Annotated in this window: 51 protein-coding genes (2 of these 51 running past the window's edge); 18 read left to right on the top strand and 33 right to left on the bottom strand. The window is 69.0% G+C overall.

All coding sequences use genetic code 11. The features are described from left to right. Together RCH22_RS19555 and RCH22_RS19550 are read left to right on the top strand one after the other, a co-directional pair. Positions 1-28, top strand: the end of a protein-coding gene (locus tag RCH22_RS19555; protein WP_134449968.1) for a glucose PTS transporter subunit EIIB. Its footprint begins 206 nt before the window's first position; 28 of the gene's 234 nt are visible here — the last part of the coding sequence; its start codon lies off the left edge, out of view; it ends in the stop codon at positions 26-28. Between the two features lie 23 nt (positions 29-51). Next, positions 52-519 carry a PTS glucose transporter subunit IIA gene (locus RCH22_RS19550; protein ID WP_327015260.1) on the top strand — a complete coding sequence of 156 codons (468 nt, stop codon included), beginning with the start codon at positions 52-54 and terminating at the stop codon, positions 517-519. Positions 520-622: 103 nt separating this feature from the next. Here RCH22_RS19550 and RCH22_RS19545 read toward each other — a convergent pair whose 3' ends face one another. The 4 genes from RCH22_RS19545 to RCH22_RS19530 form a co-directional block, all read right to left on the bottom strand. Next, positions 623-2,428, bottom strand: a complete 1,806-nt coding sequence (locus RCH22_RS19545) for an ABC transporter ATP-binding protein (protein WP_327015259.1) — start codon at positions 2,426-2,428, stop codon at positions 623-625. Next, positions 2,425-4,194, bottom strand: coding sequence for an ABC transporter ATP-binding protein (locus RCH22_RS19540; protein ID WP_327015578.1), 1,770 nt, complete (start codon positions 4,192-4,194; stop codon positions 2,425-2,427). The genes RCH22_RS19545 and RCH22_RS19540 overlap by 4 nt, the downstream gene beginning before the upstream one ends. Positions 4,195-4,824: 630 nt before the next feature. Beyond that, positions 4,825-5,613 (bottom strand): dimethylargininase, encoded by a 789-nt coding sequence (gene ddaH / locus RCH22_RS19535; RefSeq protein ID WP_327015258.1) that lies wholly within the window; start codon positions 5,611-5,613, stop codon positions 4,825-4,827. A 60-nt stretch (positions 5,614-5,673) separates the two neighbouring features. Then, entirely contained in the window at positions 5,674-6,873 is a 1,200-nt protein-coding gene (locus RCH22_RS19530; protein ID WP_327015257.1) for a mechanosensitive ion channel domain-containing protein, read from the bottom strand. Positions 6,874-7,236: 363 nt separating this feature from the next. Between RCH22_RS19530 and RCH22_RS19525 the strand changes: the two genes are divergently transcribed. Next, a complete protein-coding gene (locus RCH22_RS19525; protein ID WP_327012584.1) occupies positions 7,237-7,449 on the top strand; it encodes a hypothetical protein in 213 nt (70 codons plus the stop codon). A 74-nt stretch (positions 7,450-7,523) separates the two neighbouring features. Further along, entirely contained in the window at positions 7,524-8,465 is a 942-nt protein-coding gene (locus RCH22_RS19520) for a DDE-type integrase/transposase/recombinase (RefSeq protein ID WP_327012585.1), read from the top strand. Positions 8,466-8,569: 104 nt separating this feature from the next. Here the strand turns inward: RCH22_RS19520 and purH are convergent, their stop codons facing one another. From purH to sucC, 5 genes are all read right to left on the bottom strand, one after another. Then, positions 8,570-10,246, bottom strand: coding sequence for a bifunctional phosphoribosylaminoimidazolecarboxamide formyltransferase/IMP cyclohydrolase (gene purH, locus RCH22_RS19515; RefSeq protein WP_327015256.1), 1,677 nt, complete (start codon positions 10,244-10,246; stop codon positions 8,570-8,572). Further along, a complete protein-coding gene (purN, locus tag RCH22_RS19510) occupies positions 10,243-10,836 on the bottom strand; it encodes a phosphoribosylglycinamide formyltransferase (RefSeq protein ID WP_327015255.1) in 594 nt (197 codons plus the stop codon). Before purN ends, purH begins: the two co-directional genes overlap by 4 nt. Positions 10,837-10,845: 9 nt before the next feature. Next, positions 10,846-12,258 (bottom strand): DUF6350 family protein, encoded by a 1,413-nt coding sequence (locus RCH22_RS19505; RefSeq protein ID WP_327015254.1) that lies wholly within the window; start codon positions 12,256-12,258, stop codon positions 10,846-10,848. 122 nt (positions 12,259-12,380) lie between these two features. Further along, a complete protein-coding gene (gene sucD, locus RCH22_RS19500; RefSeq protein ID WP_327015253.1) occupies positions 12,381-13,268 on the bottom strand; it encodes a succinate--CoA ligase subunit alpha in 888 nt (295 codons plus the stop codon). Positions 13,269-13,281: 13 nt separating this feature from the next. Continuing rightward, a complete protein-coding gene (sucC, locus tag RCH22_RS19495) occupies positions 13,282-14,451 on the bottom strand; it encodes an ADP-forming succinate--CoA ligase subunit beta (RefSeq protein ID WP_327015252.1) in 1,170 nt (389 codons plus the stop codon). A 199-nt stretch (positions 14,452-14,650) separates the two neighbouring features. Between sucC and RCH22_RS19490 the strand changes: the two genes are divergently transcribed. Next, complete coding sequence (locus tag RCH22_RS19490; protein WP_327015251.1) at positions 14,651-17,368, top strand: hypothetical protein; 2,718 nt, start codon at positions 14,651-14,653, stop codon at positions 17,366-17,368. Positions 17,369-17,507: 139 nt separating this feature from the next. Here RCH22_RS19490 and RCH22_RS19485 read toward each other — a convergent pair whose 3' ends face one another. Beyond that, positions 17,508-18,380 carry an EamA family transporter gene (locus RCH22_RS19485; RefSeq protein WP_327015250.1) on the bottom strand — a complete coding sequence of 291 codons (873 nt, stop codon included), beginning with the start codon at positions 18,378-18,380 and terminating at the stop codon, positions 17,508-17,510. A 174-nt stretch (positions 18,381-18,554) separates the two neighbouring features. Here RCH22_RS19485 and RCH22_RS19480 point away from each other — a divergent pair, with 174 nt between their 5' ends. Together RCH22_RS19480 and RCH22_RS19475 are read left to right on the top strand one after the other, a co-directional pair. Next, positions 18,555-19,265: a VIT family protein gene (locus tag RCH22_RS19480; protein WP_327015249.1), complete on the top strand. Its 711-nt coding sequence runs from the start codon at positions 18,555-18,557 to the stop codon at positions 19,263-19,265. Positions 19,266-19,280: 15 nt separating this feature from the next. Beyond that, positions 19,281-19,667, top strand: coding sequence for a DUF3054 domain-containing protein (locus tag RCH22_RS19475; protein ID WP_327015248.1), 387 nt, complete (start codon positions 19,281-19,283; stop codon positions 19,665-19,667). A gap of 151 nt (positions 19,668-19,818) precedes the next feature. Here RCH22_RS19475 and RCH22_RS19470 read toward each other — a convergent pair whose 3' ends face one another. Then, entirely contained in the window at positions 19,819-20,460 is a 642-nt protein-coding gene (locus RCH22_RS19470) for an NAD(P)-binding domain-containing protein (RefSeq protein WP_327015247.1), read from the bottom strand. A 132-nt stretch (positions 20,461-20,592) separates the two neighbouring features. Here RCH22_RS19470 and RCH22_RS19465 point away from each other — a divergent pair, with 132 nt between their 5' ends. After that, on the top strand, positions 20,593-21,072 hold the full coding sequence (locus tag RCH22_RS19465; RefSeq protein WP_327015246.1) for a MarR family transcriptional regulator: 480 nt from the start codon (positions 20,593-20,595) through the stop codon (positions 21,070-21,072). A gap of 11 nt (positions 21,073-21,083) precedes the next feature. Here RCH22_RS19465 and RCH22_RS19460 read toward each other — a convergent pair whose 3' ends face one another. The 9 genes from RCH22_RS19460 to RCH22_RS19420 all read right to left on the bottom strand — a co-directional run bounded on the left by RCH22_RS19460 (position 21,084) and on the right by RCH22_RS19420 (position 31,238). Then, positions 21,084-21,362 carry a hypothetical protein gene (locus RCH22_RS19460; protein WP_327015245.1) on the bottom strand — a complete coding sequence of 93 codons (279 nt, stop codon included), beginning with the start codon at positions 21,360-21,362 and terminating at the stop codon, positions 21,084-21,086. 164 nt (positions 21,363-21,526) lie between these two features. Further along, on the bottom strand, positions 21,527-22,351 hold the full coding sequence (locus tag RCH22_RS19455) for an FAD:protein FMN transferase (RefSeq protein WP_327015244.1): 825 nt from the start codon (positions 22,349-22,351) through the stop codon (positions 21,527-21,529). A 39-nt stretch (positions 22,352-22,390) separates the two neighbouring features. After that, the gene (locus RCH22_RS19450; protein WP_327015243.1) at positions 22,391-22,978 is read right to left on the bottom strand and encodes an FMN-binding protein; all 588 of its coding nucleotides are present in this window, start codon (positions 22,976-22,978) and stop codon (positions 22,391-22,393) included. After that, entirely contained in the window at positions 22,975-24,378 is a 1,404-nt protein-coding gene (locus RCH22_RS19445) for a ferredoxin reductase family protein (protein WP_327015242.1), read from the bottom strand. Before RCH22_RS19445 ends, RCH22_RS19450 begins: the two co-directional genes overlap by 4 nt. Positions 24,379-24,503: 125 nt before the next feature. Further along, on the bottom strand, positions 24,504-25,052 hold the full coding sequence (locus RCH22_RS19440; RefSeq protein ID WP_327015241.1) for an FMN-binding protein: 549 nt from the start codon (positions 25,050-25,052) through the stop codon (positions 24,504-24,506). Further along, complete coding sequence (locus tag RCH22_RS19435) at positions 25,049-26,488, bottom strand: ferredoxin reductase family protein (protein WP_327015240.1); 1,440 nt, start codon at positions 26,486-26,488, stop codon at positions 25,049-25,051. Before RCH22_RS19435 ends, RCH22_RS19440 begins: the two co-directional genes overlap by 4 nt. 80 nt (positions 26,489-26,568) lie before the next feature. Then, positions 26,569-27,621, bottom strand: coding sequence for an FUSC family protein (locus RCH22_RS19430; protein WP_327015239.1), 1,053 nt, complete (start codon positions 27,619-27,621; stop codon positions 26,569-26,571). Further along, on the bottom strand, positions 27,621-30,101 hold the full coding sequence (locus RCH22_RS19425) for a UvrD-helicase domain-containing protein (RefSeq protein WP_327015577.1): 2,481 nt from the start codon (positions 30,099-30,101) through the stop codon (positions 27,621-27,623). The genes RCH22_RS19430 and RCH22_RS19425 overlap by 1 nt, the downstream gene beginning before the upstream one ends. 108 nt (positions 30,102-30,209) lie before the next feature. Continuing rightward, complete coding sequence (locus tag RCH22_RS19420) at positions 30,210-31,238, bottom strand: glycerophosphodiester phosphodiesterase family protein (RefSeq protein WP_327015238.1); 1,029 nt, start codon at positions 31,236-31,238, stop codon at positions 30,210-30,212. Positions 31,239-31,274: 36 nt separating this feature from the next. On the opposite strand from RCH22_RS19420, the gene RCH22_RS19415 reads away from it, so the two are divergent. Together RCH22_RS19415 and RCH22_RS19410 are read left to right on the top strand one after the other, a co-directional pair. Beyond that, positions 31,275-31,850 (top strand): hypothetical protein, encoded by a 576-nt coding sequence (locus RCH22_RS19415; protein ID WP_327015237.1) that lies wholly within the window; start codon positions 31,275-31,277, stop codon positions 31,848-31,850. Positions 31,851-31,927: 77 nt separating this feature from the next. Continuing rightward, positions 31,928-32,734: a Bax inhibitor-1/YccA family protein gene (locus RCH22_RS19410; RefSeq protein ID WP_327015236.1), complete on the top strand. Its 807-nt coding sequence runs from the start codon at positions 31,928-31,930 to the stop codon at positions 32,732-32,734. Positions 32,735-32,855: 121 nt separating this feature from the next. Here the strand turns inward: RCH22_RS19410 and RCH22_RS19405 are convergent, their stop codons facing one another. The 7 genes from RCH22_RS19405 to RCH22_RS19375 form a co-directional block, all read right to left on the bottom strand. Then, complete coding sequence (locus tag RCH22_RS19405; protein ID WP_327015235.1) at positions 32,856-33,518, bottom strand: response regulator transcription factor; 663 nt, start codon at positions 33,516-33,518, stop codon at positions 32,856-32,858. A 168-nt stretch (positions 33,519-33,686) separates the two neighbouring features. Then, positions 33,687-34,082, bottom strand: coding sequence for a hypothetical protein (locus RCH22_RS19400; RefSeq protein WP_327015234.1), 396 nt, complete (start codon positions 34,080-34,082; stop codon positions 33,687-33,689). Between the two features lie 317 nt (positions 34,083-34,399). Continuing rightward, positions 34,400-36,019 (bottom strand): glutamine-hydrolyzing GMP synthase, encoded by a 1,620-nt coding sequence (gene guaA / locus RCH22_RS19395; protein WP_134449947.1) that lies wholly within the window; start codon positions 36,017-36,019, stop codon positions 34,400-34,402. Then, positions 36,016-36,450, bottom strand: a complete 435-nt coding sequence (locus tag RCH22_RS19390; protein WP_327015233.1) for a DUF3817 domain-containing protein — start codon at positions 36,448-36,450, stop codon at positions 36,016-36,018. Before RCH22_RS19390 ends, guaA begins: the two co-directional genes overlap by 4 nt. A gap of 9 nt (positions 36,451-36,459) precedes the next feature. Next, positions 36,460-37,245, bottom strand: coding sequence for an SURF1 family cytochrome oxidase biogenesis protein (locus RCH22_RS19385; RefSeq protein WP_327015232.1), 786 nt, complete (start codon positions 37,243-37,245; stop codon positions 36,460-36,462). Between the two features lie 5 nt (positions 37,246-37,250). Next, the gene (locus tag RCH22_RS19380) at positions 37,251-39,038 is read right to left on the bottom strand and encodes a cation:proton antiporter (protein ID WP_327015231.1); all 1,788 of its coding nucleotides are present in this window, start codon (positions 39,036-39,038) and stop codon (positions 37,251-37,253) included. Positions 39,039-39,041: 3 nt separating this feature from the next. Next, positions 39,042-39,569: a cation:proton antiporter regulatory subunit gene (locus RCH22_RS19375; protein WP_134449944.1), complete on the bottom strand. Its 528-nt coding sequence runs from the start codon at positions 39,567-39,569 to the stop codon at positions 39,042-39,044. A gap of 421 nt (positions 39,570-39,990) precedes the next feature. On the opposite strand from RCH22_RS19375, the gene RCH22_RS19370 reads away from it, so the two are divergent. Further along, positions 39,991-40,974: a hypothetical protein gene (locus RCH22_RS19370; protein ID WP_327015230.1), complete on the top strand. Its 984-nt coding sequence runs from the start codon at positions 39,991-39,993 to the stop codon at positions 40,972-40,974. A 509-nt stretch (positions 40,975-41,483) separates the two neighbouring features. Here the strand turns inward: RCH22_RS19370 and RCH22_RS19365 are convergent. Further along, positions 41,484-43,244: a glycerol-3-phosphate dehydrogenase/oxidase gene (locus RCH22_RS19365; protein ID WP_327015229.1), complete on the bottom strand. Its 1,761-nt coding sequence runs from the start codon at positions 43,242-43,244 to the stop codon at positions 41,484-41,486. A 39-nt stretch (positions 43,245-43,283) separates the two neighbouring features. Beyond that, positions 43,284-44,402, bottom strand: a complete 1,119-nt coding sequence (locus tag RCH22_RS19360) for a GuaB3 family IMP dehydrogenase-related protein (RefSeq protein ID WP_134449942.1) — start codon at positions 44,400-44,402, stop codon at positions 43,284-43,286. Between the two features lie 106 nt (positions 44,403-44,508). Here RCH22_RS19360 and RCH22_RS19355 point away from each other — a divergent pair, with 106 nt between their 5' ends. From RCH22_RS19355 to RCH22_RS19345, 3 genes are all read left to right on the top strand, one after another. Next, entirely contained in the window at positions 44,509-45,201 is a 693-nt protein-coding gene (locus RCH22_RS19355; protein ID WP_327015228.1) for a hypothetical protein, read from the top strand. Positions 45,202-45,212: 11 nt separating this feature from the next. After that, positions 45,213-47,186 carry a clostripain-related cysteine peptidase gene (locus RCH22_RS19350; RefSeq protein WP_327015227.1) on the top strand — a complete coding sequence of 658 codons (1,974 nt, stop codon included), beginning with the start codon at positions 45,213-45,215 and terminating at the stop codon, positions 47,184-47,186. A 152-nt stretch (positions 47,187-47,338) separates the two neighbouring features. After that, positions 47,339-48,058, top strand: coding sequence for an aminotransferase class I/II-fold pyridoxal phosphate-dependent enzyme (locus tag RCH22_RS19345; RefSeq protein WP_327015226.1), 720 nt, complete (start codon positions 47,339-47,341; stop codon positions 48,056-48,058). Positions 48,059-48,099: 41 nt separating this feature from the next. Here the strand turns inward: RCH22_RS19345 and guaB are convergent, their stop codons facing one another. Next, positions 48,100-49,602 carry an IMP dehydrogenase gene (gene guaB / locus RCH22_RS19340; RefSeq protein ID WP_327015225.1) on the bottom strand — a complete coding sequence of 501 codons (1,503 nt, stop codon included), beginning with the start codon at positions 49,600-49,602 and terminating at the stop codon, positions 48,100-48,102. Between the two features lie 264 nt (positions 49,603-49,866). On the opposite strand from guaB, the gene RCH22_RS19335 reads away from it, so the two are divergent. The 4 genes from RCH22_RS19335 to RCH22_RS19320 are packed head-to-tail and all read left to right on the top strand — an operon-like array spanning position 49,867 to position 54,019. Next, positions 49,867-51,246, top strand: a complete 1,380-nt coding sequence (locus tag RCH22_RS19335) for a branched-chain amino acid ABC transporter permease (protein WP_327015224.1) — start codon at positions 49,867-49,869, stop codon at positions 51,244-51,246. 13 nt (positions 51,247-51,259) lie between these two features. After that, positions 51,260-52,249, top strand: coding sequence for a branched-chain amino acid ABC transporter permease (locus RCH22_RS19330; RefSeq protein ID WP_134449936.1), 990 nt, complete (start codon positions 51,260-51,262; stop codon positions 52,247-52,249). Continuing rightward, positions 52,239-53,234, top strand: a complete 996-nt coding sequence (locus RCH22_RS19325) for an ABC transporter ATP-binding protein (protein WP_327015223.1) — start codon at positions 52,239-52,241, stop codon at positions 53,232-53,234. Before RCH22_RS19330 ends, RCH22_RS19325 begins: the two co-directional genes overlap by 11 nt. Positions 53,235-53,236: 2 nt before the next feature. Further along, positions 53,237-54,019: an ABC transporter ATP-binding protein gene (locus RCH22_RS19320; protein WP_327015222.1), complete on the top strand. Its 783-nt coding sequence runs from the start codon at positions 53,237-53,239 to the stop codon at positions 54,017-54,019. Positions 54,020-54,294: 275 nt separating this feature from the next. Here RCH22_RS19320 and RCH22_RS19315 read toward each other — a convergent pair whose 3' ends face one another. The 3 genes from RCH22_RS19315 to rarD form a co-directional block, all read right to left on the bottom strand. Further along, on the bottom strand, positions 54,295-55,629 hold the full coding sequence (locus RCH22_RS19315; protein WP_327015221.1) for an ABC transporter substrate-binding protein: 1,335 nt from the start codon (positions 55,627-55,629) through the stop codon (positions 54,295-54,297). 186 nt (positions 55,630-55,815) lie between these two features. After that, positions 55,816-56,580: a hypothetical protein gene (locus tag RCH22_RS19310; RefSeq protein ID WP_327015220.1), complete on the bottom strand. Its 765-nt coding sequence runs from the start codon at positions 56,578-56,580 to the stop codon at positions 55,816-55,818. Positions 56,581-56,624: 44 nt separating this feature from the next. Beyond that, positions 56,625-57,523: the 3' portion of an EamA family transporter RarD gene (rarD, locus tag RCH22_RS19305; RefSeq protein WP_327015219.1), read on the bottom strand. 31 nt of this gene lie beyond the right edge of the window; only the last 899 of its 930 coding nucleotides appear in the window; its start codon lies beyond the right edge, outside the window; the stop codon is at positions 56,625-56,627.

Genomic DNA, 57,523 nt, shown 5'->3' with positions numbered 1-57,523 from the left:
CGCCGAAGACATCGAAGACCTCCTGTGAGCCGTGGGGCTCCCGTCGTTCTCGTGACGCCCGTCATCGTCCTCGCGCCCGTCCCCGGTCGCGCCGTCAGCCTCGCCGAGGTCCCCGATCCCACGTTCGCCCAGGCGATCGTGGGTCCCGGCGCCGCGATCGACCCGCCGCGGGGCATGGTCGACGCGATCGCGCCGATCAGCGGCAGGCTGCTCAAGGTCTTCCCGCACGCCTTTGTGATCCTCTCCCCCGACGGGATCGGCGTCCTCGTCCACCTCGGCATCGACACCGTCGAGCTCCGCGGCGAGGGCTTCACCCTGCGGGCGAAGCAGGGCGATGAGGTCGCAGCCGGCGACGTGATCGTGACCTGGGACTCCGCGGCCGTCGAGGCGGGCGGACGCAATCCCATCGTGCCGGTCATCATCCTCGAGCGCGCACACGAGAACATCGACCTCGCCGACGCCGTCACTGCGGGCGCGGAGCTTGCCAGCGGCGACCTCTTCCTCACCGTCATATCCTGACCTGTCAGGTTCGCGAGACAGAGAAATGGCCCCTCGCGCACAGCGAACGGGCCATTCCTGTCTTCTCGCGGACCGGCATCCGCCGTAAATCGTGCGGATGCCGCTACACGAGTGATTCCCGCCAGGCCGCGTGCAGCAGGGCGAACCGTCCGGTGCCGTCGATCAGGTCGTCGGGGGCGCCGTCCTCGACGATGATCCCGTGCTCCATCACGAGCACCCGGTCGGCGATCGCGACCGTGGACAGCCGGTGCGCGATGATGACGGCCGTGCGGTCGGCGAGCAGGGTCTGCAGCGCCTGCTGCACGAGCCGCTCGCTCGGGATGTCGAGCGAGGACGTCGCCTCGTCGAGGATCAGCACCGCCGGGTCGGCGAGGAAGGCCCTCGCGAACGAGATCAGCTGGCGCTGCCCGGCGGACACCCTGCCGCCGCGTTTGTTCACGTCCGTGTCGTACCCGCCGGGAAGGTTCTCGATGAACTCGTGCGCGCCGACGGCACGCGCCGCCGCCACGATCTCGGCGGGAGAGGCGTCCGGTTTGCCGATCGCGATGTTGTCGGCGACCGAACCGCTGAACAGGTACGCCTCCTGGGTGACCATCACGATGGCGCGACGGAGGTCCTTGGGGTGCAGTCGGCGCAGGTCCACCGCGTCGAGCAGTACCTGGCCGTCGGTGGGGTCGTAGAACCGCGCCATGAGCTTGGCGAGCGTCGACTTGCCTGCCCCGGTCGAGCCGACGAGGGCGATGGTCTGCCCGGCGGGAATCGCGAGGTCGAAGGTGGGCAGAACCACCCGGTCGGACTGGTACTCGAAACGCACCCCGGTGAAGGTGACGGCGCCGCGCGCCTCCCACAGGTCGACGGGGGCAACCGGGTCCGGCACGCCGGGGAGTTCCTCGAGCACGCCGGAGATCTTCTCGAGCGCCGCCGCGGCGGACTGGTACGAGTTGTAGAACATCGCCATCTCCTCCATCGGGTCGAAGAACCGCCGGGTGTAGAGCAGAGCCGCGAGGAGCGCACCGATCGCGAGCTGCCCGTCGACGACGCGGAATCCGCCGAGCAGGAGCACGACGGCGACCGCGACGTTGCCGATCAGGATGAGGCCGGGGTCGAAGATGCCGAACAGCTGGATCACCCGGCTGTTCACCTTTCGGTAGTCCTCGACGAGCTCGCCGAAGACCTCCTCGTTGCGTCTCTCCGCCCGGAACGCCTTGACGGCGCGGATGCCCGTCATGGTCTCGACGAACTTCACGATGAGGCTCGCCGATGCGGTCCTCGACCGGCGGAACAACGTCTGCGAGCGCACCTGGAACCAGCGGGTGAGCGCGAACAGCGGCACCAGGGACCCGAGCAGCACCAGCCCGCTGACGCCGTCGAGGCTGACGAGCGCGATCGCCGTGAAGGCCATGTACAACACGCCCTGCACGAGCTGGTTGATACCAGAGTCGAGCAGTTCCCGGATCGCGTCGAGGTCGCTGGTCTGCCGGGAGATGATCCGCCCGGAGGTATACGACTCGTGGAACTCGAGGCTGAGCCGCTGGGTCTGCAGGAACACCCGCTTGCGGAGGTCGATCAGTACTGCCTGGCTGATCCTGGCCGACATCATCGTGTACCAGGCGATCAGGATCGCCCCGATCACGCCGGTGAGGAGGTAGACCCCGCCGGTCGCCGCGAGCGGAAGCCAGTCCAGGGCAAGGAGGGCAGGCAGCCCTTTGTCGATCCCGAACGCGATGAGGGCGGGACCGGCGACCTGGGCCGCGGTCGAGAGCACCACGACGAGCATCGCCGCGGTGACCCGCCAGCGCACCGGGCGGAGGAGGGAACCGAGCAGGCGCAACGAGCGCGCCCGGATCTGCTTGCTTTCGGATGCGGTGAAATTGTTGCGTTCTTCGCCTTCGACTCCGGTGACGCTCATCGTGCGGCCTCCTCTCGCTCGGTCTGTTCTGTCCGTGCGGCCGATTCGTCCCTGGCAACCTGTCTGGTGGCGTCGCGCCGTTCTTCGTCTTCGAGGCTCGAGATGACGAACCGGTAGTGCTCGTTGGTGCGCAGGAGCTCGGAGTGCCGGCCGACCGCGGTGATCCGGCCGTCCTCGAGCAGGGCGACCCGGTCGGCGAGGGTGACCGTCGACGGCCTGTGCGCGACGATGAGCGCCGTCGTCGAGGCGAGCACCTCGCGGAGGGCGGCCTCGACGAGGGACTCGGTGTCCACGTCGAGCGCGGAAAGCGGGTCGTCGAGCACGAGCACCGCCGGCTTCGCCGCGACCGCACGGGCGAGCGCGATCCGTTGGCGCTGGCCGCCGGAAAGGCTCATGCCCTCCTCGCCGACGAGGGTGTCGACGCCGTCGGGCAGGTCACGCACGAAGCCGGCCTGCGCGACCTGCAGGGCCTCCTCGAGCGCGGCATCCGCTGCCGCCGACCGCTCGGCGAACTCCGGCCTGCCGAGCAGCACGTTGTCGCGCACGGATGCCGAGAACAGCGTCGCATCCTCGAACGCCATCGCGAGGTGGCCGCGCAGGTCTTCGCGGCCGAGCGAGCGCACGTCGACACCGTCGAGCGTGACCGCGCCCTGGGTGACGTCGTAGAGGCGGGTGGTGAGTGCGGTGAGGGTGGACTTGCCCGAGCCGGTCAGTCCGACGAGGGCCATGGTCTCCCCCGGCTGCAGCACGAGGTTGACGCCGTCGAGCAGGTCGGGGAAGCGCGCCGGCGAGTCGGGGTAGCGGAAGTGCACGTCCTCGAATGCAAGCCGGCCGCGCGGCTCGGCGAGCGTGACGGGCCTGTCTGGGTCCGTGATGCTGTTCGGGGCGTCGAGCACGTCGAAATACCGGTCGGTCGCCGTGCGGGCGTCGAACGTCATCGATAGCAGGAACCCGATCGATTCGACCGGCCAGCGCAGCACCGTCGCCGTCGCGAAGAACGCGACGAGGCCACCTACGCTGAGTTCACCCTGGGCGGCGAGCCAGACTCCGACCACGAGACAGAGCGCGAACGCGATATCGGGCACCATCAGGAGCCAGAGCCAGATGCCGGCGATTGCGCGCGCCTTCTCGATCTCGGTTCCGCGGAGGTCTTCCGCCTGCTGCGAGAAGTTCTTGAGCGCGAAACCGCCGCGCCCGAACGCCTTGAGCACGCGAATTCCGTGCACGGACTCCTCGACGGCCGTCGCGAGGTCGCCGGCCTGGTCCTGGCTGCGCCGGGCCACGACGGAGTACTTCTCCTCGAACAGGTACCCGACGATCCAGAGCGGAATCGAGCAGGCGATGAAGACGACGCCCAGGATCCAGTTCATGGAGACCAGCACGGCGGCGCCGATCACGATCGTGACGATATTGACGACCAGGAGGACCAGACCGAAGGAGATCCACCGCCGGATCAGGTTCAGGTCGCTCACCGCGCGGGACAGGAGCTGTCCGCTCGGCCAGCGATCGTGGAAGGAGACCGGCAGGTCCTGGAGGCGCGCGAAAAGCGCGTTGCGCATGCTCGCCTCCACGTGGGTGCCCGGGACCAGCACGAACCAGCGGCGGAGGGCGATCAGGATGGCCTCGAGCACGCCGAGGCCGAGGACGACCAGCACAGCGGGCCAGATCCCGGCGGGGTCCTGACGGGACAGGGCGCCGTCGACGAGGCCCTGCAAAACTTGCGGGATCGCGAGGGCGACGACCGCGGCCAGGAGCGCGGCGATCATGCCCAGCACGAGCCGGGGCAACGCGGGCCGCACGTAGGGAAAGAGGCGCAACAGGATGCGCAGCGTGCTCGCGCGCTTCCGGGGCTGCTCATGGGCCGCAGCCGGCGTGACAGCAGGTGTGGTGGGTGTCGTCGAGGCGGTCGGTGGGTTCGGAGTCGTGTCCATGGGAGTGGGTGGTGTGGTTTCGATGGGAGTGGGTGGTGTGATCTGGGTCACGAGTGGAGCCTGTTCGGATACATGGTGCCGATGGACGCCAGCGGGGTGCGCTGGGCGTCGAGCAGTCGAAGAAGTCGCGTCGGAGTCGCGTTCGACAGTGGGGCGGGAAGCTGGGCGCTTCCATACGGTCGCGACGGCGGGACGCCGGTCGCGGGCTACGGGTTAAGGGCGGGGTGCTGGCCGGCGCGCGGTGCGGATGGAGTGGCTAGGCCGCGTTGTCGTGGACGCCCACGGCAGAGCCAGCGCCGGTGATCGCATTCCAAGCGAGCTGTGGCTGTGCTGTCTGTGTCATGTCGGCCTCCTGAGCGCGTCGAATCCTCGTTGTGCTCCCCGTGTCAGGCAGCCTTCCAGACTACGGCCACACCCTTCGTCGGCGCAAGCACCTCTTTGAGGGTCAGGTGGACGGGCCCCCGGTCAGCGGATGCGGACGCTCAGGCAGGTGACGCAGCCCTCGAGCTTCTCGAATTCGGAGATGTCGACGGTGACGACGCGGTAGCCGCGGGCGGCGAACAGGGCAGCCGAGCGCGGGGCCGCGCTCGACATCAGCACCGCGTCCGGGGCGAGCACGACGACGGCGGTGCCGTACTCCTCCGGGACGGGGAGGAAGGGTTCGAACACCGTGGAGTCGTCGACGAGGAGTGGGTAGCCGATCACGGTCGCGTCGGGAAGCGCGGTGACGGCGGACTTGAGGTGCAGCACCTTGCTGATCGGGACCGCGACGACGGTGTAGCCGCGCGGGACCAGGATGGCGCGGAGCTGGTCGATGCCGGCGTCGTTCGTGCGCAGGCTGCGGCCGACGTACACGGTCCGGCCGATCTTGAGCACGTCGCCGCCGTCGAGGGTGCCGGGCAGCGCGAGGTGGCGCACCGGGATGCCGAGGCCGCGGACGGCGGCCTCCGCCCCCGCGGTCTCGTCCCGGCGGCTCGGGGCTCCCGGGCTGGTCAGCACGGCGATGTCGCCGAAGGAGATCACGGCATCCTCGATGAAGACCGAGTCAGGGAGCAGCGGAGCCGGTTCGACCTCGATCACGTCCCAACCCTCCGCGGCGAGAGCGGCGACGTAGCCGGCCCACTGGGTGCGGGCCAGCCCGAGGTCGACGGGGACGCGCTCGATGTGCGTGAGCTGGCCCTCAGCGAGGTTGTCGGCGGGGCGACGGACCAGGGCGATCCGGCGAGCGGCGGGGTCGAGTGCGGGGATGTCCATCCCGACAGTGTATGGGCTCGACGGGTGCGGCTTCGCCGGCCGCTCGCAGGTGCCCCGCGGTCAGAGCTTCTGGTCGTTGATCTCCTGGATCGGCATCGAGCGGGTGAATTCCTCGCCGCGGTGCACGGCCTCGGAGTCTCCGGAGAACAGGCCGGGTGCCTCTGTGACGGGGCGTTGTCCCCTCGCGGCGCTCGTGGCCGACGTAGTGGGGCGGCGGGCCGGCTGCCGAACCTCGACGCGGCCGAGCGGGAGGGCTTCCGGGTTCTCGGCGACGAGCCACTCGACGAGGTTCTCCCGCACGATGCAGCGCAGGTCCCAGAGCATCGCGGCGTCCCCGGCCGAGACCAGAACGCGGATGCGGACGAAGCCGCCGACGGCATCCGTCACCTGCAGTACGGCGACGCGCCGGTCCCAGAGCTCCGTCTGTGCGACGATCCGGTTCAGTTCCTCGCGCATGGCCCCGGTGCTGACCCGCCAGTCGACGTCGAACTCGACGGAGCCGAGCAGTTCGCTCGTGCGGCGGGTCCAGTTCTGGAACGGCGTCGTCGTGAAATAGGTCGAGGGCAGTACCATCCTGCGGTCGTCCCAGATGTGCACGACGATGTAGGTGAGGGTGATCTCCTCGATCCGGCCCCACTCGTTCTCGACGATGACGACGTCGTCGACGCGCAGGGCGTTACTGAAGGAGAGCTGCATGCCGGCGAAGACGTTGGCAAGGCTGGACTGGGCGGCAAGGCCGGCGACGACGCTCAGGAGTCCCGCCGAGGCGAAGAGGCTCGCCCCGACCGCAGCGGCCCCTGGGATGCTGAGCAGCACCGTGCCGATCGCGCAGACGATGACCACGACGACGCTGATCCGGCGGAGCATCCGCAGCTGGGTGCGGACCCGCCGCGCCACCCGGTTGTCCCGCACGTCGATGCGGTACCGCGCGGCGATGACTTCCTCGAAGAAGTACATCAGCGCCGCGACGAGCCAGGTCGCCGCCGCGATGAACAGGGCGCGCATGCTGAAGTCGACCGCGAGGGTCAGATCCGGCGTCGTCGTCAGGTACACGGACGTCACGATCCAGAGGGCGCCGATCAGGATCACGATCCGGAACGGACGCCGGCACAGGCGGATGAACGCGCGCGCCCAGGCCCGCTTACGCGCGGCCATCCGGAAGACGAACGCGGCGATCGCGGTGATCACAAAGGCGCTTATCACCGCGACGACGAGCGCGATCAGAAAGGTGGGTTCGATGAAACCGTCGAGCAGCGGCACGGGTGTCCCTTCGACCGGACCGCCGACTAGCGAACCGGACCCTTCCATCGTGCCAGACCCCGCTGGCAGGAGCCTCCGCGGCCCGCTTCACCAATTCGACGGAGATTCTTCCCGGAACCCTCTGCGTCAAGCTGGTTGTGAGTCAGTTCACGATCAGTAGGAGTCAGAGGAATGTCGATTAGTCCAGGGTTCACTGTGGTGGAGATCCGCGAGTTTGTTCATGAGTATCACCGGCAACCGCATGGTCAGAAAGGTGCCTGGTTAGCGGGACAGCCGGTCTCGCATGCGATGCTGACGCGGTGGAGCGCCGCGGTGTATGGCGGTGATCTGGACCGGGGTCTGGTTCCGCGAGAGGGTAGGGCTATGACTGTTCCCCCTCGTAAGCGCACGGCGCTGGAGAAATCACGGGCCGCTGAGCGCGCGGCGCACGCGGCTGAGGTTGCGAAACTGAGCGCGCGGGTGCGCGAGTTGGAGGACACGAACAACACGCTGGGGAAAGCTATCGGGCTCTTGCACGCGATGAGCGAGGAAGAGCCCGCACCCACCCCGACGACATCCGATCCGTCCGGTTCCTGAAGCTCGAGAACACGCTCGTCGGTGACCTGACGCGTTTAACGGGGTCGCAACGCCGCGCTTTGGTCCTCGCGGGCGTGGCCCGCTCAACGTGGCAGTACCGGCAGAAGCCCCGCGCCCGGGTGCCCGAACCCATCGCGCAGAAAGACCGCGCGTACTTGTCCCGGATCCCCACGACGGATCGGAAGGTGATCGCGGAACAGATCACGACGGGGTGGACGGCGGGGCATTCCGTCGATCACACCTTTGCGAGCGTCTGGGACCAGGGTGTGATGCTCGCCGGGCGCCGGTCCTGGTGGCGGATCGCCGCCGACCTCACCGATCAGAGCACCCGCCCCGTCGTGCCCACCGGGCGTGGGTCTCGAACACCCCGCCAGAAGCCGGTGCTGGTAGCGACCGGGCCTGGGCAGGTGTGGTCCTGGGACATCACCGACCTCCGCTGCCCGTGGCGGGGCACAACGTTCAAGGCGTATTCCATCATCGATATCTACTCGCGCACGATCGTCGGCTGGCGGGTCGAGGAACGCGAGAGCGACCACCTCGCCGTGGAGATGTTCCAGAGCGCGTTCGACCAATACGGCACCCCCAAGTTCGTGCACGCCGATTCCGGGCCCGCGATGCGTTCGGGCGCTCTGGCCGATCTCCTCGCCGAGCACAAGGTGACTAAAACCCACAACCGGCCCTATGTGTCCAACGACAACCCGTTCTCCGAGTCTGAATTTCGCACAATGAAGTACCGGCCCAACTACCCCGGAACGTTCGAGAGTCTTCAGGCCGCCCGCGACCACCTGGCCGAGTACGTGCCTTGGTACAACACGACCCACAAGCATTCCGGCATCGCGTTATTCACGCCCCAGCAAGTCCACGACGGCTCCTGGAAGCAGGCCCACCGCATCCGCGACATGGCACTGCAGACCTACCACCAGAACCACCCGGAACGATTCCACTCGCGGCCGACTACACCCGCACCAGCCGGCACCGTTGGAATCAACATCCCCAAGGAAACTGTCAAAAGCTAGCCCACGTGACTCCACACAGCTTGACATCGAGCGGAAAGCGCTTAAATCACGCTCCCACGTTCCGAAAACTCAAAAAGTCCGTCGAATTGGTCAGGGGAAACGGGTCAGTGGAAGAAGTGGCGCTCTCCGGTGAAGTACATCGCGACGCCGGCCTCTGCGGCAGCGGCGATGACCTCGGGGTCGCGTACCGAACCTCCGGGCTGTACGACCGCGGTGACCCCGGCCTCGAGGAGGACCTGCAGGCCGTCGGCGAACGGGAAGAACGCGTCGGAGGCTGCCACGGAGCCGGCGGCCCTGTCCCCGGCGCGCAGCACGGCGAGGTGGCACGAGTCGACCCGGTTGACCTGGCCCATGCCCACGCCGACGGATGCGCCGGAGCGGGCGAGCAGGATCGCGTTCGACTTCACGGACCGGCACGCCTTCCACGCGAACTCGAGGTCTGCGCGGGTGGCCGCGTCGACTTCCTCGCCGGCGGCAAGGGTCCAGGTCGAAGAGTCGAAGTCTTCGAACGAGTCGGTCTCCTGCACGAGCAACCCGCCGGAGATCTGGCGAAGCTCGAGCGAGGAACGGTGGTAGTTCTCCGGAAGCTCGAGCAGGCGGATGTTCTTCTTCTGGCTGAGCAGTTCGAACGCGGCCGGTTCGAAGCCGGGCGCGACGAGCACCTCGGTGAAGATCTGGCTGACGGTCTCGGCCATGCCGAGGGTCACGATGCGGTTGGCCGCGATGACCCCGCCGAATGCGGAGACGGGGTCGCAGTCGTGAGCCCGCTTGTGGGCCGAGGCGATCGCATCCGGTGCCTTGGGGTTGGCCACGGCGATGCCGCACGGGTTGGCGTGCTTGATGATGGCGACGGCGGGTTCGGCGAAGTCGAAGGCAGCGCGCACGGCGGCATCGGCGTCGACGTAGTTGTTGTACGACATCTCCTTGCCGTGGCGCTGCACCGCCTGGGCGATGCCCTCTCCGCCTTCGCCGAGGTAGAGCGCGGCGGCCTGGTGCGAGTTCTCGCCGTAGCGCAACACGCTGCCGCGGGTGGCCTCGATCGCGAGGGTTCCGGGGAAGGGGCCCTCGTCGTCGAAGGCGGTGCCGATCACGGCGTCGAACTCGTCGAGGATGGCCTCATCGAGGGCCTCGGTGTCGTCCTGCCACTGGTCGTAGACGTTCTCGGTGAACCACGCGGAGACGCTCAGGTCGTAGCCGGCCGTGTGCTCGAAGGCGAGCGAGGCGAGCTTGCGGCGCAGCTCGAGCGTCGTTCCCCCTGCGGAGACGGCGGTGACGATCTCGCCGTAGTTCTCCGGGTCAACCACGATCGCGACGTTCGGGTGGTTCTTCGCCGCGGCGCGCACGAGTGCGGGGCCGCCGATGTCGATCTGCTCGATGACCTCGGCAGCGGGGGCGCCGGAATTCACGGTCTCGACGAAGGGGTAGAGGTTCACCACGACGAGCTCGAAGGGCGCGATGCCGAGCTCGGTGAGCTGGGCCTCGTGGGCGGCGAGCCGCAGGTCGGCGAGGATGCCGGCGTGCACTCCGGGGTGCAGGGTTTTGACCCGGCCGTCGAGGGATTCCGGGAATCCCGTGACGGCGGCGACATCGGTCACGGCGAAGCCCGCGGCACGGATGCTCGCCGCGGTGGACCCCGTCGACACGATTTCGACGCCGGTCGCCACGAGGGCAGCCGCGAGCTCGACCAGGCCGGTCTTGTCGCTCACCGAGATGAGCGCCCGCCGAACCTGGACGACATCGCGTTCGCGGTAAAGGCTCTGGTCGTTGCTGTGCCCGCTCATATCTGGGAGTGCTCCTTGAGGTTCGTGTTTCCGTTGGCGATGTCGAGAACGGCCTGCACGAGCAGGCGCCGTTCGACGATCTTGATCCTGGCGTGCAGGGAGTCCTCTGTGTCGTCCGGAAGCACCGGCACCCGCTCCTGCGCGACGATGGGCCCGTCGTCGACACCGGTGTCGACGACGATCAGGCTAGCTCCGGTCTCGGGGACGCCGGCGGCGAGCGCGTCGCGCACCCCGTGGGCTCCGGGGAACTCCGGCAGGTAGGCCGGATGCGTGTTGAGCAGGTTCGGGGTCAGTGCGGCGACGACCCTGGCGGGCAGGAGACGCATGAAGCCGCTGAGTACGACGAGATCCGGCGACCACTGCCGGATCACGGCGAGCAGTTCATCGCCCCACTCCTCGCGGGACGCGAACGAGCTGTATGGCACCGTAAAGGTGGACACACCGAACTCTTCACCGAGGTCGAGGCCGTCCGCGTCCCTGTCGGCGCCGATCGCGACGACCCGCGCCGGGTACTCGGCGTCCTGGCACGCTTCCAGGAGGGAACGGAGGTTGGATCCCCCGCCGGAGATCAATACGACCAATGACAGCACTGGACGAGCCTATCGTTTGCCGGTCTTCGCCGGTGATGCCGCGGCAGGGGCCGTGGCGGCGGCTGCGGCGGCGGCGGCGGAGGACGCTCCGAGCCGGCGGATCGGGGGCGTCAGCATTCCGAGAACAGCGGCGACGCCGACCTCGAGCGCTGCGAAAGCGCCGACCAGCAACGGGTTCGGTCCGACGTCCACGAGCCGGCCTGGACCGAGGGCCCCTCCGGACCACCAGGCCAGTAATCCGAGGACAATGCCGGCGACGACACCGGCCAGTGCTCCGGTGAGAGCCAGCCGGCCGCGATCGGCGCCTGCCTCGCCCACACGGTGCTGGCGCTGCCGGGTTGCGAAAGCCGTGAGGTAGCCGATCAGAACGGGCACGAGCAGCCCGAGGAACCCGAAGGCGAGGCTGCCGTGCGGGAGCACGCCGAGCAGCGGCAGGCCGGGTACCGGGCCGAGGACGGTGCCGACCGGGGACACGCTCGACCCGAGGCCGACGGCGATGCCGGGCCCGACGAACCAGGCTGCCGCCCAGATCACCAGGTTGGGGATGAGCGCGAGCTGGGCGATCGTCAGGGTGATGCCGCCCATCACCCCGGCCTGCACGGTCTCGTAGAGGCCGATGATCGTCGCGAAGTTGCCGAGGATCAGCACGAAGACGGCGAGGGCCGCGACGCCGACCGTTCCGGTCGCGGCGCCGAAGCCGGCACGGAGGGCTCCGGCAAGAACCGAGCGCCATTCGGCGGCCACGTCGGGGAGCCGGGGCAGTCGTGGAAGGGCCGGGAGCGCGGGAAGGGCGCGCAGCCAGGCCGGACGGCCGGTTGCCGGGCGACCAGGAGCCGGGTGAGCCGGGTGAGCCGGAGCCGGGTGAGCGGAGGCTCCCTGCGGGTGAGGCGCCTGGCCGGCAACCGGATGCTCTGGCGACTCGGTCCGGTGGCGGGCGCCGATGAACACCCCGGCGGCGAACACGGCCGTGGGCAGGAGCACGCCCTGCGGGATCGACGGCTGCAGGGCATCCGTGCCGACGGTGAGGGTGAGCAGGGTCGCGAGCAGCCCGTAGACGGGGATCGCGGTCAGGACGCCGGTCCAGCGGTGCGGCGAGTCCGCCGCGCGGCGGCCGGTGTGCCTGCCGAGGAACAGGGCGAGCACGGCGAAGCCGAGGAGCGCGATCGTGAGGGAGAACGGCGCCTCGGCGCCGGGCAGACCGAGCGCGGCGACGACGGTGGGGTCGAGCTGGACGGCGAGGTCGACGCCGTTGCCGAGCAGCCAGACCGTGACCGAAGCACGCCAGAAGACGAGCCAGTCGACCGCGAGGCCGTACTGGGTGGCCCACAGGATGGTCAGGGGTACGAGGGAGACGCCCACTCCGATGGCTACGACAATGAGCGCCTCGAGTGCGGCGAGCAGGGCTGTCGTTAAGCGGTTCATCCGGTGGGAGCCTACCTCGCCCGCCTGACCGGCCCGCGCGCCCCCGCCGTGACGCGCGAAAAAAAAGGGGGGCCCGCCGTGGTGGCGGGCCCCCTCTTCGGGCTCTGCGAGCGGATGCCGGGCTACAGTGCGGCGAGAACCTCGCGCAGCAGGGTCGCGGTCTCGCTCGGCGTCTTGCCGACCTTGACCCCTGCGGCCTCGAGGGCCTCCTTCTTGCCCTGGGCGGTGCCTGCGCCGTCGGAGACGATCGCCCCGGCGTGGCCCATGGTCTTGCCCTCCGGCGCCGTGAAGCCCGCGACGTAGCCGACGACGGGCTTGGTGACGTGCGCCCGGATGTAGTCCGCCGCCTTCTCCTCCGCGTCGCCGCCGATCTCGCCGATCATCACGATCGCGAGGGTCTCCGGGTCGTTCTCGAAGGCCTCGAGGGCGTCGATGTGCGTGGTGCCGATGATCGGGTCGCCGCCGATGCCGATCGCGGTCGAGAAGCCCAGGTCGCGCAGTTCGTACATCATCTGGTAGGTCAGGGTGCCCGACTTGGAGACGAGGCCGACCGGGCCCTTGCCGGTGATGTTCGCCGGCGTGATGCCGACGAGCGCTTCGCCGGGCGTGATGATGCCGGGGCAGTTCGGCCCGATGATGCGGGTCTTGTTGCCCTTGGCCTTGGCGTATGCCCAGAACTCGGCGGAGTCCTGAACCGGGACGCCCTCTGTGATGATGACGAGCAGCGGGATCTCGGCGTCGATGGCTTCGATGACGGCGTCCTTGGTGAAGGCCGGCGGGACAAAGGCGATCGAAACATCCGCCCCGGTCTTCTCGATGGCCTCGGCGACCGAGCCGAAGACGGGCAGCTCGACGTCGCCGTGCACGACGGTGGTGCCGGCCTTGCGGGCGTTGACGCCGCCGACGACCTGGGTGCCTGCCGTGAGCATGAGGGCGGTGTGCTTGGTGCCCTCACCGCCGGTGATGCCCTGGACGATGACCTTGGAGTCCTTGTTGAGGAAGATAGACATGTTCGAAAATCCCTTACTTCGCGGCGTAGGCGAGCTCGGCGGCCTTGGCGGCGCCCTCGTCCATGGTGGCGGCCAAGGTGACCAGCGGGTGGTTGGCCTCGGTGAGGATGCGGCGGCCTTCCTCGACGTTGTTGCCATCGAGGCGCACGACGAGGGGCTTGTTCGCGGCGCTGCCGAGCTCGGCGAGCGCGCCGACGATGCCGCGGGCGACCGCGTCGCAGGCGGTAATGCCGCCGAAGACGTTGACGAAGACGCTCTTGACCTGAGGGTCGCCGAGGATGACGTCGAGCCCGGCCGCCATGACCTCAGCGGATGCTCCGCCGCCGATGTCGAGGAAGTTGGCCGGCTTGACGCCGCCGAAGTTCTCGCCCGCGTACGCGACCACGTCGAGCGTGGACATCACGAGACCGGCGCCGTTGCCGATCACGCCGACGACACCGTCGAGCTTGACGTAGTTGAGGTCGTTGAGCTTGGCCTTGGCCTCGAGCGGGTCGGCGGCTGCCGCGTCCTCGAGCAGGGCGTGCTTCGGGTGGCGGAAGCCGGCGTTCTCATCGAGGGTGACCTTTCCGTCGAGGGCGATGATGTCGCCTTCTTCGGTCAGGACGAGCGGGTTGACCTCGACGAGAGTCGCGTCCTCGCCCGTGAAAACGTTGTAGAGCTGCACGAAGACCGGGGCGACCTTCTCGACGAGCTCGGCGGGGAACTTCGCCTCGACCGCGATGCGCCGGGCCGTTTCGAGGTCCATCCCGAGGTTCGGGTCGATCGCGACATAGGCGAGCGCCTCGGGCTTCTCGACGGCGAGAACCTCGATTTCGACGCCGCCCTCGTAGCTCGCGAGCGAGAGGTACGAGCGGTTGGACCGGTCGAGCAGCACCGAGAAGTAGAACTCCTGCTTGATGCGCGCGCCGCCGGCGACCATGACCCGGTTGACGGTGTGGCCCTTGATGTCGAGTCCGAGGATCGCCTGGCCGGCCGCGAAGGCGTCGTCGGGGGTCTTGGCGACCTTGACGCCGCCCGCCTTGCCGCGACCGCCGACCTTCACCTGGGCCTTGACGACGACAACACCGCCGAGCTTCTCCGCTGCGGCGCGCACCTCCTCGGGTGTGTCCGCGATGATGCCCGGCAGAACCGGGACTCCATACTGCTCAAACAGGTCTCTTGCCTGATATTCGTAAAGGTCCACGCTGCTTTGTCCAATCCGCGTCTTAGCGTTCCTGCAGGGTACGAGGGGTGTGCCGGCACAGCGTCCGCCATCGAATGTAGCTCGACGTCGAGACAATCTGACCAGTTCAAACTCTAGCGTCCCAGATGCCGCTGCCTCGCCAAACCTTCCGGACGGCAGTACCATGCCAGCCACACCCCCGCCGCCGGAAGGACCGCGCATGGCCGGACCGTTCAGGACATCCGCTCCCCCGCACGTTCTCGAACTGCGGGTGCACGGCATCAACAACACCTCGCCGTTCGCCCTGCTCGACCTGCCGCCGGACGAGGTAGAGCTCGCCGCCGGCGACGTGCTCGGCAGCTTCTGGACACCGACTCCAGATTCCCTCCGGCGTCATCGCCGGGCAGCGGATGCCGCGGAGGAGCGCGGCTACGTCCCTCGCCGGATCCGCCGCGAGGCATACTCCTGGGGCGGACTGGTGCGCAGCACCCCCGGTGGGGCCGGGCCGGTCTGGGCGGTCATCGCCGCACTCGCCCGGATCGGCTGGGCCCTGCTGCTCCCGTTCTCGATCGCCAACGCTGCCGCCTGGTGCTGGCGGCTCCCGACCCAGGCGGTGCCGCGCGGCCTCAGCGTCCGGGCCGGGGTCATCCGCCTGTTCGGCGTGCTGCTGACGCTCCTGCTCGTCGCGACGGTCGCGAACCTCGGCATCGACCTGCTCGCCCGGCAGTGCTACGTCGACGGGGCGCTGGTCTGCTCCGGGCTGCCCGGCGCGCTCGGCGGCCTCGCCGCGTGGACGACCGGGCAGCGGATGGCCGTCTTCTCGCTCGCGCCGATCGCGATGATCCTCGGGATCTGGCAGCTCTCGAACGGCGCGCGGCTGCGGTATGACGTCGCCGACCGCTATCTCGCCGCCCGGCCGGCAGCGGCGGCACGACCGGGCGCCCGCCCGGCGGACGGGCGACCCGGCACTTCGGCCGAAACGCCCCGGCCGCTGCTGGAGTCCCCGCACCTCTGGAATCGGCGCGGTGAAACGCACCGGCTCTCGCTCGCCCACCTCGCGGCCGGGCTGAGCCTCACGTCGCTCCTCTCCTGCGCCGCCCTGGCCGGCGGGGGCGGCGGGGTGCGCGCGGGCGCGTCCGGAACGGCGGCGGGCGTCGTGTTCCTGGTCGCGGGGACCCTGCTCCTGGCCGCCCTCGTGACCGCGGTCTGCACGCGCACCCTTCCCGTCGAGCCCATCGCTCGCACGCCAGGCGCCCGGTGGCACACCGCGCTCGTGCTGCTCGGCATCGGGACGCACCTCGCGGTGCTCCTCGTCCTCGGGCTCGCCCCGCCCTTCCCGGGAGACGACGGCGCAGCGGCCCCCGGATCGGCCCAGGGCACGGCAGCCGCGGTCGCTTCCGTCTCCCCGGTCTCCTCGATCACGCTGCTCGCACTCCTCGGCGGCATGCTCGCCTGCGTCGTGGCGAGCGCCGTGTTCCGCTACCCCGCCCCACGCGGCCGGCTCCGGTTCGAAGCGTGGCACGGCCTCGCGCCCGCCGTGTTCCTGACCCTCGCGCTCACCGTCGGGCTCATCCTGTCGAGCCTCCTCACCGTCGGGGTCGGCACCTGGCTGAACGGCGGAGCCGGTGCGAGCGCCCTCCTCGGTGCGCCGACGAATGCGGCAGGGTCGCCGGCGACGCCCCTCCTGACCGTGCCGGGCGTGTACCCGTGGTTCGGCGGGCTCGCATTCGCGCTCCTCGCCGTCGCGGCGCTCTCCGTTGCCTGCGCCCTGATCCGGCCGCGCCGGGTCGGCCCCCGCGTCGCGAAGTGGAGCCCGGACGATGTCTCGCCTGGGTCCGGCGACGGCACGGGAACGGACGCAGCGGGAGCGTCCGGCGACCACGCGGGAGAGCCCGGCTTCGGAGAACCCGACGGCCCCGGCGTCCCCGGCGGCGAGACCCCGATGCCGGCGGGATCCGAGGCCGAACTCGTGACGCTGCTCCGCCCCGTGCGTGACCGCAAGCGCGCGCTCGCGGCTCGTCTGCACCTCGTCGAACCGGTCACCGGGATCGTCGCCTCGGCCGGCTTCCTCGCCCTCCTCGCGACGGAGGTCCTCACCGTCGTCGTGCCCCGGCTGCTGCCGGCGGATTCCGCGGCAGCGACACCGGGGTCCGTCCCGACCGGCGGCATCACCGCACCGCCCGGGCTGCTGGCGTGGCTCGACGTGTCGATGGCCGGCTGGGCGGGCGTCGCCGTGCTCGTCCTCGCCGGGCTCGTCATCCCCCCGGCTCCCGGGCGGGCGACGAGGCCGCTCGCGATCGTCTGGGACCTCGCCTGTTTCCTGCCGCGCGCCGGGCATCCGCTCGGGGCTCCCTGTTACACCGAACGCGCCGTCCCCGAGGTCTGCCGCCGGGTGCTCTGGTGGCTTGACGGCCGGGCGGAAGGGACACCACCGCGCCGGCGGGAGGTCGTGCTCGCCGCCCACAGCATGGGGTCGGTCGTCGCGGTCGCCGCCCTCTTCTCCCTCGCCGCACACCCGGATTGGTCGGTGCGGCGGGACCGGGTCACGCTGTTGAGCTTCGGCGTGCAGGTGCGGCCGTACTTCGGGCGGTTCTTTCCCGAGATCCTCGGGCCGGACGTGCTCGGCACCCTGCCCTGCCTGCGCCCGCGGCTGTGGAGCACGGACCCGTGGCTGTCCGACGCGCTGGCGACGCCGCCCGCCCCGGAACCGGCCTCGCCCGCTGCCGCGTTGCCGGTGCGGCGCTGGATCAGCCTGTGGCGGGCCACCGATCCGCTGGGCTTCCCGGCCTGGTCGAACCGGGCGCCGGGCAACCCGATCGACCGGTTCGCCGATGAGATCGATACGAGCGGGTACACGGGCGCGGTCGGCACTCACGGAGAGTACTACCGCACCCGGCAATACCACGACGCCCTCGCCGGCACCGCCCTTCCCGGCTAGCCTGCGCCCCCTCCCGCGCGGCCTCCCGCCTCGGGCGCGCCAGTTGCGCCGTTGCGCGCCTGGCATGCCTGGCGCGGAGCGGCGCAACTGGCGCGTTCGGCCGGAGCCGTCGTCTGCATGGGGGGGGCGGATGCGGGGATCAGCCGAGCGCGAAAAGGGCGGAGGAGGCGAGGGCGGTGCCGACGCCGATGGATTGCGGCAGCGTGAGGCGTTCCCCGAGGACCGCGATCGACAACAGGATCGTCGCTACCGGGTACAGGGCGACCAGCACGCCTACCACGGCGAGGTTGCCGGAGTACAGGGCGATGAGGAGGAGGGCGTCCCCGACGCCGAGCAACACGCCGGCGACCATGCTCCCGGCGATCCAGCGCGGCCCGGCCGACCGAAGCGGACCCAGCGAGAACGGGAGCCGGCCGGCGGACCCGCGGCGCCACATCCCGAGCACCAGGAGGAGCAGGAGACCGAGTGCGATCTCCACGAATGCAGGGACCAGCCCGGCGGATCCGGGGGCGAAGGAGAGCGCGACGACGGACACGCCGAACGCGATCCCGGAACCGATACCGACTATCCAGGCCTGCCGGGACACCCGCACGCTCCCGGCGCGGCGCGAGGTCGACACCAATACCGCGCTCGCGAGGGCGAGGCCGACGGCGACCCAGGCCGCACCGGAGAGCCGCGTGCCGCCCACGGTGGCGACGCCTACCGGCACTCCGGCGACCAGGAGGCCGATCACCGGGGAGAGCACGCTCACGGGACCCACGGTGAGCGCCTGGTAGAATAGACCGAAGCCGACGACGGCCGCCACCCCCGAGACCGCACCCCAGAAGACGGCGCCCTCAGACCAGGTTCCGCCCACGACCAGCAGGCCTGCGCCGAGCGCGACCGTCGCCCACAGGTAGGTCAGGGTTGTCGCGGGCATCACTCCGAACCGCCGTGCGCCGAGGGTTCCGAAGAAATCCGAAACGCCATAGGACAGGGCGGAGGCGAGCGTCAGCACGACCACGAGGATCACGAGTCCATCCTCCAGCACGACGGCCCGGCGCGGCAATGCGACGTACGCGACTGACGCACCACGAACGGTCAGGGCGGGGAGGATCGGGACGGTGGAGAGTGGGACGACTGGATCGGGGGCGGACCCGCGCCTCCGCGAGTAGCGCGAACGCCCCGGGGCTGCTTGACTTCCGGCATGACTGAACTCGACCACGGCATCGAACCGCACGCCCCCGGCCACGCCGAACGGCTCAACTGGCTGCGCGCCGGTGTGCTCGGCGCGAATGACGGCATCGTCTCCGTCGCCGCACTCGTCGTCGGCGTGGCCGCGGCCACCCCGGATTCCGCGGCGATCCTGATCGCCGGAGTCGCGAGCCTGCTCGCTGGGGCGATCTCGATGGCCCTCGGCGAATACGTCTCGGTGAGCAGCCAACGCGACACCGAGCGCACCCTGATCGCCAAGGAACGCTGGGAGCTCGCCAACCTGCCAGAGCAGGAACTCGCCGAGCTCGCCGAGATGTACCGGGCCAAGGGGCTCAGCGCTGAGACGGCCCGGCGCGTCGCCGACGAGCTCACCGCGCACGACGCCCTTGCCGCGCATCTCGAGGTGGAACTGCACATCGGCACCGAAGAACTCTCGAACCCCTGGCATGCGGCGTTCGCGTCCGCGCTCGCGTTCACCGTCGGCGCGATCCTGCCGCTTCTCGCTGTGCTGCTGCCACCGCCGGCATGGCGGCTGTCTGCCACGTTCCTGGCCGTAGCGGTCGCCCTCTCGATTACCGGCTGGCTGAGCGCCTACCTCGGCGGCAGCCCCCGCGGCCGGGCGATCTCGCGGGTCGTCGTCGGAGGCCTGCTCGCCCTCGGCGTGACTTGGGCGATCGGCGGCCTGATCGGCACCTCGGTCTGACCGTAGGCTGGTGCCATGTCCTCACCACGCACGCTCCCAGCATCCGCTCTGCTCGCGGCGGGCATCGACGCCGCCCTTGTACTCGTCTTCGCGGCGATCGGCCGCGCGAGCCACGGCGAGGACCTGCTCGGCGTGCTGACGACCTGGTGGCCGTTCCTCGGCGGCCTCACGATCGGCTGGCTGATCATGCGCGCCTGGCACGCCCCGCAGCGAATCGTCTACACCGGGCTCGGTGTCTGGCTGTGGACGGTCGCGGTCGGGTTTCTGCTCAGGGTCGTGAGCGGCCAGGGCGTTCAGCCGAGCTTTATCGTCGTGACGGCGATCGTGCTCGGTGTGTTCCTGGTCGGCTGGCGCGGCATCGCGGTGCTCGTGCGCCGGGTCCGTACGCGCCGGTTGGCATAACTCCTGCAAATTTCCGGGCGGCGGGATGTTCGACGCGTCTTTCCGGGCCTCGGTCGACGCTCCGGCAGAATGTGCAGGAGTTATGCCCCAGTAACAGCGGAAACGCCACAGCCAGCGCCCCGCGGATGCGGGCTGTGGGGGGATCTGACGGTTAGACGAGCACCTTGAGCGAAGTGTTCCAGTTGAAGTCCTCGAATGCCGGGTTGGCTTGCAGGGTCATCACGAGGAACTGGAAGCCCTCGAGCTCGCGGGCACGACGCAGCGGGCCGACGACGATCGGACGCTGGCCTGCGGCGGTGACGAAGGCGGAGACGGTCGCGTTCGCCTCGTCGGAGTCGGACGCGATGAACACATCGAGCGGGAGGCCCGCGGCGGTGCCCGTGACGAGGGCGCCGGCGAAGGTCGTGTTGAACGCCTTGACGATGGTCACTCCGGGCGCGGCGAGCGCGGCGAGTTCTTCGGCGGCGGAGGTACCGGGGGCGATGACGAGGGAGTCGAAGGTGCTGAAGTCGACGGGGTTGGTGATGTCGATCACGGTCTTGCCGGACAGGGCTGCACCGAGGGTGGTGACGATTTCCTTGGCTGCGTCGAACGGGAGCGCGAGCACCACGATGTCACCGGTGAGCGGGCCGGTGAGAGTGCCCGAAGTGACCTGGCCGCCGAGCTCGGCGGCAAGGGACGCGGCCTTGGCCGGGTCGCGATCGAGGATCTGGAGTCCGCTTCCGGCGACGACGGCACGGGTGCCGATACCGCGAGCCATGTTGCCGCTGCCGATGATCGTGATGTTCGTCATAGTCATTTTCCTCCGGAAGAGTGTCAGATGGATGCTGCCTCCGGCGGGATTCCCGTCACAATTACTTGAAGCAACAACTAAAGACTACGACTCTTTAGTTGAACCGTCAAGTTAACCGGTAGAATTCTCGGCATGACCGAACCGCGCTGGCTGACAGATGACGAACGCGAGGCCTGGCTGCGCCTGATGGCCGTGACCATGCTCCTGCCGGGGCGACTCGAGACGCAGTTGAAACGGGATGCCGGGCTAAGCCACTTCGAGTACTACGTGCTCGCGATGATCTCGGAGAGCACCGAGCGCTCCCTCGCCCTGAGCGAGCTCGCTGCACGCACGAACTCATCTCTCTCCCGCCTGTCGCACGTGATCGCCCGGCTCGAAGTCCAGGGCCTGCTCACCCGGTGCGCCTCGCCGAGCGACGGTCGTACCTCGATCGCACAACTGACCGAGGCCGGCTGGGCCAAGGTCGTCGGGAGCGCGCCCGGCCATGTCGAGGAGGTGCGCTCGGTCGTCTTCGATTCCCTGACGCCCGGTCAGGTCAGCCAACTCTCCGAGATCTGCGGCAGCCTGCTCGGCACCCTCGACCCGGACCACCGCCTGCTCCGCCCGAGCTGAACCGCCCCGGTCTACCGTTCGTAGTCGTCGACGTCGTCGAACTCCTCGGCATCATCGATCTCGGTGATGCTGTGCTCGTCCACACCGCGGTCGTCCTCGTCCTCGTCGTCCTGGTCGACAACGCGGTCGTCGGCGTCGATCGACCAGTCGAGATCATCGTCCTGGTCGTCTTCCGGGACCAGGTCCTCCTCGAGGGTGAGCGCGACGTCGTCGATGTCGCGGTCTTCGTCGAGACCGTCGCTGCCGGAGTCCGTTCGCCGCGGCCAGAGCCCGTCCGGATCAATTCTCATTGTGGCTGCCTCCTCGTCGGAAGAGGGACGCCCCCCGCTGGGTGCCCCCGCGCGAGCAACGGTACGCTCCCGCCCCGCCACTGACAAGGACCGGGTCGTCCCTGTGCACAACCGGTGGAAATCGGTGCGGAACCGCGCGGAACCGTCCGGAACCCTCCGGCGGCTCAGCTCTGGCCGGAGCGAAGCCCGGCGGTGGCGACGAGCGAACCGTCCCGCAGGACCGCGAGAACCTCGATCGGGAAGGTCTCGATGCTGCGGCCCAGTGCCGCCTCGCCGCCCGCGATGATCGTGGTGGCGAGCACGTCGACGGTCACGATGTCGAGACCGATCACGCTGACCTGCCGGTAGGGCGAGGGGCCGCCGCCCGCGCTGGTCCAAATGTGCTCGCCGCGCTCGGCACTTCCCGAGGTCGCAACGGCCCGCACCGGGGCGACGAGCGGCACGGAGGCGAGGAGTTCATGCCGGCTTGCCGGGTCGACGATGCCGGCGACCCAGTCCTGGCCCGGTGACTGGTCGCCGCTCACGAGCAGGTCGCCGCCCGCGTTGACCGACCACGCCGAGAGGCCGAGACCCCGCAGGGCCTCCCCCGCCTCCGCGATCGCGAGGCTTTTCACGACCCCGGAAAGGTCGAGCACGCCGTCGGCGCGGTGCGGCGTGAACACGCCGTCCGTGCGGTCGCGCCAGTCGAGCGCGATCGCGTAGCAGTCCCGCAGCTCGGCGCTCGCCTGGGTGAGACGGATGTCCCCCCGCGCGATCCTGCTGATCTCCGAGTCGGGTCGGTACAGGCTGAAATGCTCGTCCCAGCGGGTGAACACCGAGCGGACGGCGGCGAGGGCCGAGTCCGGGCCGGCAGCCGGGGTGGCGGCCTCGGTGACGGCGCGGGTCCCGCCGTCACCGATCACGCCGTCACCCGTGGCGCTGCCGTGTGCCGTGCTGCCGATGCGGAGGCTCACGACGGTGCCCATGGTCTCGAAGGTCTGCGCGTCCATGGCACCAACGCTAGCGGCGACCCCTGCCGGGTGCACGATCTAGAACCCGGCCGTGTCGAGCGCAGCCTGGAGAGAGGTGAGGTAGCCCCTCGTCGTGTATGTGGCTCCGCTGACGTTGCTGACCTTCGCGGACTGGGCGGCGAGCACCTCGGAGCGGAGGATCGGGGCGGCCTGCGCGCTGATCGCGACAGAGCGGCCGCCGTCGTTGGTCAGCTGCAGGGCTGTGACCTCGGTGATCGTGCCGTTGGCGATCGTGACGGAGACCTGGACAGGGCCGAATCGGGTCTGAACGGTTGATCCCGTGAACGTTCCGGTCGGCCGGGCCGCCGGGGCGGGCGCCGCGGGGGCAGGCACCGCGGGGGCAGGCGCTGCCGGAGCGGGGGTCGCCGCTGTCGGCACGGTGGTCGTGGAACCGGCAGACGTCGTCGCCGGACCGGACACGGCCGGTGCTGAGGCGGCCGGCGTAGGAGTTGCCGGCCCGACGCTCGGAGGCGGGATGGTCGCGGGCGCGGCCTGCGGCGCCGAGAGCGCCTGCATCGAGGCGTTCGCCTGGGCGCCGACCTGCCAACCGACTGCGAGCACGGACAGGGACGCCAGGGTGGCCAGGGTGACTGCGCGGGCCCTCACCAGTCGAACCTTTCGAAGTGGATCTGCCGGGTCGGCAAGCCTGCCGACCGGGCGTCCCGCACGACCTCGTCCGTCCACTTGCGTGGCCCGCAGATGTAGACATCGGCCTCGCGGAGCTTGGGCACGAGGGTTGCGAGGGTGATCCGGGCCTGGACAGCGTCGCCGGGGAGCCAGCTGCTGGTTCCCGGGGCGCGCTTGCCGGCGATGATGCGCAGTTCGGCGCCGCGGGCGCGGCAGAGGGCGGCGAGTTCATCGACGAGGTAGGTGTCGTCGACGGTGCTCGACCGGAGGAGCACGGTCGCCTGCCCGGGTGCGAACGTGGCGGTCTCGAGAAGCGAGCGGATCGGTGCGACCCCGATGCCCGCGGCGATCAAGACGATCCGCGGCGAGGTGCGGGCGAAGTCGGTGAAGAGTCCGTACGGGCCTTCGAAGCTCACCCGAGTGCCGACGGGCACGCGCGGGAGCGTGGAAGACGCGTCGCCGAGCCCGCGCACGGTGATGCGGAGGGACGAGCCGGTGGGCGCGGCAGAGAGCGAGAACGGGTGCGCCTGCCACCACAACCCGGGGGTCCAGAACCGCCAGATGAAGAACTGGCCGGACTTCGCCTTGAGGCTGCGCAGCTGCCGGCCGGACAGGCGGATCGAGACGACCCCACGGGCCTCGTGGTCGACTCCGACCACGGTGAGCCGGGCCCTCAGCGATCGCACGATCGGCACGATGAAGCGGAAGAGGATGATGGACCCGGCAACGCCCGCATACAGGGCGAGCCAGTAGTAGCGTTGCAGCGATCCCTCGCGGAACAGGGTGCCGACGCTGAGCTGGTGCGGAATCGCGACGAGCACGGCGACGTAGGACAGCAGGTGCACGAGGTGCCACACCTCGTAGCGGAACTTGTGCCGCACGACGACGAGCGAAGTGACCACGACGGCGATGAGCAGGCCCAGCCCGAGGAAGGCCAGCGGCATGTCCGGGAGCGACGAAAACATGATCCAGACCTCGTCGAAGAACCCGGCGGGCTGCACGAGCGCATACCCGATGGTGAGCAGCACGGCGTGGGCGAGGATCAGGTAGAGCGCCGGTTTGCCGAGCGACTGGTGCAGCGCCATCGCACTGTCGTGGCCGAAAGCCCTGTCGATCGCGGGCAGCCGCGCGGCGAGCAGCATCATGACGAGGAGGAGGTCGGTGCCGACCAGCCCGGTGACGATTCCGAGTGCCGTGATGGCGTCGGCGGGTGTGCTGATCCTGGCCGCTCCCCCGTCGGCGAGGAAGACCGCGACGACGAGCGCCACCGAGACCACCGCGAGGATTTGCAGGCTGTCGGCCAGTCGCATCCGCCGCGGATAATTCGGGTGGATGCGCGACCTGGCTTGGTGCGGGCGTGCCCGCGTGTCGAGGCTCATAAGGTGAGCATCCCCGGCGAATCCAATGAATCTCTATCGAGGACCTGAAAGGAACCTGTGCGTCGCCAATGTGCGCTGCACGAGTTCACAGGTTCCCATGCGCAGGGCGAAACGGATGCCCTCGGCTAGAACCCGGCGGCGTCGAGCGCCGCCTGCAACGAGGTGAGGTACCCCTGGGTCGTGTAGGTCGCGCCGCTCACATTCGCCACCGCGACGGACTGCTTCTGCAACACTTCGGCCTTGAGCACCGGGGCGGCCCGGTTGCTGATCTGAACCGACTTGGAATCCTTGTCGGTCAGCTGGAGCGCCGTGACGTCGGTGATCGTACCGTCCGCGATCGTGACGGAGACCTGCATGTTCCCGAACCGGGTGGCGACGACGGAACCGGTGAAGGTTCCGGTGACGCCGGCCACCGGGGCGGCCGCGGTCGGGGTAGCGGTCGCGGTCGGAGTCGCGGTCGGAGTCGCGGTCGGAGTCGCGGTGGCGACCGCCGGCGCCGTGGCCGTGGAGGTCGAAACGGCCGGGGCGGATGCGGCGGCAGACACCGTCGCATCCGTCGCGGATCCGCCCAGGGTGTTCTGCAGGGAGGCGACGGCCGGCGTTCCGACCAGCCACCCGATTGCCAGTACGGACAGGGACGCTGTTGCGGCCGCAGCCGCTGCTCGTTTTCTCACCAGTCAAACCTTTCGAAGTGGATCTGTTGCGTGGGTAGTCCGGCCGAGCGGGCATCCCGCACGACCTCGTCGGTCCACCGCCGTGGACCGCAAATGTAGACGTCCGATTCGCTGAGATTCGGGACGAGGGTTTTGAGGGTGATCCGCGCGTTGACGGCGTCGCCGGGCAGCCAGCTGTGGGCTCCGGGGGCACGCTTGCCCGCGATGATACGGAACTCGGCTCCCCGCAGGCGGCAAAGCTCGGCGATCTCGTCGACGAGGTAGCTGTCCGCGACGGAGTGCGAGCGCAACAGCACGGTCGCCTGGCCCGGCGCGAAGGTCGCCGTTTCCAGGAGCGCCCGGATCGGGGCGACGCCGATGCCTGCGGCGAGGAGCACGATCCGCGGGCTCGTCCTGGCCCGGTCGGTGAACAGCCCGTACGGGCCTTCGAAGCTCACCCGGGTGCCGACCGGCACCGAGGCGAGGTCGGTCGAACCGTCACCGAGCGCACGCACCGTGACCCGGAGGGAGTTGTGGGCCGGCGCGGCGGAGAGCGAGAAAGGGTGCGCCTGCCACCACTGCCCCGGCGTCCAGAACCGCCAGATGAAGAACTGGCCTGCGGTCGCCTGCAGGTGGTGCAGCCGGCGGCCGGAGAGGCGGATCGACACGACACCGGGCGCCTCACGATCGACGCCTGCCACGACGAGCCGGGAGCGCAGCGACCGCACGATCGGGAGCACAACCCGGTAGACCACGATGGATCCGGCCACGCCGACGTACAGGGCGAGCCAGTAGTACCACTGCAGCGATCCGGCGACGAGGACCGTGCCTGCGGTCAGCATGTGCGGCAGTGCGGCGAGCACGGCGACGTACGAGAGCAGGTGCACGATGTGCCAGACCTCGTATGGCAGCTTGTGGCGCACGATGACGAGCGAGGTGACGACCACGAGCACGAGCAGGCCGAGCGCGATGAAGGCCAGGAGCATGTCCGGCATCTGGGTGAGCATGCTCCACGTTTCGGCGAACACGGTGACCTCGCTGGAGAGGGCGTACCCGATGATGAGGAAGACCGCGTGGGCGAGGATCAGGTAGAGGGCCGGCTTACCGAGGGACTGGTGCAGCGCCATCGCGTTGTCGTGGCCGAATGCGCGGTCGATCGCGGGCAGCCGGGCGGCGAGCAGTGTCATCACGAGCAGCAGGTCGGTGCCGACGAGGCCGGTGACGATGCCGATCGAGGTGAGGGCGTCCGCGGGGGTGCCGAAACGGGCGGCCCCGCCGCAGCCGAGGAAGAGGGCGACGGCGAGTGCGAGCGAGACGATGCAGAACACCTGCAGGGTGTCGGCGAGGCGCATCCGTCTCGGGTAGTTCGGGTTGACGCGTGGGGCGGGCTGACGGCGGGTGCGCGTCTTCTCGGAGAGACGCTGCTGGAGGCGCAGGGGTCTGGTGTCGAGGCTCATGTTCCGAGCATCGGGCCACTTCCCATGTGGAGCCTTTCGGAAGCCTATGTACCGGCTATGGAATCCACCTCACCTGCCGCTTATGCTGCTGCGCCGGTCCGCTTGCCGGAGCCGAACCGGAATAGCAGCACGAGCAGGATCGCGACCCCCGCCCCGAGTGCCGTCTCGACGATGCGGTCGACGAGCAGGGCGGGCACCGGAACGGGACTACTGAGGTGCACGACGGAGAGGGCGAGCGGGGTGATGAAGAGCAGCGCGGCCCCGTAGTGCTTTCCGACCAGGATCTCGGCGCCGAACTGGCTGACCGCGATCACGACCACGAGCCACGCGACGGATGGCCCCGGCAACAGCACGAGGCCCGTCACGACCACGCCCAGTGCGGTCCCGACCACGCGGTGCACGGCCCGGGAGATCGAGTGGGCCGCCCGGGGCGGCGGCAGCACGGCGACGACGGCGACAACGGCCCAGTAGGGGTGCCCGATTCCGGCGGCGATCGCCAGACCGCCGGCGATGAGCACGCCCGCGACGTTTTGCAGGATCGTCAGCCAGACCTGCGGATCGGTGACGGCGCGCGGCCAGAGGCGCGGCCGCCGGGGCAGCCCCTTGAACAGCACGGCAGACCGGTCCCCCGAGAGCCGCCGGAGCGTCCAGCCGGACATCGTCAGCAGCCAGGCGAAGGCCGCACCGCACACCGCCACGAGCAGCCGCGGGCCGAACTCCGCCGCTGGCGTCGGCACCTGGGCGCAGACCGCGAACGCGAATACGAAGAACAGCGGGGTGCCGGGCACGAGCCCGGCGGTGACGGCGATCAGGATGCCGGCGGCCACGACGAACAGCAGTCCGGCGGTCAGGAGGGGAAGGCTCGCACCGGCGATGGCCACGATAAGCGCGAGGGTGATGCTCACGAGAAGGAATCCCCCGCCGATGCTGATGGTGCGGGCGCGCAGCCGGTAGGGCTCGTTGCGGCCGTAGAGCGCCGTCATCGCACCGAAAGACGCGTAGGCGGTCCACTCGAGGCGCCCCCAGGCCACGAGGAGCACCAGTGGAAGTGCCATCGCGAGGCTCGCTCGCACGGCCACCTCGACGTCGAGCGTACGCAGTGAACGCACCCGTTCGATGAGTCCCTCCGACACTAGATCTTCTCGATCGGCGCGATCTTGATCAGAAGCTTCTTTGCGCCCGCCGTATCGAACTGGACATGTGCGACCCGCTTGGTGCCCTCACCGGTGACCTGGTTGACGCGACCGTCGCCGAAGCTCGAGTGCCGGATCCGGTCGCCGGCCGCGAGCTCGAGATCCCCGTTGTCGCGGACCTGGGTGAGGGCGTTGGCCCACTCGGTCTTCGGCTTCGGGGCGGGCGGCAGCTCACTGAAGCCGCTGCGGGTGGAGTTGAAGCCGCCGCCGAAGCCGTCCCTGCGATTGAGCGCACGCGACTGGGTGCCGTTCCGGGAGTTGGCCATGCCGGGCGACTGCTTCCAGTCGATCAGCGCGGCCGGGATCTCCTGAAGGTAACGGCTCGGCATGGCCACGTTGATCTCGCCGAACTGGGCGCGGGTCATCGCGAGCGAGAGGTAGAGGCGCTGCCGGGCCCGGGTGATGCCCACGTAGAAGAGGCGGCGCTCCTCGGCGGGGCCCCCCGGCTCGTTCGCCGACATCTGGTGGGGCAGGAGCCCCTCCTCGACCCCGGTCAGGAACACGGCTTCGTACTCGAGGCCCTTTGCGGTGTGCAGGGTCATCAGGGAGACGGTGCCCGAGGCGTCGTCAAGGTCGTCCGCTGCCGCGACGAGCGAGACCTGGGTGAGGAAGTCGACGAGGCCGGCGTCGGGGTTCTCCCGGTTGAAGTCCTTCGTCTGGGCGACGAGTTCCTCGATGTTCTCCGCCCGCGCTTCGTCCTGGGGGTCGCGGCTGTTGCGCAGCACCGTGAGCAGCCCGCTGCCCTCGAGCACGAAGGTCAGCAGCTCGGAGACGTTCACCGGGCCGCCGGGATACGCCGGGTCGATCTTGAGGGCGGCCTCGTCGAGCACGCCGGCCAGCTGCAGGATCGCGCCGGTGACCTTCTGGCCGAGTCCGAGTGATGCGGAATCGCGCATCGCCTCGCGGAAGCTGATCTGGTTGGCCTCGGCGAAGCTGCCGAGCCCGGTCTCCGTTGCGGGGCCGATGCCGCGCTTGGGGGTGTTCAGGATGCGCCGCAGGGCGAGCTCGTCGTCGGGGTTGGCGACCGCGATCAGGTAGGCGAGCGCGTCCTTGATCTCGGCGCGCTCGTAGAACTTGGTGCCGCCGACGACGCGGTACGGCACTGCGGCGCGGACGAAGATCTCCTCGAGCGCCCTGGTCTGGGCGTTGGTGCGGTAGAACACGGCCATGTCCCGGTAAGCCATGCCTGCCCCGTGCAGGGTCTCGATCTCGTCCGCGACGAACTGGGCCTCGTCGTGACCGTTGTACGCGGTGTAGCCGACGATCTTCTCGCCGTCGCCGCCCGCGCTCCACAGCTTCTTGTCTTTGCGGTCGAAGTTGTGGCCGATCACGGCGTTCGCCGCCGAGAGGATGTTCTGGGTCGAGCGGTAGTTCTGCTCGAGCAGGATGACCTTCGTGCCGGGGAAGTCCCGTTCGAATTCGCTGATGTTGCGGGTGTCGGCGCCGCGGAAGGCGTAGATGGACTGGTCGGAGTCGCCGACGACGGTGAGGGAGGCACCGGGGATGCCGCCAGTCGGCTCGCGCAGGTTGCGCACGTGCACGCCGGTCGCCTCGAGCTCGTCGGCGAGTTCTGCGGTGACGGGTAGCGTGAGTTCGCGCACGAGCGAGTACTGGGCGTGGTTGGTGTCCTGGTATTCGTCGACGAGGATATGCCGGAAGCGCCGCCGATAGGTTGCGGCGACGCGGGGGAAGGCGCGGAACAGGTAGACCGTCTCGCCGATCAGGTCGTCGAAGTCGAGGGCGTTCGCCGCACGCAAGCGCTGCGTGTACTGGCGGAAGATCTCGATGAACATGACCTCCTGCGGGTCACTGAGGTTGGCGTTGCGGGCGTAGGAATCGACGTCGGCGAGCTCGTTCTTGAGCTTGGAGATCTTCGCGGCGGCGTTGCCGGGCGTGAATCCGTACGTGTCGGCGTCGAGCGACTTGATGATGCGTTTGAGGGTGACCTTGGTGTCCGCGGAGTCGTAGATGCTGAAGCTCGAGGAGAGGCCGGCACTCTCGGCCTCGCGGCGCAGGATGCGGACGCAGGACGAGTGGAAGGTCGAGATCCACATGCCCTCTGAACCCTCGCCGAGGAGGACCTTGACCCGCTCGCGCATCTCGGCGGCGGCCTTGTTGGTGAAGGTGATCGCGAGGATCTGGCTCGGGTAGGCCTCCCTGGTCTCGAGCAGGCTCGCGATGCGGCGGGTCAGCACGCTCGTCTTGCCACTGCCTGCACCCGCGATGATGAGGAGGGACGGCCCGCGGTACTCGACGGCTTCGAGCTGCTGCGGGTTCAGCCCGTCGAGCAGGGGACTCTGCCGCTGGCCGGGCTCGCCATCGGGGCGGCCGGGGCCGAAGCCGTCGCCATAGCCGTCCAGGATTATCGGCGTTGCCGAAGAAGTGCGTGCGGGGGTGTTGTCCGGGTCGAAGGGCGTCATCATCTCGCCTCCAAGTCTAAGCGGTGCCCCTGACACCGGCCGGGGCGCCCGGCCGCTTGCCAGCGTTGCCGGCAGTACCGGAGGCAGGTCGATCGGCGGCCGCCCGGTTCAGCGGTCTTCGCGGGCCTCTGCGGCGAGTTCGTCACGGACCGCGACGGCGAGGTCGGGGTGGTCGGCGAAGACCCCGTCGATCCCGGTGCCCATGATGGTGCGGAACTCGGTCTGCCAGTCGCCGAAGTCGGCGCGGAACCGCCCGCGCTGGAAGGTCTTCGCGAGGAACACGTTTTCCGGGCGCAGGGTCCAGCAATAGATCTCGAGGTTGGCGGCGTGGGCCGCGTCGACGAGGTCGGAAGCGCCCGTGACGTGTCCGTCCGCCCCGATCTCGAGGACGAGCGACTTCGGCACGCTGACGCCGTCGACGAGACCGCTCAGCCCGTAGAGGCCCTGGTCGGTCAGGTAGTCCGCGTAGTCGGGGGCCGAGCGGCCGAGCAGGCGCACCTGGTCGGCCGGTTTCCCCGTCGCCTCGAGCAGGAAGATCCGCTTGCCATAGATGCCGCGTGCGTAGACCTGGTCGAGCAGGGTGCGTTCGAAGCTCTCGATCGTGAGCCGTCCGTCGCCGGCGTTCCAGCCGGCGGTGTTCACCTCGGCGGCGAAGAGTTCGTCGACAGGGAGGCCGATCGACTCGAAATAGCTCGCGTGCTTGATCTCGGCGACGACGCCGACCGGGCGCCTCGCCCGGCTGGACACCCGGTCCATGAGCTTGAAAACGTCGCGCAACCGCAGCAGCGGGAATCGGCCGTCGAAGGACGCACTGGCCTTGCGGAGGGCCGGCAGCCGTTCGCGCGCTCGCAGGGTGCGCAGCTCGGCCCAGGTGAAGTCCTCGGTGAACCAGCCCGTCGTCCGGATGCCGTCAATGACCTTCCGGGTGCGGCGAGCGGCGAATTCGGGGTGGGCCGCAACATCCGTCGTCGCGGAGAGCTCGTTCTCGTGACGCACGATGAGCACGCCGTCGCGGGTGACGACGACGTCGGGTTCGACCGCGTCAGCACCGAGGGCAACCGCGAGCTCATAGGCGCCGCGGGTGTGCTCCGGCCGGTAACCGCTCGCCCCGCGGTGACCGATCACGATCGGTTGCATTCCCTGACCATACGCGCTGCTGGCAGACTCGAAGCCATGACACTCTGGAGGGAACCCGACACCCGACGCCACACGCCGGCGGTGTATCGCGCCCGCCTGACGCTCGGAGTCTCTGCGATCGCGCTCGGCATTGCCGCGACGAACCTCACGAGCACCTACAGTCTCTTCTTCCTCGCCATCGGGCCCGCCATGCAGCTGCTCGGCTGGCTCGCGCTGCCCGGGGAGCTCTGGCGGCGACTGCTGGTGATCCTCCCCGCGGAAATCGCCGCGCTCACACTCCTGGCCGGCCCCGATTTCACCGGCGCGTTCGCCGTACTCCTCGCGTGCTGGCTGTTCGTGCGGCACCGGCCGGGGATCAGCTACCTCGTGCTGCTCGCCCCCGTCGTCGTGAGCTTCGTCCTCAAGCTGTCGCTGCACAACTCGTCGCAGAACTGGGTCGGCGACGTCGTGGGCTCCGCGACGGTGATCGCATCCGCCTGGGTCGCACGCTGGATCGCCCAGAGGCGTTGGGCGCGGCTCAATCCGCCGTCGGCCGATGAAACGACCGGGACAGGCGACGCCGGGGACAGTCCCTCAGGATCTACAAGGCAGACGCCCAGCAGGGCTGAATAGACTCTCAGAAACGCTAACCGGCGACATGCCGGGCCCCCGGCGTTGACAACACCCGAGCTGATTGAGATCTTAGGAACATGGCATCCTCAAACCCCGCATTCTCGCGCAATCCCGCCTTTGCCGCACAAGGATCCGCGGCAGCGACCGGCCTGACCGAAGCTGACCTGCAGCGCATCTACGAAGCGCCGTCCGCAGGCTCGCAAGACACCGGCCGGATGACCTACGAAGACACCATCGTGAAGACCACGCTGAGCTTCGCCCTGCTGCTCGTCGCAGCGGCCGCGGCCTGGCTGCTCAGCCCGACGATGCCGTTCCTGCCGTTCCTCGGCATGATCGTCGGCCTCGTGCTCGGCCTCGTCAACGCCTTCAAGAAGGAGCCGTCACCGGGCCTGATCCTCGCGTACGCCGCGGCTGAAGGCCTCTTCGTCGGCGGTATCTCGTACATCTTCGAGGCGATCTACCCTGGCGTCGTCGTCCAGGCCGTGCTCGCGACCCTCGTGGTCGTCGGCGTGACCCTCGCCTTGTTCGCGAGCGGCAAGATCCGTGCTTCGAAGCGTGCGACCAAGGTCTTCCTGATCGCGATGGTCGGCTACTTCGTGTTCTCGATGCTCAACTTCGGCCTCGTCGCCTTCGGCGCCATCGACAGCCCGTTCGGCCTCAGCAGCAACGTGAAGATCTTCGGCATCCCGCTCGGCGTCGCGATCGGCATCCTCGCCGTGCTCATGGCCGCGTACTCCCTCGTGCTCGACTTCGACTTCATCCAGCGCGGCGTCAACAATCGGGTCGCCCGCAAGTACGGCTGGTCCGGCGCGTTCGGCATCATGGTGACAGTCGTCTGGCTCTACGTCGAGCTGCTCCGCCTCTTCGCGATCTCGCGAAACTAGCTCGCTCGCGCCCTCGCGAGAGCAGAACCCTCTCCGCACACACTGTGAAGTCGGAGATTTTCGCCAGGAATATCTCCGACTTCACGTCGTTAATGCAGGGGTCGCAGAGCCGGAGTCCGGCTCAGATCCAGCCCATGTCTGTCGCGGTTCGGATCGCCTCTGACCGGTTGCTTGCCCCGAGCTTGGCGGATGCCGCCGAGAGGTAGTTCCGGACGGCCCCTGGGCTCAGGTGCAACGAGCGTGCGACCTCGGGGGCACTCCGTCCCCCGGCCGCGAGGAACAGGACCTCGGTCTCCCGCGCCGTGAGCGGTGATTCTCCGTGCATCATCGCGTTGATCGCGAGCTGCGGGTCGATCACGCGGTCGCCGGCGTGGATCTTCCGGATGACCGCGATCAGGCGCCCTGAGGCCAGGTCCGTTTTCTGGAAGCCATCCACGCCGCCCTGGATGGCGCGGCGGACGTCACCGGGGCGCGGATGGCTCGAGAGCAGCAGCACCTTGACCCGCGGGTCGGCGGCCTGGATCAGTGGCAACAGCCCCAGGCCGTCGATCGTGGGCAGGTGGATGTCGAGGACTATGACATCGGGAGCGGTCTGACGCACAGCCGACAGGACCTCGGCGCCTTCGCCGATCGCGGCAACGACCTCGATATCGGCTTCGAGCCAGAAGACAGCCTGGAGAGCCGTGCGCAGGAGGACGTGATCCTCGACGAGCAGCACCCGGATCAGCGAGCCCTGCCCCCGCGCCGGGGCGGGAAGTGCGGGCTGGGTGGTTTCGAAGCTCATCCCTGCCCCCCCCTCCCGACGTCGGACGACTGCCCGCGATCACGGCAGTTGTGAAATGGAAGGTCGCGTATGGACTCTAGCAAACACCGACATCGAAAAACCCCCCGAACGGGGTGGGGATGCGCTCAGAAGTCCCGGTCAACGCCGGAGCGGTCAGCGCCGGAGCGGTCAGGGCTGGGAGGACGAAGCCTCGACGCGCCACTGCCCGTCCGGCCCGCCGGGCCGCGAGGTCGCCCGGCTCATCGAGAAGGTACGGGTGCGAAACCGCCAGGCCAACCGGACCATCGCGACGCCCGCCTGCCGGTAGTGATCGGCGAGCGCACGGGTGAACACGGCGCGTCCCGGCACGTCGACCCAGCCATTCGCGCCGGTGTACACGGCTTCGACGTGCGGCCGCGCAGCGGCGTTTCGGAAGAGGGCGAGGGCCTCCGCGGCGATCTCATCGCCGTCGGGGAGGACGCGGTGCCGGGGTGCGGATTCCTCGGCACGGACGCTCCGGGGCGGAGCGACCGACGAGCGCGGCTCATCATCGAACCCGCGTGTTTCCGAAACCGTGGAATCCATGGTCGTCACCTTCGTCCGGGGACGACGCCCCGACCGGAATGCCCGGCCGGCTGCCGCCGCGAGGAGGCTTCCGCGGGATACGACGGAGAGCCGAAGCGGCTCCCGTCGACGCTTCGCACTCATCCTCACGCGGATGCCGCGTCGCCGGAAGTCCCTCCTGTCACCGCTGCCCCATGACAGCTGTCACGTTCCGGTGATCGCCACTTGGCGCGCGCCGGAAACGCCACGCCTTCGCCCGGTTACGGGAAAAGCACCCCCGTCTCGACGACGAGGGTGCTTTGTCCGCAACTAAGCGGGAGTCGCTCAGCGGGGAGCGCTCACTCCCACTCGATGGTTCCCGGCGGTTTCGACGTGACGTCGAGAACGACGCGGTTGACGCCATCCACTTCGTTCGTGATGCGATTGGAGATGCGGGCGAGCAGGTCGTACGGCAGGCGGGTCCAGTCGGCCGTCATCGCGTCCTCAGAGGAGACCGGGCGCAGTACGATCGGGTGACCGTACGTGCGGCCGTCGCCCTGGACTCCGACGGAACGGACATCCGCGAGCAGCACGACCGGGCACTGCCAGATGACCCCGTCGAGGCCGGCGGCGGTCAGCTCGGCGCGCACGATCGCATCCGCGTGCCGCAGCAGTTCGAGCCGTTCGAAGGTGATCGAACCGACGATGCGGATGCCCAGGCCTGGTCCGGGGAACGGCTGGCGCTGCACGATCTCCGGCGGCAGACCCAGTTCGGCGCCGATCGCACGCACCTCGTCCTTGAACAGGGTGCGCAGCGGTTCGACGAGCTCGAACTTCAGGTCTTCCGGCAGGCCGCCGACGTTGTGGTGGCTCTTGATGTTCGCGGTGCCGCTGCCGCCGCCGGACTCGACGACGTCGGGGTACAGGGTGCCCTGGACAAGGAAGCGGATCGGGTCGCCGTCCTTCTCCGCGGCCTCCCTGATGAGCTCGGCCTGGGCCTGCTCGAAGGTGCGGATGAATTCGCGGCCGATGATCTTGCGCTTGGTCTCCGGGTCGCTGACACCCTCGAGCGCTGCGAGGAACTGCTCGCGTACGTCCACGGTGACGAGGCGCACGCCGGTGGCCTTGACGTAGTCCTCCTCGACCTGGCGGCGTTCGTCCTGGCGGAGCAGGCCGTGGTCGACGAAGACGCAGACGAGCTGGTCGCCGATGGCCTTGTGCACGAGCGCCGCTGCGACGGCGGAGTCGACGCCGCCGGAGAGCCCGCAGATGACCTTGCCGGTGCCGACCTGGGCGCGGATCTTCGCGACCTGTTCGGCGATGACGTTGCCGCTGTTCCAGTCGGCGGGAATCCCGGCTGCGCGGTGCAGGAAGTTCTCGAGCACGTCCTGGCCGAATTCGGTGTGCTTGACCTCGGGATGCCACTGCACGCCGTAGAGGCGGCGCTCGTCGTTCGCGAACGCGGCGACCGGGGTCGAGCCGGTTGAGGCGAGCACCGCGAAGCCGGCAGGGGCGCGGGAGACGGAGTCGCCGTGACTCATCCACACGGTCTGCTCGTTCGGCTGCCCGGCGAGGAGGACGTTGTCGCCGCTCGCGACCGTCACGGGGGTCGACCCGTATTCGCTGAGCCCGGTGTGGGCGACCTCGCCACCGAGGGCGGTCGCCATCACCTGGAAGCCGTAACAGATGCCGAGCACGGGAATGCCGAGGTCGAAGATCGCGGGGTCGAAGGTCGGGGCGCCCTCGGCGTAGACACTCGAGGGTCCTCCGCTCAGCACGATCCCGACCGGGTTCTTGGCTGCGACTTCCGCAGCGGTGATCGAGTGTGCGACGATCTCCGAGTAGACGGATGCCTCGCGCACGCGGCGCGCGATCAGCTGGGCGTACTGGGCGCCGAAGTCCACCACGAGCACGGGTCGGTCGATCCCGGACGCCTCCGTCGGAGTCACGACCACGGTCGGGTCGGCAACTGCAGTCATGAACGGGCCTCCGCACCCTCGGCGTCGGAAAGTGCCCTGGCGGCAAGCCAGGCGCGGACCTCGCGGGCGACGCGGCCCTCGAGGAAGAAGGACAGTGTGGGGATCACGCCACCGAGGGCGATCAGGAGGAACCGGCTGAACGGCCAGCGCATCAGGCTCCAGAGCCGGAAGTCCGCGAACAGGTACAGCACGTAGAACCAGCCGTGCATGATCAGGATCGCGGTGCTCAGGTTGAACGCGGTGACGGTGTCGCGCGGGACGAGCAGCCCGTACGGGCCGCCGAGCTCGAGCTCGTACTGGAAGCCGAATTTGAGGATGACCTCGGCGCAGAGCAGCAGCAGGAAGACGCCGGTGATGATCGAGGACGTCTGGTAGAGCTTCAACGCCCCCGGGATGCTGGGGATATCAGCGCGTTTGGGTTCGAGTGGCATGCGCCAATTCTAACCGGCGGATATCGCCGCTTCCTCGCGGAGCTCCTCCTCGCGCTCCCAGGCGTCCCGGACGAGGCGGTACCAGAGGAACACGGCGAAGCCGGCGAAGACGACCCACTCGATGGCGTAGAAGATGTTCAGCCAGTTGAGGGAGGCATCCGTGAGGGGTGCCGGCGAATCGATTCCCGTGAGACCGGAGGCCGCGGTCCCGTCGACGATGTAGCCAGGGTAGACCGCTGTGCCGTCGAAGCCGGCCCAGAGGTTGATCAGGGCAGCGGTGGACACGGTCGTCATGCTGTGCGGGTCACGGCCGTCTGCGGGAACGACGGGGGCTTCGGTCGGGAGGAGCCGGCCGGCCAGGGTGACGACCTGGTTGGCCGGGGCGGACGCGAGGCCTTCCATCGTCGCCCGGGCCGTCGCCTCCTCCCGCGCCCAGCCGCGGGCGACGGCGATGCTCGCGCCCGCGCTGCTGTTGCCGCTGCCTGCCGCACCGACGATGAAGTGGCTCACCACCCAGTAGCCGGAGGTTCCGTCGTTGGAACGGTCGCTGATGAGCTGCTCGTCGCCGGGCACGTAACTGCCGTCGACGGTGACGAGCTGGCCGGTCGCCGCGTCACGTGGGGCGCCACCGGGAGTCACGACGTCGAAGAGGGGTTTCACGGTCTCGGTGCTCTTCTCGACGACCACACCGGATGCGACGGCGCGTTCGAGCTGCCAGCGCCCGAGCGCCGCGAAGCCGGCCGCGACGGCGAGGGCGAGCAGGAGCGCGAGAATCCAGCGAGGGCGGAGCATCATGCGGATCATTGGTAGTCACCTGTCCCGGCGTCGGGCGCCGGCTTGTCCCTCTGGGCGCGAGTGCGCGAAAGTCGTTTGGCGTAGTCGGCCATCGGGTCGGCGTCCGCGGCCCGGTCGGAGCCGGAGCCGGAGCCGGAGTCGGAGCCGGAGACGGAATCGGAGCCGGAGTCGGAATCGGAACCGGAATCGGGAGCTGTGTGCGATTGCGGGTCGGCAGTCGGTTGCGGGTCGGCAGCCGGATGCGCGTCGGCAGCCGGATGCGCGTCGGCAGCCGGATGCGCGTCGGCCTGTGCATCGGCGCCTGCGGTTGCGCGCTGGGCGGCGTTCGGGCGGCCGAGGGACGGCAGCGGCGTCGGACCGTCGAGTTCGTCGATCCCGTCGTCCAGCACGTGCTTGGCGTATTCGCCGCGCTCGGCCTGCTCTGCCCGTTCGTCGTGGTCGGCGCGCCCGTCGTGGTCGGCGCGCTTCCGGGGCTCCGGCCGCAGGGGCGGCAGCGGCTGTTCGCCGAGGTGGGCGGCGGCGCGCTGGGCGTCCTGGTCGCTCAGTCCGCCTGCTGTCGCCGCGTCGACAAGCCGGAACTCCTCGGCGTGCATCGGGTCGCGGTCTGGCCGGATTCCGGCGCGCTTCCGGCGACGTCCGGGCAGCAGGGCGCCGAGCCGTTCGGAGTTCGCGGCGAAGAGCGGACCGAGGATGGCCATGGTGAGCACGTAGAGTCCCGCGAACGGCTGGAGTTGGCCGTTCAGGCCCGCTCCGACCGAGAGGGTCGCGAGGATGAGCGTGAACTCTCCGCGGTTCACCAGGATCGCGGCGGCATTGAGCCCCTCGGAGATTCCCATCGAGTGCAACCGGGCCAGCAGCATCCCCGAGATCAGGTTGAGCACGAAGGTCATCACGACCGCCGCAAGCACGACGAGGATGACCGAACCGAACTCGGCGATGTGCAGCGCGAGGCCGAAGTTGAGGAAGAAGAAGGCGGCGAAGATGTCCCGCAACGGGACGGCGACACGTTCGAGCCGGGTGCGGTATGTGCTCGCGCCGAGGACGACACCGATCAGGAACGCGCCGATCGCATCCGTCACTCCGATGATCTCGCCGATCCCGGCGAAGAGCACGGCAAGCCCGAAGAACAGGATCGTGAAGAGTTCGTCGTCCTTGGTGCGGACCAGGCGGGACACGACCCGGCCGCCCCAGCGGGCGAGCGAGAACATCACGACGAGGAAGAGGAACGCGATGCTCAGTTGGAGCACGATCGGCCAGATCTCGGTCTTGCCGCTGAGCACTACCGAGACGATCGACAGGTAAACAGCGATGAAGATGTCGCCGACCACGGTCACGCCGAGGATCATCGGCGTCTCCTTGTTGGCGAGGCGGCGCAGCTCGATCAGGAGCTTGGTGATGATCGCGCTCGAGGAGGTGCCGGTCATCCCGGCAATGACGAGGGCCTCCCGGGTGCCCCAGCCGACCATCATCCCGAAGGCGAACCCGATGCCCATGTTGATCACGACGTATGAGCCGCCGGATAGCAGCAGTTTCCCGGCGTCGTTGAAGAACTCCTCCTGGTCGAACTCGAGGCCGAGGCTGAACAGGAGCAGGATGAGCCCGAAGACAGCGATGAGCTCGATGTCGGCGGAGTGGAAGTCGAGCGGGAACCAGTGGGTGTACGGGCTCGCGAGCAGGCCGACGATCATGTAGATCGGGATGGACGGCAGGCCGATCAGTTTTGCGGCGCGCCCGAGCACATAGGCCACGACCAGCAGGATGCCGAGTGTGATCAGGTCCGTGCCGAGGTTCATCCGTTAGCCCCCAGGCGGCGCGTCGACGGTCTTGGCCTTGAGCTCACCGGTGCGGAAGAACGTGAAGGCCTTGGCGACCTTCTCCGGTGACCCTGCGACGACGAGGGTGTCGCCGGGGAAGACCCGGAAGTCCTGGGCCGGTGCAGGGTTGGCGGACTCGCCGCGCACGACGGCGACGACCGTGAGGCCGGCGATGCCGCGGTCGGCGGGGTTGCCGAGGGTCTGGCCGGCGATGTGGTCCTCATAGTCGACCGTGAACCAGTCGATGCTGAGACCGGGGATCTGGTCGAGCGCAGTGAGCGACTCGGTGATCTGGGTGCCGCCGAGGAGTTCGGCGAGGGTGTGCGCCTCGTCTTCGTTGAGGCGGAGGGAGACCTTGCTCGCGTCGGGGCCGCCCTCGTCGTCCGCGAAGGTGATGAGGTCGCTGTGCCCGGAGCGGTGGGCGATGACGCCGACCTTGCCGCCGTCATCGGTGATGAAGGTGTGCAGCACACCCACTCCGGGAAGCTTGACCCGCCGAACGTCAACCATGGTTACGACTCCTGAAGATTAAGGGCAAGTGGGCCCAGTCTATCGAAGCCGCCCGTCACCCCGGCCGGGCGCAGGCGGATGCCGGGCGCACGACGTGCGCCCGGCATCCGGCCGGTCGTGATGCTGCGCTGGCCCCGCCGCCGCTCGCCGCCGCCGCTCGCCGCCGCCACTCGCCGCCGCGCTCGCCGCCGCCACTCGCCGCCGCGCTCGCCGCCGCGCCGGTTTCGGCTAGCCGCCCCCGAAACGGCAGGCGCGGCCCGCGCAAACCGGCGCGGGCGCCCGGGAGCGGCGGCGCGGACGCCGCGGCGACGGCGACGGGAGGCTGGCAGGGCTCTCCTCAACCGGGCTCCCGACGGGGATTTTCTGCACAGTCCTGGAGCTCGCGCCCTCGGGTGCGGCCTCTGAGGTGGAACCTCGGCACATGTCAATCTCGGCCGTGACGCCCCTCTCCCTCCTCGTCGCCATCGCCCGCCCGGACGGGATACTCCTCAGCCGCGATGCGCGGGCGGTCGGCCTGGAGCGCGAACTGCGCTCCGAGATCGAGCGCGGCCACCTCATTCGGCTGCGGTGGGGCGCGTACACGCTCACCGTCGAATGGAGGCTGCTCAAGCCGGAGAAGCAATACCTGCTCCGCGTTCGCGCGCTGGCCGCGATGAGCGAGGCGCCGGTCGTCTTCTCGCACCACTCCGCGGCCGCGATCTGGGACCTCCCGGTCGTGGGCCGCTGGCCGGCGGGAATCGAGGTCCTGACGGCTACGGCAAGCGGTGGCCGGTCGAAACACGGCACGATCCGGCGGTTCCAGGACGGACCGGTCTCCATAGTCGAACACGACGGCCTCCTCGTCACTGCCCCGGCTGACACCGCCGTCGCACTCGCTCGCGTGGTTTCCTTCCCTGCCGCCGTCGCGATCGTCGACAGGGCGATCCACAAACCGCGACACGGCACGGCCCTGGCGACCCGGGAGGAACTCGAGACCGCCCTCGACGGGCTTCCCCGCCGTGCACGTGTGATCGGTCGGTCCGCGGCATTCCGGGCGGTCGACTTCACCAGCTCCGAATCGGGTTCAGCGGGCGAATCCGTGAGCCGCGCGCTGATATTCATGTTGGGCTTCCTCGTGCCGGAACTGCAGGTGCGCTTCGACGACGAAGCCGGCTTCATCGCCTTCGTCGACTTCTTCTGGCGCAAAATCTCGAAGGTCGGCGAGTTCGACGGTTTCGGCAAATACGTCAAAGAGGAATTCACCAAGGGACGCACGACGGTCGAGGTCATCATGGACGAAAAGCGACGCGAAGACCGGGTGCGCGCCTGCGGTCCGACGGTCTCTCGCTGGGATTGGGACCTACTCAAGGTCCCCTCCGTCTTCGGCCGATTCCTCACCGCACGTGGTGTTCCGCAGGCGCGGTGACAGCCCGGTACGACGGCGCGAGCGCGGTCGCGAGCGCGGGCCGGTCGCGAGCGCCGGCGCGGCGGCATCCGCCAACTACCGCCGCGCCCATTTGCGCGGGCCGCACCCGAAACGGCGGGCGCGGGCTGCCGAAATAGGCACGGGCGCGAACACAAACCGGCGCAGGCTGCCGAAATGGGCGCGGACGCGAGCGGATGCCGGACGGGCGCGAGCAGAAGGTCAGTAGCGCTGCGCGGGCACACGGGCACGCTCGAACTACGCGGACTTCCCCCGACGACGCTGGCGCGCCCGACATCCGCCAGCCGCGCCCGCGCCCGTTTCGGCAGGCCGCACCCGAAACCGCGGGCGCAGGCTGCCGAAATGGGCGCGGACGCGAGCGCGAACACACACACCGGCGCGACGAGCCGAAACCGGCGCGGGCACCGGCGGGCGAGGAGGCGACACAGCCGAGGCGGATGCCGGGCGCACGGCATGCGCCCGGCATCCGCCCGGTGGCGGTACCGCCTGTGTCAGTGCGTGGCGGAGTCGCCCATCGCCGACCGCTCGGTCAGGACGATGTCGGGAGCCTCGAGGCGCACCCGGTCGGCGGACTCGTCGTCGGGTTCGAGCTGGGAGGCGCGTTCCGCGGCGACGCGCTTGAGGTAGACCGCGACCTCGCGTTCCTCGCGTTCGGCGTCCCAGCCGAGCACCCCGGCCATCAGCCTGGCCGCGACCGGCGCCGCGGAGACCCCGCGATCCCAGGCCTCGATCGAGATGCGGGTGCGCCTGGCCAGGACGTCCTCGAGGTGGAGGGCGCCCAGGTGGCCGGCCGCATACACGACCTCGGCTTGGATGTAGTCGTCGGCTCCCGGGAGCGGCTCGATCAGCTCAGGGCGGTCCCGGATGAGGTCGAGGAGCTCGTCGGTGAGGGTGCCGTACCGGTTGAGCAGGTGCTCGACCCGCACGGTGTGCAGCCCGAATGCCGTGGCGATGCGGGTGCGCTTGTTCCACGCGGCCTTGTACCCCTCCGCACCGAGCAGCGGGATCTCGTGCGTCGTGGACGGGGCGATCTTCCCGTCGAGGGCGTCAACGGCCGCGTCGATGGCGTCCTTCGCCATGATCCGGTATGTGGTCCACTTGCCGCCGGCGATCACGACGAGACCGGGAACGGAGTGCCCGACCAGGTGTTCGCGGGACAGTTTCGAGGTCTGCTCCGACTCCCCGGCGAGCAGCGGCCGGAGACCCGCGTAGACACCCTCGACGTCCTCGCGGGTCAGCGGCACCTGCAGCACCGAATTGACGTGCTCGAGCAGGTAGTCGATGTCGGCGGCCGTCGCCGCGGGGTGAGCCTTGTCGAGGTGCCAGTCGGTGTCGGTGGTGCCGATGAGCCAGTGCCTGCCCCACGGGATCACGAAGAGCACGCTCTTCTCCGTGCGCAGCAGCAGCCCCATCGCCGACTGGAACCGGTCGCGGGGCACGACGAGGTGGATGCCCTTGCTCGCGCGCACCTTGAAGGTGCCGCGTTCGCCGACCATCCGCTGGGTGTCGTCGGTCCACACGCCTGTCGCGTTGACGACCTGCTTCGCGCGCACCTCGAAGCGTTCGCCGGTCTCGAGGTCGTGCGCGCGCACGCCCACGACCCGTTCGCCGACCTTGATGAAGCCCTCGACCCGCACCCGGCTCGCCGCGTGGGCGCCGTAGAACGAGGCGGTGCGCACGAGCGACGCCGTGTACAGCGCGTCGTCGACCTGCGCGTCGTAGTAGGTGATACCGCCGACCGTCGCGTCGGCGTCGAGGCTCGGCACCATGCCCATCACCTGGTGCTTGGACAGGTGCCGGTGGTGCGGGACCCCCGGCGGCCGGCCGCCGGTGTAGGAGAAGATGTCGTAGAGCAGCATGCCGGCGCCCACGTAGAAACGCTCGGTGACGCGCTTCTTCAGCGGGTACAGGAAGCGCACGGGCTTGACCAGGTGCGGGGCGATCCGCTGGAGGAGCAGCCCCCGCTCGGTGAGGGCCTCCCGCACGAGGCGGAAGTCGAGCTGCTCGAGATAGCGGATGCCGCCGTGCACGAGTTTGGAGGACCGGCTCGACGTGCCGCTGGCCCAGTCCCGTGCCTCGAGAATGCCGACGCTCAGTCCGCGGGTGACGGCGTCGAGGGCGCTGCCCGCGCCGACGATCCCGCCGCCGACGACGAGGATGTCGACCTCCTTGGATTTCAGCCTGTCAATGGCCGCGGCGCGTTCCGCCGGTCCCAGCTTGTTCGACCGCGTGACCGAATTCCCTGTTGCCATGTGCGTACTCCCATCGAGGTGGTGGTGCGTACCTCGACGCTAGTTCGTTCGGTACGGCGCGACAACCACCTCGACGCGCTGGAATTCCTTGAGGGTCGAATAACCGGTGGTCGCCATCGACCGGCGCAGGGCGCCGACGAGGTTGGCGGTGCCGTCGGCGATCGGCGTCGGGCCGTACAGGATGGTCTCGAGCGGGGCGACGGTGCCGACCTCGACTCGCTTGCCGCGGGGCAGCTGCGGGTGGTGCACCTCGGCGCCCCAGTGGAATCCGCCGCCGGGGGCATCCGTCGCCCTGGCCAGGGTGGTGCCGAGCATGACGGCGTCCGCGCCGCAGGCGAGCGCCTTGACGATGTCACCGGAGGTGCTCAGGCCGCCGTCGGCGATGACGTGCACGTAGCGTCCGCCGGATTCGTCGAGGTAGTCGCGGCGAGCGCCGGCGACGTCGGCGACGGCCGTGGCCATCGGGGCGTGGATGCCGAGCGAGGCCCGCGTGGTCGACGCCGCGCCGCCGCCGAAGCCGACGAGCACGCCGGCCGCGCCGGTGCGCATCAGGTGCAGGGCCGCCGTGTATGTGGCCGCACCGCCGACGATGACGGGTACGTCGAGCTCGTAGATGAACTTCTTGAGGTTGAGCGGCTCCTGGTTGAGCGAGACGTGCTCGGCGGACACCGTGGTACCGCGGATGACGAAGAGGTCGACGCCGGCGGCGACGACGGTTTCGTAGAGTTCCTGGGTGCGCTGCGGGGAGAGCGCTCCGGCGACGGTGACCCCGGCGGCGCGGATCTGGGCGAGACGCTCGGTGACGAGGGCCGGCTTGATCGGTTCGGAGTACATCTCCTGCATGCGGGCGGTCGCACGGTCGGCCGGAAGTTCGCGGATCTCGGCGAGGAGCGGTTCCGGGTCGTCGTAGCGGGTCCAGAGGCCCTCGAGGTCGAGCACACCGATGCCGCCGAGCTGGCCCATCATGATCGCCGTGGTCGGGGAGACCACGGAGTCCATCGGGGCGGCGAGGAACGGGATCGCGAATTCGTACGCGTCGATCGTCCAGCTGACATTCACGTCTTCGGGATCGCGGGTGCGCCGACTGGGCACGACCGCGATGTCGTCAAAGGCGTACGCGCGGCGAGCGCGCTTGGAGCGGCCGATCTCGATTTCCATAACCCCAGCTTAGGCGCAGCCCGTAACCGGAGGGTGTGAACCGCTAGGCTGGCGCAAATCCCGCAGGTGAGACCCGCAAACCTGCCCGATGCACCAGGAGTACCCGATGTCGTCCGACAAGCCCACCGAGTCCGCGAGGCCTCGCCTCAACCTGATGTTCAGCAACCTGGAGCTCGTCATCGCGGTCCTCCTCGGCCTCGTCTCCATCGCAACGGCCTATGCCTCCTTCCAGGCGGCGCTCTACGACAGCCAGATGGCCGGGGCGTACACCAAGGGTTCGACGCAGTCCACCGAGGCGGAGTCGCTCTATCTCGAGGCCAACCAGCAATTCCTCGAGGACACCCAGGTCTGGAACCGCCTCGCCGAGCTCGACATCGAGAAGGACAGCACGGATGCGGCGGTCGCCGCCGACGCGACGGGCAAGTACGACACCCTGACCTTCCAGGCGGTCTCGACGGACTTCGCCGCGGCCATCGCCCGGGCCGAAGCCGAGAACACCGCCGACGCCACCGTGTACCACAGCCCGCTCGACGATGAGGAATACCAGAGCACCCTCTTCGGCGGCTACTCCGAGACGCAGGCGAAGTCGGTCGCGACGATCGGCCAGGGCGACGAGTACAACAGCCTCAGTGACCGGCTCACCCTCAATACTGTGCTGATGTCCATCTCGCTGTTCCTGCTCGGCATCGCCGCCCTCGTGCGCCAGTTCAAGGTGCAGCTCGTGCTGATGTCGACCGGCGTGGTGATCTTCCTCACCGCTGCCGCGCTGACCGCGATGATCCCCTACGTCGGCCTGTAGCGGGGCACGCTGTGCGAACGGCACAAGCGGTAGGAGCGGTACAAGCGGTAGGAGCGGCACGAGCGGCACGCAGGACCGTCGCAGCGCTGGCCGCACTGGCCCTGGTTGTCAGCCTGGCAGCGTGCACGACCGGCAGCCCGGTCGAGCCGAACAGCGGCGACGGCCCGGCCGCCGGCAGCTGGACCGTTCTCACGTACTCGATCGCCGACACCGACCTCGAGCCGTTCATGATGGCCGACCTCGGCGAGATGGGCGAGGTCGGCTCGCACGACGGCCTCAATCTCGTCGCCCTCGTCGACCGTTCGGCGGATTACAGCGCAGAACCCGTGCTCGGACAGCCCGACTGGACCGGCGGGAAGCTCCTGCACGTCCTGCCCGGCGGCGCAGAGGTGATGGACGACCTCGGCCCCGTGGACACCGGCGACCCCGCCGTGCTCTCCGACTTCATCACCCGCGGCATCAGCGCGTACCCCGCCGAGCACTACGCCGTGATCATCTCCGATCACGGCGCATCCTGGCCGGGCGTCGGGGGTTACGAGTCGGCCGGCGGTGATTCGCTGAGCCTCGCAGAACTGAACGACGCCATCGGCAGCGGCCTGAGCGCGGCCGGTGTGTCGAAGCTCGACCTGCTCGGCTTCGACGCCTGCCTGATGGCGACCTACGAGGTCGCAAGCGCCCTGGCCCCGCGCGCGGACCGCTTGCTCGCCTCGCAGGAGCTCGAGCCGGGTCACGGCTGGAACTACACGGCCCTCGAGATGGCCGCCGACGGCGCCACCGTCGACGAGCTCGGCGCCGCGCTGATCACGGGGTTCTCCTCCCAGGCCGAAACCGAGGGCGACGCGGCTGAGATCACCCTGTCCCTGATCGACCTCGGCAAGCTGCCCGCGGTGGATGCCGCGCTCGCGGCCTTCAGCAGCGGCCTGGTCGGGCGCGGGGCCGGTCTCGCTCCCGTGGTGGGCCGAACGCTCGCGAGAACCCTCGGCTTCGGGCGCAGCCCCGATCCGGCCGAGGACTCGTTCATGACCGACCTCGGCCTCCTCGCCGGAGAGATCGGGCAGGGCGACACGGCGGAAGCCGACGCTGCCGAGACGCTCGTGCGGGCGATCAGTGCCGCGGTGGTCGACAAGGTCGACGGCCAGTCCACCGCGGGTGCCACCGGGCTGTCGATCTACTTCCCGCCCCAGAAAGCGTACTTCGCGGATGACTACCGCGCACTCGGCACCGCGGGTGGCTGGCTCGACTTCCTGACCTCCTATTACGCCGCCGGCGGTGCGATCCCCGGCGCCGAGAAGGCCCGGTTCACCGGGGGTGACGCCGAAGTCTCCTTCGGCGCGGACGGCCTGAGTATCAGCGCCACACTCGACCCGGCCGGGCTCGGGAACGCGGCGAGCGCATCCGTCCGGTACGGCCTCATTGAGGCAGACGGCTCGGTCACCTACCTCGGTGAGCGGGCGGCGACGGTGGACGCAGGCGGGTCGGGCCGGGTGCAGGGCGGTTACGACCTCACCCAGCTCACCCTGGCCGACGGCACCGACACGACGCCCGCATACGCGCAGCTCGGCAACGAAACGGGAACTGCCACGGCTGGGTCCGGCTCCGTCACGATCGACGTTCCGATGGCGTACTACTCGCCCGGTGACGTCGCGGGAGAGACCTACCAGGACGTGCTCCTGAGCCTCACCCTCGACGGCGCGAGCGGAGACATTCTCAACGAGACCTACTTCGCCTATGACGACAAGCTCGGCAGTTACGGCGAGCTCACCGCGGACCCGGACGGCATGATCGTGCCCGAGCGGCTCAACGTGCAGGGCGACGGTACCGAGAGCTGGGTCGGCACGAGCGACTACGGCCTCCACGCCGACCTCCCTGCCCTGCACTACGCCTTCGCCAGGCTCCCCTCCGGCAGCCGGTTGCAGGTCGACCTGACCGTGACCGACTTCGGCGGCAACAGCGCCACCGTGAACGGCACCGCCGCCGTCCCCTGACCCTCGCGTCCCGCCATCCGCTGCCCGCACTGTCGTGGGGTGTCGCGCGGCGGGTGGGCGACGGGTGCGCCGGCAGCACAGGAGGTGCACGCTGCTGTCATAGACGCTGAAGCCGAACCGCTGTCCCTGCTGCGCGAACGCACGAGCCTGAAGTGGCGGGCGTTCCCGACGACGTGCTCCCTCTTTTCGTCGCCGAACTCGACTACCCGCTCGCCGAGCCGATCAGGGACGCCTTGTTCGAGGCCGTGCGCCGGAGCGACACCGGCTACGCCGCATCCGCTGAGCCGCTCGCCGAGGCGTTCGCCGCCTTCGCCGCGCGCCGCTGGGGCTGGCCGGTCGACCCCCGGCAGGTCGTCGTGACGAACGAAGTGGGCTCGGCCGTCGTCGAGGTGCTGCGGATGATCCTCGAGCCGGGCGACGAGGTCGTGATCACTCCCCCGGTCTACCCGGCGTTCTTCGACCTCGTGCCCGCGGCGGGCGGCCGGGTCGTCGATGTTCTGCTCCTGCACGGCCAGACCGGCTGGACGCTCGACCTCGACGACCTCGAAGCCGCGCTCCGCGACGGCGGCCTGCGGCTCGACGGCGTGCTCGCCGCGCTCGAGGCGAACCGGGGACTGCTGGCCGGGCTCCTCGACGCGCATCTCGGCGGGGTCGGCTACGAGCAGCCGCGCGCGGGCTATCTGGCCTGGCTGGACCTGCGCTCGCTCGGCTGGGGCGATGATCCGGCGGCGGTCGCCCTCGAGCGTGCGAAGGTCGCGCTGCTGCCCGGGTTGCTCTTCGGCACTCCCGGCGCCGGTTTCGCCCGGCTCAACTTCGGCTGCTCACCCGAGGTGCTCAGCGAGGCAGTCTCGCGGATCGCCGCGCTAACCTGAGCCGCGAGCGGCACCCGGGTGGGCGCGCCTGCGCGACCCGGTCAGCGGCGGTAGTTCGGGGCCTCGACCACGATCTGCACGTCGTGCGGGTGCGACTCCTTGAGCCCGGCGGAGGTGATCCGCACGAACTTGCCCTTCTGCTTGAGCTCGTCGATCGTGCGCGCGCCGACGTAGAACATCGACTGGCGGAGGCCGCCGATGAGCTGGTACGCGACGGCGGATACCGGACCGCGGTACGGAACCTGCCCCTCGATGCCCTCGGGGATGAGCTTGTCGTCGGAGGGGACGTCCGACTGGAAGTAGCGGTCCTTCGAATATGAGGTCTTGCTACCGCGGGTCTGCAGCGCGCCGAGCGAGCCCATGCCGCGGTAAGTCTTGAACTGCTTGCCGTTGACGAAGACGAGTTCTCCCGGGCTCTCGTCGCAGCCGGCGAGGAGCGAGCCGAGCATGACGGTGTCCGCGCCGGCGACGAGCGCCTTGGCGATGTCACCGGAGTACTGCAGTCCGCCGTCGGCGATGACAGGGATCCCGGTCTCACGCGCGGCGAGGGAGGCCTGGTAGACCGCCGTGATCTGGGGGACGCCGACGCCGGCGACGATGCGGGTCGTGCAGATGGAGCCCGGGCCGACGCCGACCTTGATCGCGTCCGCGCCCGCGTCGATGAGCGCCTGGGCGCCGCTCCTGGTGGCGACGTTGCCGCCGATGACGTCCACGGCGGCGAAGGCGGGGTCGGTCTTGAGGCGGCGGATGATCTCGAGCACGCCGGCGCTGTCGCCGTTGGCGGTGTCGACGACGAGCACGTCGACCCCCGCGTCGAGCAGCGCGGTCGCGCGCTGCCACGCGTCGCCGAAGAAGCCGATGGCCGCGCCGACGCGCAGCCGACCGGCGTCGTCCTTCGTCGCGTGCGGGTATTCCTCGCTCTTGTCGAAGTCCTTGACGGTGATCAGGCCGGTGAGCCGGCCGGCGTCGTCGACGAGGGGAAGCTTCTCGATCTTGTGGGTGGCGAAGATGGCCACCGCGTCCATCGGCGCCATGCCGACCTTGCCGGTAATGAGCGGCATCCGCGTCATCACCTCGCGCACCCGCATCGTGTGCTTCTGGGTGGCCGTGACGAAGCGCATATCGCGGTTCGTGATGATGCCGACGAGCACGCCGTCTCCATCGACGACGGGGAGTCCGCTGATCCGGAACTGCCGGCAGAGGGCGTCGACGTCCGCGACGGTGGCCTCCGGCGAAGTTGTTACCGGATTGGTAATCATCCCGGATTCGCTGCGTTTGACGAGATCGACCTGTTCGGCCTGGTCCGCGATCGACAGGTTGCGGTGCAGGACACCGAGCCCCCCTTCGCGGGCCATGGCGATGGCCATCCTGGTTTCGGTGACCGTATCCATGGCGCTCGAAAGCAGGGGCGTCGCGACGCTGATTCTTCGGGTCAACCGCGACATTGTCACTGCTTCACTGGGAATGACGTCGGTGTGGCCTGGCAGGAGCAGGACGTCGTCGTAGGTAAGCCCGGTAAAACCGAACGGATCTGGCTGATCCATGAAACCCCTTTTTGCTGGTGCAGAGAAATAACAGAAAAGTCCGGGAATTCATTGAAACGACCGGTTCCCCAATGTTAAGCGACTTCTCCGCGCGCGCATTCCTTGAGGACGGAAACGATTCCGAGGATCACTCCGAAACATTTGCGACATAATCGGGACGTACTGTCGACGAAGAAGTTGGCAGGGGCCGGTTCACCCGAGTTTTTTCCCCTCGACCACCCCAAGGCCCCGCCCGTTCACGGAGGTTACGTTTTGACACCATTCATGCAGCGAACGCGTACGGCAGGCCTCCTGTCGTCCCGGCGGATGCTCGCCGGTCTCCTGCTCATCGGAGTCGCCAGTCTGGGCCTGATGGGCCTCGGCGCGACGAGTGCATCCGCGGCGACGGCCGTCCCGACAACGGCATGTGTGGCCGATGCCACCACAGGCTGCATCCAGGGCACGATCAAGCAGGGCAACGGCGACCCCGCCGTCGGCGTGAGGCTCACGGTCACGAACGGTGACACGACCGAGAACCTCGTGACGGATGCCGCGGGCAAGTGGGGCGTGGCCATCACGGTCGCAGGTCCATCCACCGTCACCCTCGACGCCACGAGCCTGCCGAGCGGGAACACTCTCGACCCGAGCATCGCCAACCCGGCAACCGTCAACGGCGGTCTGGGTCGCAACGCCGGCACCATCTTCAAGCTGGTCAGCGGGGAAAGCACCGGCATCTCGACCTCTGCCCCTTCGACGGGTGACTCCGCGACGAGCGGCTCCGTCACGTGGGAGCGCTTCCTCCAGCAGGCCGCGTCGGGCATCCGCCTCGGGTTGCTGCTCGCCCTCGCCTCCGTCGGCCTCTCGCTGATCTACGGGACGACCGGGCTGAGCAACTTCGCCCACGGCGAGCAGGTGACCCTCGGCGGCCTGCTGGCATTCGTGCTCGCCAACCAGCTCGGTCTCAACCTCTTCCTCGCCGCCTTCCTCACCGTCGCGGTCTGCGCGGCGACCGGATACTTCCAGGACGCGCTGATCTGGAAGCCACTGCGCAAGCGCGGCCTGCCGAACACCCAGCTGATGATCGTGACCATCGGGCTCTCGATCGCGCTGCAGTACGCGTTCCAGTTCTTCATCGGGGCCAAGACCGTCCGGATCGACAAGGCCAACCCGGTCACCGTCGAAATCGGCCCGATCACCCTCTCTGTGCAGTCGCTCTGGGCGATGGGCATCGCCGTTGCGGTCATCATCCTCGTCGGGCTGTTCCTGCTCCGGTCCCGGATCGGCCGGGCCACCCGCGCTGTTTCGGACAACCCCTCGCTCGCCGCGGCCTCAGGGATCGACGTCGACGCCATCATCCGCCTGGTCTGGACGGCCTCCGCCGGACTCGCCGGACTCGCAGGAGTGATGCTCGGCCTCGTGCTCAACGGCGTGAACTGGCAGACCGGCCTGCAGCTGCTGCTGCTGATGTTCGCCGCGGTCACCCTCGGCGGCCTCGGCACCGCGTTCGGCGCCCTCGCCGGCGCGATGATCATCGGCATGGTCGTCGAGCTCACGAACCTCGTGCTCCCCGGCGACTTCAAGTACGCCACGGCACTGCTCATTCTCATCCTCGTCCTGCTCGTCAGGCCACAAGGCATTTTCGGGCGCCGAGAGCGCATCGGTTAGGAAGGACAAGACCGTGAATGAATTTCTGACGACCCTGACGGCGATTGCCGCCTCCGCCTTCTCACCATCGACGGCAGCACTCGCCATCGCCGCCATCGGACTCAACATCCACTTCGGCTACACCGGCCTGCTCAACATGGGCCAAGCCGGGTTCATGCTCGTCGGCGCATACGCCTTCGCCATCTCCATCGTCGCGGGGATCCCACTGTTCCCGGCCGTGCTGATCGCACTCGTCGCCGCGGCGGTATTCGCACTCATCCTCGGCGTTCCGACGCTGAAGCTGCGCGGTGACTACCTCGCGATCGTCACGATCTCGGCCGCAGAGATCGTGCGGATGATCGGGCGCTCGTCGCTCCTCACCGACATCACCGGCGGCTCGAACGGTCTCACCGGTCAGAGCTACCGCGGCCCGTTCACCGACCTCTCCTTCCTCGGCGACGGCCAGACCACCCTCGGCCCGTTCACCTACGACAACACCGGCTCCAACGGCTGGTGGATCCGCCTGGTGGCGTGGTCCATCGTCGGGATCCTCTGCCTCTTCGTGTTCCTGCTGATGCGGAGCCCCTGGGGTCGCGTGCTCCGCGGCATCCGGGAAGACGAGGATGCGATCCGCAGCCTCGGCAAGAACGTCTACAGCTACAAGATGCAGGCGCTCATCCTCGGCGGCACCATCGGAGCGCTCGGCGGCATCATCTACGTGCTGCCGGCATCCGTTCAAGCGGACAGCATGGGACGCTCGATGACGTTCTTCGTGTGGACCGCACTGCTGCTCGGCGGCGCCGCGACCGTGTTCGGGCCCGTGCTCGGCTCGATCATCTTCTTCGCCCTGCGCCTGTTCGTGCAGGGCGTCGCCGGCCAGTTCGTGCCGGACAGCATCATGAACGGCCAGCAGGCGGAACAGTTCTCCTGGATCCTGATCGGTGTGGTGCTCATGCTCGTGGTGATCTTCAGACCCCAGGGTGTACTCGGTAACAAGAAGGAGCTGAGCTTCAATGTCAACTGATCTCGGAGTCACCGCCGCCCCGACAGCTGCTGCTGCCGCCGCCACCGCGAGCGTCGCCGCCGTCTCCCCCCTCCCCGGCGTCCCCAAGCCCGACCCGATCCTGGTCGTCGACAACATCGTGCGCCAGTTCGGCGGCATGACCGCCGTCAACGTGCCGCACCTCGAGGTGCAGCGCGGAATCATCACGGCCCTGATCGGCCCGAACGGCGCGGGCAAGACCACGTTCTTCAACCTGATCACGGGCTTCGACAAGCCGAGCTCCGCCCCGCGCCTCATCGGCGGGCCGAAGTCCGACCACGCCGCCCGCTCGATGTTCAACGGGCGTTCGGTCAACAACATGGGTGCAGCGAAGGTCGCCCAGCGCGGCATGGTGCGCACCTTCCAGCTCACCAAGGCGCTCAGCAGGCTCACCGTGCTCGAGAACATGCTCCTCGGCGCGAAGGACCAGCCCGGCGAAAACCTCTTCGCCGCGGTGATCAAGCCGCTCTGGGCGGCGCGCGAACGGGAGATCACGGCGCAGGCCGAGGACCTCCTGCAGCGCTTCAAGCTTCTCGAGAAGAAGAACGACATGGCCGGGAGCCTCTCCGGCGGCCAGAAGAAGCTCCTCGAGATGGCGCGGGCACTCATGAGCGAACCGACCATGATCATGCTCGATGAGCCGATGGCCGGGGTCAACCCCGCACTCACCCAGTCGCTGCTCGGGCACATCAAGTCACTCCGCGACGAGGGCATGACCGTCCTGTTCGTCGAGCACGACATGCACATGGTGCGGCACATCTCCGACTGGGTCGTCGTGATGGCCGAGGGCAAGGTTGTTGCGGAGGGCCCGTCGGCCACCGTCATGGACGACCAGGCCGTGATCGACGCCTACCTCGGCGCGCACCACGACACCGACCTCGGCGATGACTCGCTCCTCACGGACGAAGTCGCGGAGGAACTGGCCAAAGAGGTCGAACTCGAAAACCGCACGGAAGGCGACGCGTAGTCATGGTTGTACCCACAGGCTCTCCCGCTCCGGTCCTGCAGGCGACGGATCTCGTCGCCGGCTATGTTCCCGGGGTCAATATCCTCAACGGCTGCAACCTGGATGTCTACCCCGGTGAGCTCATCGGAATCATCGGTCCGAACGGCGCGGGCAAGTCCACGCTGCTCAAGGCACTGTTCGGACTGGTGTCCGTCCGCAGCGGCAGCGTCACGCTCAAGGGCGAAGACATCACCGGTTTCAAGGCGAACCGCCTCGTGCAGGCCGGCGTCGGCTTCGTCCCCCAGAACAACAACGTGTTCCCCTCCCTCACGATCGAGGAGAACCTGCAGATGGGCCTCTACCTGCGGCCCAAGCTGCTCGTCGAGCGTCTCGACGCGATCTTCGACCTGTTCCCCGCCCTCGCCGACCGCCGCACCCAGCGCGCCGGTTCGCTCTCCGGTGGTGAACGCCAGTCGGTCGCGATGGCGCGTGCGCTCATGATGGACCCGTCCGTGCTGCTCCTCGACGAACCGTCCGCCGGCCTGTCCCCTGTGCGTCAGGACGAGACCTTCATCCGCACCCGCCGCATCAACAAGACCGGCGTGACGATCGTGATGGTCGAGCAGAACGCGCGCCGGTGCCTGCAGATCTGCGACCGCGGTTACGTGCTCGACCAGGGCCGCAACGCCTACACAGGCACCGGCCGCGAGCTCGCCGACGACCCCAAGGTCATCGAGCTCTACCTCGGCACCCTCGCCAAGGACGTTGACGCCGAGAAGGACGAGAAGCCCGTCAGCATCGCCTGACCCGTCCGCACCGCCGAGAGGCCCGTGCCAGCCCCCTGGGGGCCGGTACGGGCCTTTTTGCGTCCCCGGCGGCATCCGCCACCGCGCCCGTCTGCGCAGCCCGCTACCGCAACGGCGGGCTGCCGAAACCGGCGCGGGCGCGACCGGCACTAGCACGCGAGCGGATGCTGCCGCGCACGGCACGGGGGCGGGCGCACGAAAGAGCGGGGCCGGGCTTTCGCCCGACCCCGCTCCCTGTGTTCGTGCGGCCTCAGCCGACGATCAGCACTCTCCTGCTAGTAGGAGGTCTGTCCTTCGATGGCGGACTGCCAGACCGGCTTGTTGTCCTTGTCGAACTTGTAGATGCCGATGAAGGCGCTCGACGGCTCGTTGTGCGAGTTGAACGGGCCGACGCCGGACTGTCCGACGTACTGGATGTCCGTTCCGGCGGTGACGAGCGGTGCACACTCGGCGTAGCTCTTGCACTTGGTGCCCTTGCCACTCGCGCCGGAAACGGCCGCGAGCTGCGCCTGGATGTCGGCGGAGACGGTGGACTTGGCCTTCAGGGCCGCGAGGGCGGAGAGGGTGGTCGCGTCGTAGGCCTCAGGAGCGTAGGAGAAGTCTCCGAGAGCTGCGTTCTGGGTGTCCTTGTACCAGGAGACGAGCTTGGCCTTGAAGTCATCTGCCGGGTATGCGCCAGGGATCGTGCCCTGTGCGCTGGTCAGCGTGCCGGCTTCGAAGTCCTTGCTGTAGTCGGCGGTGTTGCCGTCGGACAGGTAGACCTTGGAGAGGTCGACGCCCTGAGCCTTGAGCTCGGGGATGATCGACTTGGTCTCGTCGAAGGCGAGGATGACGATCGCGTCAGGGTTGGTCGCCTTCGCGGCGGTCACCTCGGACGAGAACGTAGTCTGGCCGGGGGGGAATTCCTGGCCGTTGCCCTTGCCGCCGTAGACGATGGTTCCGCCGGAGGCTTCGACGCTGGCCTGCGTGAAGTCGCGGAGGCCGGTTCCGTAGGAGTCGTTGAAGACGAGGAAGGCGACCTTTGCATTGCCGTCACCCGTAATGAGCTGGCCGAGCGCGGAACCCTGGACCGAGTCCGGCGGTGCGGTACGGAAGTAGAACGGACCGTAGCCGCTGAGCTTGGCCGACGTGTTGGCCGGAGAGATCTGGACGATCTTGGCGGAAGCGAAGGAGTCGACGACGTTGAGCGAAACGCTCGAGGACGCGGCGCCGATAGCGACGGAGACCTTGGCGGCGATGAGCTTCTGGGCGGACGCGGTCGAAATTGTCAGGTCGGTGCTGTCACCGGAGTCGGTGGCCAGGACGCAGGCGTCCTTGCCGCCGACGCCGCCGGCGGCGTTGATGTCGGAGACGGCGAGGCCGACGCCGGCGAGTTCCGGCGGGTTGAGATAGGCGAGGCTACCGGTGATCGGGAGGATCGAGCCGACGACCAGCGACTTGTCCGTGGACGCTCCGCTCGCACAAGCTGCGTCGGTGTACGAGGACGCGGCCGCAGCCGAGGTCGTGGTAGCGGTTGAACCGCCGCCGGATGCACAACCGGAGAGCATGACGGCGATGACGCCTGCTCCCGCCACGATGGCGGTCCGGAGGGCGTGCTTGGATTTAATCATCCTGGGTACCCTTTCATCTTGCACGCGTAAGTACGCCTCCGGGTGAGGCCTACTCGCGTTATTAGGCTCCAACCTAGGATCACTTTGTTTCGAAGATGTTTTCTTGCCGCGCAAAGAGAACATCGTTAGCGATTCGTGACACCACTGGCACCTGCTCTGGGGGACGCCGTCGGACGAGGTGCTGTACTAGGAGCGTTGCCCGGTCACGCCCTGGTATGCGATCTGCTTCTTTTCACCGAGGTCGGTGATGCAGGATGCCCAGGATGTACACACCGCCTCGCCGCGGCTGACCCGGTCGAGGGCCGGGGCGATCGAGGGCCCGCCGTCGTCGCCTGCCTCCATCGCGGCGAGGGCCGCGAGCACCACCCCGTCGAAGGCTTCCCCGCCTCCGGCGGTATCGGCGAGCCCGGGGTCCGAGGTGCGCAGGCGCACTGCGAAGGCCTCGTCCGCTGCGAGCGGAGTGCCGCCGTTCGTGAAGTCGTTCAGAGGCAGCAGGGCGATGCCCGCTGCTGCGACGGATGCCGTGACGTCAGCGGGCACCGCACTCGTCGCGTCCCAGAGAACGAGGTCAACGTGTCGCGCCACCAGGTCGGCAACCGCGGCCGCAACATTCCCCGTCGAGTTCCGATGCACGAGCTGGATCGGCATCGTGCCGGGCACGGCCTGCTCAAGGATCTCGCGGGCGGCCAGCTCGGTGCCGGCGACCTGAGCGGCGCCGGTCACGGCGGCTCCCGCTTCCCCGGTCATCGGGAACAGCGTGCCGATCAGCAGCGTGCCGTCACCGGTGGCCGCGAGAGTCGGGGCGACGGTCGGGGTGCTCGTCACGGCGACCGGGGCTCCACTCGCGGTGCACCCGGAAAGCAGCAGCGCGGCGGCGACGACGGTGAGCGCGAGACCGGCAGAAATGAGTCCTCGGGGGCGCGAGGTGACGTTCAGAGCTGGAAAGGGCATCCGTGGTCCTTTCACAGGTGGGGATGCTTTGAGCGTATCGCCGGTCACAGGGGTTCGGGGGATGCTCGCCGCGGGGCGCGTCCGGTGACGACCATGTCGGCCGTGAGGATCACGAGCGCGACCCAGACGAGCCCGAAGCCGACCCAGCGCTCCGGCGGCATCGGCTCGCCGAGAATGAAAACCCCGACGAGGAACTGCAGCACCGGCGCGACGAACTGCACAAGACCGAGCAGGCTGAGCGGCAGGCGGCGGGCGGCCGCTGCGAAGAACAGCAGCGGGACGGCCGTCACGACACCCGTCGAGACGAGGCCGACGGTGTGCCACGGCGACACGGTACCGAAGGTGAGCCCGGTGACGGCGCCCACGATGAGGAGTTCCGCGATCGCGATCGGCATCAGCCAGGCGGTCTCGAGGGTGAGGCCGGTGAGCGCGCCGACGCCGGGTCCGACGTTCTTCTTGATCAGCCCGTAGAACCCGAACGACAGGGCGAGGACGAGCGAGATCCACGGCAGCGCCCCGTAGCCGAGCGTCAGCACGAGCACAGCGGCCGCGCTGATCGCGACCGCGATCCACTGGATGCGCCGCAACCGCTCGTGCAGAACGAAGACGCCCAGCAGCACCGTGACGATCGGGTTCATGAAGTAGCCCAGGGCGGCCTCGACCACGTGCCCGGTCAGCGTCGCAAAGACGTAGGTCTGCCAGTTGACGAAGATCAGGAGGCCGGCCAGGCCCATCACCCAGACCGTCTTCGGGCGGCGGAGGACGATGAGCAGGGCGGGCCAGCCGCGGGTGACGGTGATCAGGGCGAGGCAGAAGACCAGGGAGAAGAGCACCCGCCAGGCAACGACCTCGAAGGGCCCCGTCGGGTGCAGCAGCAGAAAGAAGAGCGGGAGCAGGCCCCACAGGCCGTACGCGGAGATCGCGAAGGCCAGTCCGCTCGTCG

The sequence above is a fragment of the Cryobacterium sp. GrIS_2_6 genome (genome assembly GCF_035984545.1).
In the GTDB taxonomy this organism is placed as follows: Bacteria; Actinomycetota; Actinomycetes; order Actinomycetales; family Microbacteriaceae; genus Cryobacterium.
Note: the sequence above shows the minus strand (reverse complement) of the source record. Positions and strands in the feature narration are given on the sequence as shown.

Bases quoted from the DNA above. Each gene is read 5' to 3' on its own strand.
- RCH22_RS19370 (WP_327015230.1), top strand. From the start codon at position 39,991: ATGTCAATCTCGGCCGTGACGCCCCTCTCCCTCCTCGTCGCCATCGCC.
- guaB (WP_327015225.1), bottom strand. From the start codon at position 49,602: ATGGATCAGCCAGATCCGTTCGGTTTTACCGGGCTTACCTACGACGAC.
- RCH22_RS19390 (WP_327015233.1), bottom strand. From the start codon at position 36,450: ATGCCACTCGAACCCAAACGCGCTGATATCCCCAGCATCCCGGGGGCG.
- RCH22_RS19335 (WP_327015224.1), top strand. From the start codon at position 49,867: ATGCAGCGAACGCGTACGGCAGGCCTCCTGTCGTCCCGGCGGATGCTC.
- RCH22_RS19415 (WP_327015237.1), top strand. From the start codon at position 31,275: ATGACACTCTGGAGGGAACCCGACACCCGACGCCACACGCCGGCGGTG.
- RCH22_RS19525 (WP_327012584.1), top strand. From the start codon at position 7,237: ATGACTGTTCCCCCTCGTAAGCGCACGGCGCTGGAGAAATCACGGGCC.
- ddaH (WP_327015258.1), bottom strand. From the start codon at position 5,613: ATGGACATCCCCGCACTCGACCCCGCCGCTCGCCGGATCGCCCTGGTC.
- RCH22_RS19400 (WP_327015234.1), bottom strand. From the start codon at position 34,082: ATGGATTCCACGGTTTCGGAAACACGCGGGTTCGATGATGAGCCGCGC.
- RCH22_RS19505 (WP_327015254.1), bottom strand. From the start codon at position 12,258: ATGAACCGCTTAACGACAGCCCTGCTCGCCGCACTCGAGGCGCTCATT.
- RCH22_RS19540 (WP_327015578.1), bottom strand. From the start codon at position 4,194: ATGATCGCCGCGCTCCTGGCCGCGGTCGTCGCCCTCGCGATCCCGCAA.
- RCH22_RS19460 (WP_327015245.1), bottom strand. From the start codon at position 21,362: ATGAGAATTGATCCGGACGGGCTCTGGCCGCGGCGAACGGACTCCGGC.
- RCH22_RS19355 (WP_327015228.1), top strand. From the start codon at position 44,509: ATGTCGTCCGACAAGCCCACCGAGTCCGCGAGGCCTCGCCTCAACCTG.
- guaA (WP_134449947.1), bottom strand. From the start codon at position 36,019: ATGACTGCAGTTGCCGACCCGACCGTGGTCGTGACTCCGACGGAGGCG.
- RCH22_RS19425 (WP_327015577.1), bottom strand. From the start codon at position 30,101: ATGACGCCCTTCGACCCGGACAACACCCCCGCACGCACTTCTTCGGCA.
- sucD (WP_327015253.1), bottom strand. From the start codon at position 13,268: ATGTCTATCTTCCTCAACAAGGACTCCAAGGTCATCGTCCAGGGCATC.
- RCH22_RS19315 (WP_327015221.1), bottom strand. From the start codon at position 55,629: ATGATTAAATCCAAGCACGCCCTCCGGACCGCCATCGTGGCGGGAGCA.
- RCH22_RS19490 (WP_327015251.1), top strand. From the start codon at position 14,651: ATGGCCGGACCGTTCAGGACATCCGCTCCCCCGCACGTTCTCGAACTG.
- RCH22_RS19325 (WP_327015223.1), top strand. From the start codon at position 52,239: ATGTCAACTGATCTCGGAGTCACCGCCGCCCCGACAGCTGCTGCTGCC.
- RCH22_RS19465 (WP_327015246.1), top strand. From the start codon at position 20,593: ATGACCGAACCGCGCTGGCTGACAGATGACGAACGCGAGGCCTGGCTG.
- RCH22_RS19445 (WP_327015242.1), bottom strand. From the start codon at position 24,378: ATGAGCCTCGACACGCGGGCACGCCCGCACCAAGCCAGGTCGCGCATC.
- RCH22_RS19320 (WP_327015222.1), top strand. From the start codon at position 53,237: ATGGTTGTACCCACAGGCTCTCCCGCTCCGGTCCTGCAGGCGACGGAT.
- RCH22_RS19545 (WP_327015259.1), bottom strand. From the start codon at position 2,428: ATGAGCGTCACCGGAGTCGAAGGCGAAGAACGCAACAATTTCACCGCA.
- RCH22_RS19310 (WP_327015220.1), bottom strand. From the start codon at position 56,580: ATGCCCTTTCCAGCTCTGAACGTCACCTCGCGCCCCCGAGGACTCATT.
- RCH22_RS19435 (WP_327015240.1), bottom strand. From the start codon at position 26,488: ATGAGCCTCGACACCAGACCCCTGCGCCTCCAGCAGCGTCTCTCCGAG.
- RCH22_RS19410 (WP_327015236.1), top strand. From the start codon at position 31,928: ATGGCATCCTCAAACCCCGCATTCTCGCGCAATCCCGCCTTTGCCGCA.
- RCH22_RS19475 (WP_327015248.1), top strand. From the start codon at position 19,281: ATGTCCTCACCACGCACGCTCCCAGCATCCGCTCTGCTCGCGGCGGGC.
- RCH22_RS19455 (WP_327015244.1), bottom strand. From the start codon at position 22,351: ATGGACGCGCAGACCTTCGAGACCATGGGCACCGTCGTGAGCCTCCGC.
- purH (WP_327015256.1), bottom strand. From the start codon at position 10,246: ATGAGCGGGCACAGCAACGACCAGAGCCTTTACCGCGAACGCGATGTC.
- RCH22_RS19375 (WP_134449944.1), bottom strand. From the start codon at position 39,569: ATGGTTGACGTTCGGCGGGTCAAGCTTCCCGGAGTGGGTGTGCTGCAC.
- RCH22_RS19380 (WP_327015231.1), bottom strand. From the start codon at position 39,038: ATGAACCTCGGCACGGACCTGATCACACTCGGCATCCTGCTGGTCGTG.
- RCH22_RS19420 (WP_327015238.1), bottom strand. From the start codon at position 31,238: ATGCAACCGATCGTGATCGGTCACCGCGGGGCGAGCGGTTACCGGCCG.
- RCH22_RS19405 (WP_327015235.1), bottom strand. From the start codon at position 33,518: ATGAGCTTCGAAACCACCCAGCCCGCACTTCCCGCCCCGGCGCGGGGG.
- RCH22_RS19360 (WP_134449942.1), bottom strand. From the start codon at position 44,402: ATGGAAATCGAGATCGGCCGCTCCAAGCGCGCTCGCCGCGCGTACGCC.
- RCH22_RS19365 (WP_327015229.1), bottom strand. From the start codon at position 43,244: ATGGCAACAGGGAATTCGGTCACGCGGTCGAACAAGCTGGGACCGGCG.
- RCH22_RS19470 (WP_327015247.1), bottom strand. From the start codon at position 20,460: ATGACGAACATCACGATCATCGGCAGCGGCAACATGGCTCGCGGTATC.
- RCH22_RS19385 (WP_327015232.1), bottom strand. From the start codon at position 37,245: ATGATGCTCCGCCCTCGCTGGATTCTCGCGCTCCTGCTCGCCCTCGCC.
- RCH22_RS19480 (WP_327015249.1), top strand. From the start codon at position 18,555: ATGACTGAACTCGACCACGGCATCGAACCGCACGCCCCCGGCCACGCC.